The organism is Vicinamibacteria bacterium (genome assembly GCA_035570235.1).
Classification (GTDB): Bacteria; Acidobacteriota; Vicinamibacteria; order Fen-336; family Fen-336; genus DATMML01.
Genome location: DATMML010000111.1, coordinates 1 through 56,068 on the forward strand (window position 1 = coordinate 1; position 56,068 = coordinate 56,068).

Here is a 56,068-nt window from a genome sequence, read left to right on the forward strand (position 1 = left end):
GGGTCTTCTACATCAACATCCCCGTGGGAGTGGCCTCTCTGGTCATGGCCCAGCTCTTCATCTTCGACCCCCCCTACATCGGGCGGCGCGCGACGCGGATCGACTACCAGGGCATGGGGCTTCTGGCCGTGGGCATCGGAGCGCTTCAGATCCTGCTCGACAAGGGCCAGGAGGAGGACTGGTTCGCCTCCAGCGCGATGACGGTTTTGGTGGTGGTCGCGGTGGGGGCTCTGATCGCGTTTCTCGTCCACGAGCTCCGAGCGCAACAGCCCGTGGTCAACCTACGCGTCTTCCGCGTGTCCACCTACAGCGCGGGGGTCTTTCTCATGACCGTGCTGGGGTTCGTCCTCTACGGCAGCCTGGTCCTGCTGCCGATCTTCCTGCAGACACTGCTCGGCTATCCGTCGCTGCAGGCGGGTCTCGCCATGGCGCCGCGCGGGATGGGCGCGTTCCTAGCCATGCCCGCGGTGGGTATGCTCCTGGGGCGGGTGCCCGCGCGCCGCATGCTGGCGGCGGGGCTCGTCACCGGCTCCCTCACTCTCTTCTGGCTCGGCTCCCTGAATCTCAGCGCGGGCTACTGGGACATTTTCTGGCCGCAGTTCCTGCAGGGGATCTCTCTGGGGATGCTCTTCGTCCCCCTGACCACCATCACCATGGATCCCATCCCTAAGGAGTCCATGGGCAACGCCACCAGCATGTTCAACCTGATGCGCAACATCGGAGGGAGCATGGGCATCGCCGCCGCTACCACCCTGCTCTTCCGGCGGCAGCAGGCCCACTTGAGCGTTCTGGGGGCGCACGTCGACCCCTTCAGCCCCCAGGCCCGGGCCCTGCTCGAGCAGCTGCGGGCCGGTTTCCTGGCCCGGGGATCCGATTTCGCCACCGCCACCGACCAGGCCCGGGTCGCCGCCTTCGGGTTCGTTCAGCGGCAGGCGGCCATGCTGTCCTTCACCGACGTCTTCCGCCTGCTCGCGCTGCTCTTCTTGGCCCTCCTGCCCTTTCTGCTCGTGATGAAGAGCCCCCGCGCGGGCCGCAGCGCGGCCCCCGCCGGGCACTAGAAGGGCGGGACCGACGCTCTAGCGGGCGGCCCGCCGAGCCGTGGTTCGGGGCAAGAGCTCGGCCAGGAAGCGGCCGGTGTAGGACTCCCGGACCGCGGCCACCTCCTCCGGGGTGCCCTTGGCCACCACCAGCCCCCCGGCGTCCCCGCCCTCCGGTCCCAGATCGATGACATGGTCGGCGGTCTTGATCACGTCCAGGTTGTGCTCGATCACGACCACGGTGTTGCCGCCTTCCACCAGGCGGTCCAGCACCCGCAGCAGCTTCCGGATGTCGTCGAAGTGCAACCCGGTGGTGGGCTCGTCCAGAATGTACAGGGTGCGGCCTGTGGAGCGCTTCGAGAGCTCGCGGGAGAGCTTGACCCGCTGGGCCTCGCCCCCGGAGAGGGTCGGGGAGGACTGGCCGAGGGCAATGTATCCGAGGCCGACGTCGGCAAGGGTCTCCAGGGCGCGACGGATCTGGGGATGGTTCTTGAACAGCTGCAGGGCCTCGTCCACGGTGGTGGCGAGCAAATCGGCGATGGAGAGGTTGTTGTATTTGACCTGGAGGGTGGCTTCGTTGAAGCGCTTGCCCTGACAGACCTCGCAGGGGACGTAGACGTCGGGCAGGAAGTGCATCTCCACCCGCTTCACGCCGTCCCCCTCGCAGGCCTCGCAGCGGCCGCCTTTGACGTTGAATGAGAAGCGGCCCGGCGTGTAGCCGTGCATCCGCGCCTCGGGCAAGAGGGCGAAGAAGTCTCGGATCAGGTCGAAGACCTTGGTGTAGGTGGCGGGGTTGCTGCGGGGCGTGCGTCCGATGGGGCTCTGGTCGATGTCGATGATCTTGTCGATCTCCGGAAGGCCGTCCACCCGGGTGTGCGCGCCCACCACCACGTCGCTCCCATGGAGGGCGCGGGCCGCGGCCGGATACAGGATCTGGTTCACGAGGGTGCTCTTGCCCGCCCCGCTCACCCCCGTGACGCACACGAACAGCCCGAGCGGGAAGTCCACCGTGATGTCCTTCAGGTTGTTCTCCCGCGCGCCGGCGACGGTCAGCTTCCGGGCATCGGCCTCCCGCCGCCGGGGCGGAATCTCGATCTGGAGGTCGCCCCCCAGGTAGCGCGCGGTCAGCCCCTCCCCCTTGGCCGTGACCTCCGCCGGGGGGCCCGCCGCCACCACCTGGCCCCCGTGCCGTCCCGCTCCGGGGCCGAAGTCGATCAGCCAGTCCGCCTCTTCCATGGCTTCGCGGTCGTGCTCCACCACCACCACCGTGTTTCCGATGTCGCGCAGGTGCTGGAGGGCGGCTAGGAGCTTCTTGTTGTCGCGCTGGTGGAGGCCGATCGAGGGCTCGTCGAGCACGTAGATGACGCCGGTCAGCTCGCTCCCGATCTGGCTGGCCAAGCGGATGCGCTGCCCTTCCCCCCCGGAGAGGGAGGGGGCGGGGCGGTCCAGGGTGAGGTAGCTCAGGCCCACGTCCAGCAGGAAGCGCAGGCGGGCGCGGATCTCCTTCAAGAGCTCGGTCGCGATCTTGGCCTCGCTCCCCTTCAAGTCCAGGGAGTCGAAAAATGCGTGGGCCCCGGCCACGGAGAGGGCGGTGACCTCGGCGATGTTCCGGCCTGCCAGCTTGACCCCCAGGGCCTCGGTCCGGATGCGGCGGCCCCCGCAGGCCGAGCAGGGCCGGTTGCTCAAGAACTTCTGATAGTACTGCCGCATCTCCTCGGAGCGGGTCTCCCGCATGCGGCGCATCATGGAGTTGATGGCTCCCTCGTAGCGCATCTTGAAGGCGCCGCTGCCCCAAGACCCCTTGATCTGGATCTTTACCCGGTCGTCGCCCGTTCCATGGAGGATCACCCGGCGGTGGGCGGCGGAGAGCGACTTCCAGGGCTTGTTGAGGTCTATGCCCCGCTCGCGTGCCACGGCCCGCACGATGTCGGTGCCCCAGCTCGTGCCCTCACCCACGGCCCCCAGCGGCTTCACCGCTCCCTCGTTGATGGTGAGGTTGGGATTGGGAACCACCAGCTCGGGGTCCATCTCCATGCGGGTTCCCAGCCCCGAACACTCCGGGCACATGCCCTGGGGGGAGTTGAAGGAGAAAAGCTGGGGCGAGGGCTCGGGGAAGGAGATGCCGCAATGGTGGCAGGCCCGATGCTCGGAGAGAACCTTCTCCGGTCGGCCTTCGGGGGCCACGATCAGGCTCCCCTGGCCATGGCGGAGGGCGGTCTCCACCGAGTCGTGCAGCCGTTCTTTCATCCCCGGCTTGGCGATGAGCCGGTCCACCACCGCGTCGATCGAGTGCTTCTTCTTCTTGTCGAGCCGGATGTCGTCCTCCAGCGACAGCACGATCCCGTCCGCCCGGATGCGGGTGAAGCCGGCCTTGCGCACTTGCTCGAGCACCTCTCGATGCTCGCCCTTGCGCTCCTTCACGAGGGGGGCAAGGAGCAGGTACTTGGTACCAGGGGGCAGCTCCTGGACCTCGTGGACGATCTGCTGCGAGGACTGCTGGGAGACGGGACGGCCGCACTTATGGCAGGTGAGGTGGCCCACCCGCGCCCACAGCACGCGAAGGTAGTCGTGGATCTCGGTGATGGTTCCTACCGTGGACCGGGGGTTGCCGCTGGCCGCCTTCTGCTCGATGGATATGGTGGGGGCGAGGCCGCGGATGGAGTCGTAGAGCGGCTTATCCATCTGCCCCAGGAACTGTCGGGCGTAGGCATTCAGGCTCTCGATGTACCGGCGCTGGCCTTCCGCGTAAAGGGTGTCGAAGGCCAGGCTGGACTTGCCCGAACCCGACACGCCGGTGAGGACCACGAGCTTCTTCTTGGGGATCTCCACGGTGACGTTCTTAAGGTTGTGCTGGCGGGCCCCGGTGATGATGATGCGGTCCAGTTCCATCGCGTGTCCCTCGCGGCTCCCGAGCGGGCCGAACCCTTGATGTTAGCCGGGAACGGGGAGCCGGTCGAGCCCCTGGGGAGCGTCTGGAGAGAATAGCGGCCGGGAGGCGGGTGCCTCCCACTCCTTAGAGGGGGGCGTGGCCGCGGAGCAGCCGAGCGCGGTGCTATCATGCCCGCCAATGGCGACGAACCTTTTTGGGCGGGAGCGGGACGCGATTCTGCGCGAGATCACGGCTCTCGGCGAACCGGCCTACCGCGCCCGTCAGGTCTACGTCTGGATCTACAAGAAGCGCGTCCGGTCTTTCGAGGCCATGACCAACCTGGGCAAGACCCTGCGCGAGGAGCTGGCCCGTCGCTTTGTGCTGCGCTGGCCGGAGGTCGCGGAACGGAACCTGTCTTACGACGGCACCGTCAAGTACCTGCTGCGCCTCGAGGACGGCGCCGCCATCGAGAGCGTCTACATCCCGGAAGACCGCCGCCGCACCATCTGCATCTCTACCCAGGCGGGCTGCCCACTGCGCTGCGCCTTTTGCCTGACCGGGATCGCCGGTTACCGGCGGAATCTGAAGCCGGCGGAGATCCTGGGCCAGGTCGCCCTCCTCATGGAGGAGGCGCCCGCCCGCCGGCAGCCTTGGAACGTGGTGATGATGGGCATGGGCGAGCCGCTCCTCAACTACGAGGCCACGGTCTCCGCCCTCCGGGTCCTGATGGACCCCGAGGGCTTCGGGGTGGCTCCCAAGAAGCTGACCCTCTCCACGGTGGGTATCCTGCCCGCGCTGGAGAAGCTGATGCGGGAGCCTGTGCGTCCGAACCTGGCCATCAGCCTTCACGCCCCCGACTCCGCCCTCCGCCGCGCTCTCATGCCCGTGGAGGAGAAGTACGGGATCGAAGAGGTGATCGCGGCCGCCCAGCGTTATCCGATTCCGCGGGGCGGGCTCGTGACCTACGAGTACGTGCTGCTCCGCGGAGTGAACGACACCCCCGGACACGCCCGTGAGTTGGTTCGGCTCCTGAGCGGCGCGCGGGCCAAGGTGAATCTCATCCCCCTGAACCCCGCCCCCCAGATCCCTTTCGAAGCGCCGCGCGCGGAGGCGGTCGACGCCTTCTGCGCGGCGCTCGCGGAGGCCCGCCTGACGGTTTCCGTCCGCCGTCCGCGCGGCCAGGACATCCTGGCTGCGTGCGGCCAGCTCCACCTGAAGCAAGGCGTTCCCGCTCCGGTTCCGGCGCCGCCCTCCTGAACGCAGTCACCCCCATCACCCGCGGAGGGATCTCATGCGCCAATCCATTGCCGCCCGCCTCCTGCTTTTGGGCGTCCTGCCCTCGCTGACGGGGGTCAGCCGCGTCCTTGCCGACGAGCCGGAGGCGCCACGCAAGCTCGTGTTCGACGTGGATTTCGAGGTGGCCAACGTCAACGACCGCAGCCTCCTCCAATCCCTGGGGCGCGAGCACCAGACCAAGATCCCCTACGCCATCCTGGGAGTATCGGGGACCCTGAGCCCCCATCTCTCCTATCGGGTCGAGCTGAACGGCGTCAACGACTCCGTGAAGCCCGAGCCGTTCCTGCCCTCCGACCAAACGCCCTTCTTCTTCCCCAACCTGGCCGACCCAAGGTACGGCGTATCCTCCAAGCCGGAAGGACAATTCAAGGTCGACGACTACAAGAACACCGGCTGGGACCCCTATATCCAGGAGCAGTATCTCCGCCGCGCCTTCATCGACGTGCACAAGGCAAGCGGGCGCCTGGGCGTGCTTGTGGGACGGTTCTTCGTCCCTCTGGGATTCCTGCTCGAGGAGGGACGCTGGTTCACGGTCAAGGACCTCACCCACATCCAGGCCATCAACAACGAGACCGACGTGGGGGCCGAGGTCTACGGGTCGTTCGGGGGGGAGGATGAGTTCCATGGCCGGTTCTTCACGGGCGTGATCACGGGGAACGGCAACCCCTATCACGACTACGTCTACTACGACTTCACCCGTTCCGCGGCCGAGGACACGAACTCCGCCATGGGGGGCGTGGCTTCCCTGCGCGTCTTCCCGCTCAAAGGCCTGGAGCTGCGGGTGAGCGGCGAGTACAACTTCGTAGGCTCGCGCGTGGCGCAGGACACCACCGTCCAGCGCTCCAAACACTACGACCACCGGCTGGTAGGGGGGGCGAGATACCGCCCCCCGCAGTTCCGCCACCTGGAAGTCTTCGGCGAATACGCCCACTATCAGTGGGGCCTGAGCGCGACCTCCGCCGTCCAGCTTCCCGGCCCTCCCACCCGCAGCCCGGTGTTCAAAGACGGCTACTACCTCGGGGCAGACCTGAGCCTGCCTCTGCCGCGAACGTGGGGGAAGGTGGGGGCGGTCGTCACCCGCGAGGAGCTGGACCGGGACGACTCAATGATCGCCTACCTGGCGGCTCGCGACATGCTGGCCGTGGTCCTGGGAAAGAAGGAGCGCAGCACCATCGTGAAGGTTTACGCCGAGCTGGGGAAGGTGACGGTGTTCTTCTTTCACAACGATCTGCAGAATCCCTTCCCCCAGGTCTCGGCGATCGTGCCGATCAGCGGGCCGCTCGCGCTTTCTCCGGGCAGCAACTCGAAGGTGGGCTTCGGGTTGCGGTTCAGGGCTTCTTTTTGAGCGGGGTCCGCACCGCAGTCTAGTCTTCGTCGTCCCCGAAGAAGAACTGGTCAGCGCAGCGCTTGGTGCAGAAGATCCGGCCCATTCCGCGGTGCCCGCAGTTTTCGCAGATCCACTTGAAGCAGATCGGGCACTTGTTGAGGATGGTTTCCTGTTCGTCCTTCTGGCACTCCGGGCAGTTCATGGCCCCCGCACTCCGGAGTATAGCACGCGCCCCCGCGGCCCCCGCGATTCCGTAGTAAACTGTGAGTGGGTAAGGTTCTGACGTAGAAGGACCTGCCGGTCAGGAGCGGCCGGAAAGGCCGAGCGCTCCCTCCGGCAGCCGCGGGCGTTGGTCCGTGGCGGTGTAGCTCAGTTGGTTAGAGCACGCGGCTCATATCCGCGGCGTCCGGGGTTCGAATCCCTGCACCGCCACCAATTCCCCCGGGGAGGGGTGAGAGCTGGTGAAGCACAGTCGTCTCGTCACCGTGGTCGACGCGGCCCTGGCCGATCTGGGGGTCCCGTGTGCGGGCCAGGCGATCCTGGTCGGCCTATCCGGGGGGGCCGATTCGGTGGGGCTCCTCGACGCCCTGGCCACGGTCAGCCGCCGGCGAGGCTTCCGCGTGGTCGCGGCCCACCTCGACCACGGCCTGCGTCCCGACTCGGCCGCGGATGCCCTCTTCTGCGCCGACCTCTGTGCGCAATTGGGGGTCTCCTTTCGCGCCGGCCGGGCTGACGTAACCGGGCGCGCTCGCCGCGAGCGGGGCGGGATCGAGCAGGCGGCGCGGCTCGAGCGCTACGCGTTCCTTCGCGCAGCCAAGGGGGACGAGGGGGCGGTGGCGGTGGCGGTGGCCCACACCCGCGACGACCAGGCGGAGACCGTGCTCCTGCGCCTCCTCCGGGGCGCCGGCCGGTCGGGCCTTTCCGCCATGCGGGTGCGCACGGGGGACATCCTGCGACCCCTCCTGGAGGTCTCGCGTGAGGAGGTTCGGTGCCACCTTCAGAATCGTGGTCTCACCTGGCGCGAGGACCCGAGCAACGCCGACCCCTCGTTTCGCCGGAACCGGGTGCGGCACGAACTCATGCCCTACCTGGAGTCTCGCTTTAACCCCCGCATCGGAGAGACCCTGGCCCGCTCGGCCGCGCTCCTGGCCGACGAGGCCGAGCTGCTAGGCTCGTTGGCCGGGAGCCTATACGACCGGGCGGCGCGGCGGGTGGGTGAGGGCGTGAGCCTCTCGCGGGGCGTCCTTGCCGCGGCCCCGCTCGCCCTGCGGCGCCTGGCTGTGCGGCGAGTGCTGGAAGAGACCGGGGGTCTGCGCGGGGTCAGCGCCGCCCTCGTGGAGCGACTCCTCGTCCTGGCTGGTTCGGCTGCGCCCTCTGGCCGTCGCTTGGCGCTCCCCGGGGGACGGGTCGCCTTGTTCCGGTTCGGCGACGTGTGGGTCGGGCCGCGCAGCGAGCCCCGGCCCGGTTTTGCCTACCCCCTGGGTGTTCCTGGCCGGGTGGAGTTGCCGGGAGGGGTGGCGGTGGTGGCGGGACCCGCGGACGGGCCCCCGGCCTCCCAGGGAGAGGCGGCAGTGGTGGCGGCGCCGGAGGGCGAGCCCCTCCTTGTCCGCACGCGCCGCCCCGGAGACCGAGTGTGGCGGCACGGCCGGAAGATGAGCCTGAAGCGGTTCTTGATGGAGCAGCGGGTCCCCGCCGACCGGCGCGGGGCCCTGCCCTTGGTGGCCGCGGGCTCGGAGGTGCTGTGGGTGCCGGGGGAACCCCAGGAACCTGGGCGGGGAGGCCGGCTCGTCAGCCTGCGCCTGGAGAGGTCCCTTTGAGGGAGCGGGCGGAGGTCCTTTTCGGCCCCGAGCAGATCGCCCGGCGCATCGCCGAGGTGGGGTCCGAGATCGGGCGGGCCTTCGAGGGGCGGGAGATCTGCGTGGTCGGGCTGATGAAGAGTTGCCTAGTGTTCATGGCCGACCTCATCCGGGCCATCCCCAGCGAACTCACCGTGCACATGGTGCGGGTCTCGTCGATGCGCGAAGAGGGGTCGGGGACCGCTCGCACCGAGATCATCTACTCCACCACGATCCCCTACGAGGGGCGGGACATCCTCCTCCTCGACGACATCGTGGACACCGGGATCACCCTGAACTTTCTGCTCGACCACATCAAAGAACACAATCCACGGAGCCTGAGGGTATGTACCCTCATCGACAAGCCGGGGGACCGCAAAATCGACGTCAACCCCGACTGGTCGGTCTTCACCCTTCCCAAGCCCAGGGACGACCGCTTCGTGGTGGGCTATGGCCTGGACTACGCGGAGAGCTACCGAGGTCTCCCGTACCTTGGCACCATCCCTCGGCCGTCGCCGTCGGCCCGTGGGGCCTAGGACCCCTTGAAGAAAGAGGGGCAGAACCCTGGAGCGTCTGGAGGCCTAAGATCGTGAACGCCACGTTCAAGACGGTGATGCTATGGATGTCGTTGCTGGTCGTTGTTTTCCTGGCCTGGCACTTCGCCCAGATCCAGAAGAAAGAGACCGCGGTTAAATTCAGCGAATTCATGGCCCAGGTGGAGTCCGGCCAGGTGGCGGAGGTGACCATCACCGGCAACGAGATCAAGGGCCGCTACAACAGCCAGCAGTCCTTCAAGACCTTCGCTCCCATCGGCTACGACAAGCTCGTGGACACCTTGCTCGCCAAGAAGGTCATGGTCAACTATCAGCCCGACCAGACCCCGACCTGGGCCAACATGCTCATCTCTTGGGCCCCCTTCATCCTCCTCATCGGCTTCTGGATCTTCTTCATGCGGCAGATGCAGAGCGGGGGGAACAAGGCGCTCTCCTTCGGGAAGTCCAAGGCTAAGCTCCTGGCCAGCCAGCAGAAGAAGGTGACCTTCAAGGACGTAGCGGGCGTGGACGAGGCCAAGGAGGAGCTCCAGGAGATCATCGAGTTCCTGCGCGAGCCCCAGAAGTTCCAGAAGCTGGGCGGCCGCATCCCCAAGGGCGTGCTTCTCATGGGGCCCCCGGGGACGGGCAAGACGCTTCTCGCGCGGGCCATCGCGGGCGAAGCCAACGTACCGTTCTTCTCCATTTCCGGCTCCGATTTCGTGGAGATGTTCGTGGGGGTGGGAGCGAGCCGCGTGCGCGACCTCTTCGAGCAGGGAAAGAAGAACGCTCCCTGCATCATTTTCATCGACGAGATCGACGCCGTGGGCCGGCACCGCGGCGCGGGCCTGGGCGGCGGCCACGACGAGCGCGAGCAGACCCTGAACCAGCTGCTGGTGGAGATGGACGGCTTCGAGTCCAACGACGGGGTCATCCTGATCGCGGCCACGAACCGGCCCGACGTGCTGGACCCCGCCCTCCTGCGGCCGGGCCGCTTCGACCGGCGGGTAGTGGTCTCCCGGCCCGACGTGAGGGGCCGCGAGGGGATCCTCCTGGTCCACACCCGCAAGATCCCCCTCTCCGAGGACGTGGACATCTCTGTCCTAGCCCGGGCCACGCCCGGGTTTTCGGGGGCGGACCTCGCCAACCTCGTGAACGAGGCCGCCCTTCTGGCCGCCCGCCACAGCCAGAAGTTCGTGAACATGCAGGACTTCGAGAGCTCGAAGGACAAGGTGCTCATGGGGGCCGAGCGGAAGAGCATGATCATCACCGAGGAGGAGAAGAAGATCACCGCCTTTCACGAGGGGGGCCACGCCCTCTTGGCCGCCCTCCTGCCCCACACCGACCCTCTGCACAAGGTGACCATCATCCCCCGCGGCATGGCCTTGGGCCTGACCCAGCAACTGCCCACGGAGGAGAAGCACAACTACAGCCGCGAGCAGTTGGAGAGCCGGATCGCGGTTTGCATGGGCGGTCGCATCGCGGAGGAGATTACCTTCGGCCAGATCACGACCGGAGCCCAAAACGACATCGAGCAGGCCACGGAGATGGCGCGCAAGATGGTCTGCGAGTGGGGGATGAGCGACGCCCTGGGGCCGCTCACCTATGGAAAGAAGGAGGAGGCCATCTTCCTGGGCAAGGAGTTCAACCGGCACCAGGACTACTCCGAGGCCACCGCCCTCAAGATCGACGCCGAGATCAAGCGGATCGTAACCGAGCAGTACGAGCGGGCCCAGCGGATCCTGACCGACAAGCGCCCGGTGCTGGTCAAAGTGGCGGAGGCGCTACTCGAGCACGAGGTGCTGGACGGCCAGCAGATCCAGCAGATCCTGGCCGGCGAGCCCCTGGCCGCGCGCGTACGGAAAGCGGCTCCCGCTCCGGCCCCGGTGGCCGCCCGCGAGGGTAAGGTCGACGACGGCGAACGGGCGGGCGGAATCCTGCCCCCTCCCATGGCGGCGCCGAAGCCGACGTCCTAGTTGGGCGAGGGGGGGGGTGTCTCCCTCCCTTCGAGCCGGCCGGTCCGGCTTGGTTCCCGGACGCCTCGCCCGGCCGCCGCCGGCGGGAGGGTCGCGGGGTGCGCCCTCCGCGGGGCGCGCGGTCCGCTTCGCGTCCGAGTGGCCAGGGGCTGAGGAGGCACGAATCGACGCGCAGGGGGCACGGCGGCGCTACCGGATCACCCTGCGCGGGGCGGAGGTGGTGCTTGGGGAACGCACCTGGGTCATGGGGGTGCTCAACGTGACCCCGGACTCCTTCTCCGATAGCGGCCTCTTTCCGACCCCGGAGGCGGCCGTGGCCCAAGGCCTCGCGCTCTTCGGGGCGGGGGCGGACCTGGTCGACGTGGGAGGAGAGTCCACGCGGCCGGGGGGTGCGGACCGGATCAGTGCTGACGAGGAGTGCCGACGGGTGGTACCGGTGGTGCACGGCCTGCGGCAAAGGGGAGCGGGGCCGATCTCCGTGGACACCACCAAGGCCGCGGTGGCCCGGGCCGCCTTGGACGCGGGGGCCGATCTCGTGAACGACGTGAGCGGGTTCCGCTTCGACCCCGCGCTGGCTGACCTGGTGGCCGCGCGGGGGGTGCCGGCGGTGGTGATGCACATGCGCGGGGATTTTGCAGGCATGCATCTCGAACCGAGCTATGAGGACGTGATGGGCGAGGTGGTGGCGGAGCTTGGGGATGCCCTGGCCCGGGGCGAGAAGGCGGGGGTCGCCCGGAAACAGCTCCTTGTCGACCCCGGGATCGGCTTTGCCAAAGACTCCCACCACAGCCTGGAGGTGCTGCGGCGACTCCCCGAGCTTAGGGCCCTGGATCGGCCCCTGCTGGTCGGACCCTCACGGAAGAGCTTCATTGGGAAGGTGCTCGACCTGCCAGTGGGAGAGCGGCTCATGGGCACGGCGGCGGCGGTAGCGGCCGCGGTCCTGGCCGGGGCCCACGTCGTGCGCGTCCACGACGTCAAGGAGATGGTGCAGGTGGTGCGGGTCTGCGACGCGATCGTGGGCGACCCGCCCCCGGGGGGAGGTGTGTAGATGCTCCCCGAGCGCCTGGCCGCCTTCTTCTCCGCCTCGGAGTTCACCTGGCTGGACGCGCTCGACATCCTGATCGTGGCCTTCATCGTCTACCAGCTCCTCCAGTTCATCCGGGGCACCCACGCCGTGCAAATGGCGATCGGAGGGCTGGTCCTGGTCATCCTGTATTGGGCCTCCCTCCTCTTAAACCTCGAGACCGTCAACTGGCTCCTCCGCACCTTTCTTCCCTTCGTGGTCTTCGGCATCATCGTGGTCTTCCAGTCCGAGATCCGAAAGGTACTCGCCCATCTCGGCAAGACCCCTTTCTTCGGGGCCTTCAGCGGCCGGCGCAAGGAGGAGGTGATCGACGAGGTGGTACTGGCCACCACCACCCTGGCCTCCTCGCGCACGGGGGCCATTCTGGTCGTGGAGCGGGAAATGGGCCTGCGCAGCTATATCGAGACCGGCATCGCGCTCGACGCCTTTGTCACCTACGACCTTCTCATCAGCATCTTCAACCCGCGCACGCCGCTCCATGACGGGGCGGTGGTCATCCAAGCGAGCCGGGTGGCGGCCGCCGCCTGCTTCCTCCCCTTGACCGTCAACCCCGAGCTGTCGCGCACGCTGGGCAGCCGCCACCGCGCTGCCATCGGCGTGACCGAGGACACGGACGCGGTGGCGGTTGTGGTGTCCGAGGAGACGGGGATCATCTCCCTCGTAACCGAGGGCCGGATCCGTCGGGAGCTTGACGGTCGCTCCCTCAAACAGGCCCTCCTCGAGGCGCTCGAGGTGTCGGCTCTCCCCGCCGAGAACAACGCCCTGGGGGAGACCGTCACCGTGCGGGACAAATAGGTCAATGGGCTTCCTCCTCGAAAACCTGCCCTTGAAAGCGGCCAGCCTGGCCCTAGCCGTGCTCCTCTGGTTCGTCATCGCGGGCGAGAAGACGTCCGAACGGGGGATCTCAGTCCCCCTCGAGCTCCAGAACTTCCCCAAGGACCTGGAACTGACCGGCGACCCCGTCAACAGCGTCGAGGTGCGCCTGCGCGCCTCGCCCGGCATCATCCACGCCCTCCGCCTGGGGGAGATATCCGCCCAGATCAACCTCGCGGGGGCGGTGGAGGGCGAGCGCATCATCCCCCTCACCCCGGAGGCGATCCGCCTCCCCTTCGGGGTCAGGGTGGTGAAGATCACTCCCGCCAGCATCACCTTGAACCTCGAGCGGACCATCGACAAGGCCGTGCCCATCCGGCCCCGGCTCCTGGGGCGTCCCGCCCCCGGTTACGAGGTGGGGGAGGTCAGCAGCGAGCCCCCCGAGATCCACATTGCCGGGCCCAAGAGCCGGGTCCAGGAGGTGGAGAGCGCGTTCACGGAGCCCGTCTCCGTGGAGGGGGCGCAGGCTCCGGTGACGGAAGCGGTCAACATCGGCCTGGAGGACCCCCTCCTGCGCGTGCAAGGCGCCTCCCGGGTACGGGTGACCGCCCGCGTGGAGGAGGTCCGCGAGAACCGCACCTTCGAGGGGCTGGCGGTGGCCACGCGGGGGGGGCCGGGCCAGGTCCGGCCATCGGTGGTGCGGGTCGTGGTCACGGGGCGGGCGGCCGACCTGCGGGAGCTCGGCGCGAGCGACATCCGCCCTTACGTGGACCTGGGGGCAGGAGAGGGCCCCCAGCGTCTCCCGGTGACGGTGGAGCTAGGCTCCGGGCACCCGGGGGTGACGGTGCTGAAAACGGAGCCCCCCCAGGTCACCGTTCGTGCCCTCGGGAAGAAGGGCTGAGATGGCGGCTCGATCTCCTTCCCGCCATCTCTTTGGCACCGACGGCATCCGGGGCGTAGCCAACGAGCACCCTATGACCCCGGAGCTGGCGCTCGCCCTGGGGCGGGCCGTGACCCACGTGGCCGGCCGGGGCAAGCGGCACGCGCCCCGGGTCATCATCGGCAAGGACACTCGCCTCTCCGGGTACATGATCGAGACCGCGATTGCTTCGGGCATCTGCTCCATGGGAGGCCGGGTCCTGCTCTGCGGGCCCATCCCCACTCCCGCCGTGGCTCACCTCACGGTCAGCATGCGGGCCGACGCGGGCATCGTGATCAGCGCCAGCCACAACCCATACCCCGACAACGGCATCAAGATCTTCGGGGGCGACGGATTCAAGTTGCCCGACGAGACGGAAGCGGAGATCGAGGCCCTCATGTCCGACGGGGCCGCCCTGGGAGCCCGCAAGATCGGGCCCGGGATCGGCCGCGCCGAGAAGCTGGAGGACGCGCGGGGTCGCTACGTGGCTTTCACCAAGGCCACCTTTCCCCGCGATCTCTCCCTGGATGGGGTTCGGGTGGTGATCGACGCCGCCCACGGTGCGGCCTACCGCGTGGCCCCCCTGGTGTTCACGGAACTTGGGGCCAAGGTGGCCGCCCTGGGGGTGAAGCCGAACGGGGTCAACATCAATCGGGAATCGGGGGCCCTCCATCCCGCCAACGCCTGCGCAGAGGTGGTCAAAAGGGGCGCCCATATCGGGGTGGCCCTCGACGGGGACGCCGACCGGGTGATCGTGATCGACGAGAAGGGCAAGGTCGTGGACGGAGATGCGGTCATGGCCATGTGCGCCATGCGCATGATGCGCGAGGGAGAGCTAAAGAAGCAGACGGTGGTGGCCACGGTGATGAGCAACCTGGGCCTGGAGCGCGCGCTGCGCGCGAGCGGCCTGCGCCTCCTGCGCACCCCCGTCGGAGACCGTTACGTCGTGGAGGCCATGCGGGAGGGGGGCTACAACCTGGGGGGCGAACAGTCCGGCCACTTGGTCTTCCTGGACCACGCCTCCACCGGGGACGGGATCATCGGCGCCCTGCAGGTCCTGTCCCTGATGATGCGCACGGGCCAGCCCCTCTCGGAGCTCGCGGGGACGTCGATGGAGCGCGTGCCCCAAGTGCTTGAGAACGTGAGCCTTCCCGCGCGGCGGCCCCTGGAAGAGATGGCGCAGCTCGCGCGGGCCGCGGAGGGGGTGAGGGCGTCCTTGGGAGAGGAGGGCCGGGTGCTGGTGCGCTGGAGCGGGACGGAGCCCAAACTCCGGATCATGCTCGAGGGGCCGGATGAGGACCGGATCCGGGCCTGGGCCAAGGACCTGGCGGAGGCAGCGCGGCGGGATCTGACGTGAGCGCGGACTTAGGGACGCGCGCGGGTGCGCCTCGCCTGGGCGTGAACATCGACCACGTGGCCACCGTTCGCCAGGCCCGGCGGGTGGCGGAGCCGGACCCGGTTCAGGCCGCCGTGCTGGCCGAGCTGGGGGGGGCGGACGGCATCACCGTCCATCTGCGTGCGGACCGCCGTCACATTCAGGACCGCGACGTGGAGATCCTCCGCCAGGTGGTGAGGACCCGGCTGAACGTGGAGCTGGCCGCCTCCCAGGAGATGGTGAGGCTCGCCCTCACCGTGAAGCCGGACCAGGTGACCCTGGTCCCCGAGCGCCGCGAGGAGATAAGCACCGAGGGGGGGTTGGACGTGGTCTTGAACAGCGTCCAGCTCAAACCGGTGGTGAAGATGCTCCGGGAGGGGGGTGTCGCGGTCAGCCTCTTCGTGGACCCCGACCTCGAGCAGGTCAAGGAGGCTCACAAACTGGACGCCCACGCGACCGAGATCAACACCGCCGCCTACGCGGAGGCCCGCGACGACCGCTCTCGCGCCGCCATCCTGCGCCGGGTCGCGGACGCCGCGCGCCTAGGCCGAAAGCTGGGCCTGGCCGTGCATGCCGGGCACGGCCTCACCTACCAGAACGTGGGCGCCCTCGCCTCCCTCTCCGAGATAACGGAGCTGAATATCGGCCACAGCATCGTGGCCCGGGCCGTGCTCGTAGGGATGGAGCGCGCGGTGCGGGAGATGGTGGAGGCGATCCGGAGACGGTGAGCGGTGTCGGGGGGAGCGCCGCCGCCGGCGGCGGCCCCCGACACGGCCGCGGCCCCGATTGACGGTCGGATACAAAGCCCTTATCCTAAGTTTCCGGAGAGGTACCCCAAAGCCCAGACGGTTCCGCCGCCAGGAGCGTCGCCTGGCTCGCGAAGAGAGGCGTTGATGCTGGAGGCGTACGGCCAGACCGATGTCGGACGTCGCCGGAAGCTGAACGAGGACAACTTCCTCGTGGATCCGGAGCCCAATCTCTACGCGGTATGCGACGGCATGGGTGGCCACAACGCCGGGGAGGTGGCCTCCAAGATGGCCATCGAGACCCTGGCCGCCTTCATCGAGAAGAGCCACAAGGAGAAGGAGATCACCTGGCCCTATGGGCTGGACGTGAATCTCTCCTACGACGGGAATCGCCTCAAGACGGCGATCAAGCTCGCTAACAAGAAGGTCTTTCGGGCCGCCGACAACCGGGAGGACTACACCGGGATGGGCACCACCGCGGTGGCCGTCCTCGTCTCCGGCAACGTCATGACCATCGGCTCCGCCGGGGACAGCCGCTGCTATCTCCTCAGGATCGGCAAGCTGACCCAACTCACTCGCGACGATTCCTGGGTCTCGGCCGCCCTGGGCGAGGGGATCCTCAACACCGACGAGGTCGAGCGCCACCCCCTGCGCAACGTCATCACCAAGGCAGTGGGAGCCAAGGACTCGATCGAGCTCGAGGTAGTGGAGCACAAGCTCCTGAACGGGGACGTGGCCCTGCTTTGCTCCGACGGCCTTCACGCCATGATCAGCGACGAGCAGATCCACCAGGCCCTCACCCCCTTCCCCCCCACCCTGCAGGACGCCGCGCGCAAGCTCATCGACGCCGCCAACGAGGCGGGCGGAAAGGACAACGTCACCGTCGTCCTCTTGCGCTTCACCGAGTGATGGCCGGGGCGACCCCGGTCTGACCGGGCGGGGAGGGGAGGAATGCCCAGCCTAGGCCGCTACGAAGTACTCGGCAAGCTGGGGGAAGGGGCTATGGGGGTCGTCTACCGGGCCAGGGACAAATCCCTGGGCCGGGTAGTGGCCCTCAAGATGCTCTCCGCCGATCTCGGCGCCGACGACGAACTCCACCAGCGTTTTGAGCGGGAGGCGGTGGCCATCGGCCGCCTCAACCATCCCAACATCGTGACCGTGTACGACCTCGGGGAGTCCGAGGGTCACCTCTTCATGGCCATGGAGCTCCTGGAAGGAGATGACCTCCGGGCCCTGATCGAGCGCCAGGTGGACATCCCCCTCGCGGACCGGGTGCGCGTGATGGGCCAGATCTGCGAGGGGCTCGGCTACGCCCACGGCAAGGGCGTCGTGCACCGCGACGTGAAGCCGGCAAACATCTTCGTCACCTCGGGGGGACAGGTCAAGATCCTCGACTTCGGCTTGGCCCGGGTGGCCACGACCGACACCATCACCCGGGCGGGCGTCATCATGGGCACCCCGGACTACATGTCCCCCGAGCAGGCCACGGGTCGGCCCCTCGATCAGCGCACCGACATCTTCTCGGCGGGCGCCGTCTTCTACGAGTTTCTGACCCTCCAGAAGCCGTTCAAGGGGAAGACCCTCCACAGCGTCCTCTACCAGATCCTCTCCGAGGAGCCGGAAGCGGTCCTGACCCTGAATCCCGAGCTTCCCGCGCGCGTGGCCCTCCTTGTCCACCGCATGCTCCGCAAGGACCCCGACCGCCGGTACCCGAGCATGGAAGACGCGGGCCGGGAGGTACAACGGATCCACGCCGCCCTCCGGCGCTCCGGATCCCGGTCCGCCCTGCCCGTGGCCGCACCTCCCCTGAGCGAGGAGAGGCGTGGCAGGGTACGGGACCACCTCACCCGCGGGCGGGGACATTTCGAGGCCGGCCACTGGAAGCAGGCGGCGGCGGAGATGAGCGAGGCCCTGGCTGTCGATCCTGACTGCGGGGAGGCGGCGGAGTTGCTGTGGGGTGCGGGCCGGAGGCTGGTGGGGGGGGGCCGGCCGGAGCCGCCCCCCGACCCCGAAGCGGAGGCGCGGATCGTAGCCCTCCTCGCCCGCGCTGCTCCCGGCCGCCCCCCGGACGAGGCCCGCCGCGCCCTGGCCGAGCTGGCCCTGGTGGCCCCCGACGACGTTCGTCTGGCTGACCTCGTCCGCGAGAGGTCGGGCCGTGACCGCGACCATTGACACCCCCGGCTTCGAGCCCTACGATCCCGGGGGGTCCTTGGAAGAGGCCCAGCCAATGAGCGCTCTGCAGGACCGAGAGAAACGGGTCGCCCTGAACCTGCAGGTGGAGGTGAAGGGGGAGGACACGGGCGGGCTCACCTTCGAAGAGGCCACCCGGAGCCTCAACATCAGCGGAGGCGGCATCTGCTTCGAGAGCGGGCAGAAACTGGTGGTGGGATCGCGCCTCCTGCTGCTGATCGAGCTCCCCCCTCCCCTGCGCAAGCACTTCGGTAACCGTCCCCTTTATCGCGCCCGGGCGGTGGTGTGCCGGGTCGAGCACTTCGAGGGGCAGGCCGTCTCCCGCATCGGGGCCCGCTTTCTTGGCGAGGTGGAGGCCTAGGTCAGGGGGCACAGGCGCGCCAACGGTGCTATAATCCGCGGGCTTTGGAGGTTGCCGTTGCCTCCCGCGAGTGAGCCTCCCCGGGGAAGGTTGCGCCCTAGCCGGCGCGGATAGCGCCGGGCGGCGGTTTTTGGGGCACGGGCGGGAGGCGGCCGGCGTGGCCTTCGACCTAAGGGCGACCCGGTCAGGGACACGCGGGGTACCGGCCCCCACGGGATCGGGTCAAATGCCGTGTCCCCTGGACCCGCCCGGGGGGGAGGCGGTTCTCATCCGGGCGTGGAGCGGGCCACGCGAGCGGCTGGACGGCGAGAGGGCTCGGTCTGACTCGGGCCGTCGCGAGGAAGGAGATAATCCGAGGTGAACATGACGTCGACGCGTGAGGAAGAGAAGCCGTGGAAGACCGACCTGGCCCGCAGATCCGCCCTCCGGCGCGAGCAGGTGCTCCGTGAGGTCGAGGAGGCGGTCCGGAAGGCCTCCTCCTTCGAGGACGGGCTGCGCCAGGCGGTGGAGATCATGAAGAGGCGGTTCGCGCGCTACTCCGCGATCACGGCCTACGTGGCCGACGGCGAGGATCTTGCCGTGCATACGTCTCTCGAGCGTCCGCAGGGGCCGGAGCGGGTCTGGTCGGGGGGCGGGCCCCTGGCAGAGGCCGCCCAAGGCCAAGCACCCACGGTGGTCGCGGACCTGAGCGCGGTCCCGGGCTGGGCGAGCGTGGGACTGGCCACGGGCAGCGCCATGGTGGCGCCGGTCCGGACCGAAGCCGGGCTCTGGGCCATCCTCGAGATCTGGAGCGACTTCCGGGACGCCTTCACCGTCCACGACGTGAAGCTCATGAGCCGGGTGGCGGTCGCGCTCGCCAAGAAGACCCCGGCCGCCTGAGCGTGCCCGCCCCCGCGGCCCCCGGTCCCTCCGCGGAACCTCGCCTGCGGGGCATCGTCCCTCCCCTGGTCACCCCCTTCCTTGCCAACGGCGACCTCGACCTCGCGTCTTTCGAGGCCAACCTGGAGTCCTACGCGCGCGAGGACCTTGGGGGTTACGTGGTCCTGGGCTCGAACGGCGAGGCGACCTTCTTGGAGGAGGACGAGAAGCTGGCCCTCATCCGCGCCGCACGCCGGCGGGCCGGAACCCGGCTCCTCCTGGTGGGGACGGGCCTGGAGAGCACGCGCGCCACCATCGCGTTCACGCGCAAGGCCGCGGACGCGGGAGCCGACGCCGCCCTCGTGGTCACCCCCCATTACTACAAGTCGAGGATGACGGCGGAGGCTCTGCAGCGGCACTTCGAGGCGGTGGCGGATGCATCGCCCGTTCCCATCTACCTCTACTCCATCCCATCCTTCACCGGTCTCGCTTGGCCCCCCGGCCTGGCGGGGGCCCTCGCGGCCCATCCCCGCATCGTGGGGATGAAGGAGTCCGCGGGAGACCTGGGCCTCCTTGGCAAGATCATTGCCTCCGTGCCGCCGTCGTTCGCAGTTGTCTGCGGCTCCGCGCCGGTCATGTATCCCGCTCTCTGCGTGGGCGCGGCGGCGGGGATCTTGGCCGTGGCCAACTGTGCTCCCGGTCCCGCGGCCGCCCTCTACGCCGCCTTCCGAGCGGGCGACCACGCGGAAGCGCGCCGCATACAGGAAGAGCTCACGCCGCTGAGTGTGGCCGTCACCAGCACCCACGGCATCGCGGGCTTGAAGCTGGCCTTAGATCTCGCGGGCCGACGGGGAGGCGCGGTGCGCGCTCCCTTGTTGCCCCTCCCCCCCCCTGCCCGCGAAGAGCTAAAAGGTCTTTTGGCGCGGGCGGAAGCGGCGTGCCCGCGCTGAGGTGACGGGCCGGGGATGAAGCGGCTGGCCGTGGTTGCGGGCAGCCTGGCCGGTTCTCTCCTCGCCTGTTACGCCGCCTTTCTCCTGGGGAGTTGGGGCTTCGACGCCCGCCGCTTCGCCCAGCACCAGGGTCGCCTGCAGCGCCTCCTGGCCCAGGCCCCCCGGCTCGATCAGGTGGTCCAGGGGCTGGAGACCGAGGGCAGCCCCCTGCTCGCCGCGCCCAAGGATGGGAGAGAGCTTAGCCAGGTAGCCTTGGAGCGGGGAGGTCCCAAGCGCCAGGAGATCCTGGAGAAGGGGCGGCAGTGGCCCCAGACGCGGGTCTTCGCCGCGGCCGACATGGTCTACTTCCTCTACTTCGATGGGGAGGGGGTGATGCGCGACTTCACCTGCGTCAGCCGGTGAACGGTCCCTTCGCGTCCTCCGCGGTGGCCCGCGGGACGAGCACGCGGAGCGCGCGTGGGAGCAGCCCTACTTCCAGACGAGCGGCCTCCGGCTCCGGCTCGCCGTCGCGGTGGTGCTCGATGGGCGCGGCCGCGGTCAGGAGCGCGGAGGCGCACGTCACCCGCCGGTAGCGCGAAAAGCCCTCGATGGTCCCCAGGAATAGCCGCGGGGTGTTGAGGACGAGCTCCAGGGGAGAGGCCTCCTCCACCAGCACCACCTCCAGGCGGCCATCGTCGAGCCGTGCGCGCGGCGCGATCACCGCGCCCGCTCCATATTGGGCTCCGTTCGCGAACGCCACGACCAGGATCCGCGCCTCGATCCTCTCCCCGCCCGCTTCCAGGGTCACGTGCGCGGCCGGGTAGGAGAAGGCACCGGCCAGACCCAGCCGCAGGTAGGTCATGATGCCCCGCCGACCCCCGTCCTTCCCGTTGTGGTGAAAGGCTTTCCCCACCGCGGCGTCGAAGCCGGCCCCCGCCACATTGAGGAAGGGCTCGCCGTTGACGAGGCCGACGTCCATCCTGCGGGGCACCCCCGTCTCCAAGGCGCTCAAGGCCGCTCCCGGTTGGAGGGGAATGCCCAGGGACCGGGCCAGGCCATTCCCCGAGCCCACGGGGACCACGCCCAGCATCGTCTCCGACCCGATCATTCCTTGGGCCGCCTCGTTCACGGTGCCGTCTCCCCCCGCCACCAGGAGGAGGTCGGTCCCCTCCGCCACCGCCTCGCGGGCCAACTCCCGGGCGTTCCGCGGGCCCTCGGTCAGGCGGACGGTGAGATCGGGCCAGGAGGGCCGGCCCCGCCGGAGCGTCTCCAGGGCGCGTCCGGCGTCCACGCCCGCCCGCGGGTTCAGGATGGCGCGCACCCTCACCCGGCCTCCTCGTAGACGCGCAACGTCGCCTCCACCATGCGGTCGGCGGTGAACCGCTCGAGGAACCGGAGCCGTCCCGCCGCCCCCAAGGCGCGCTGGCATTCGCGATCGGTCAGGACTTCGACCAGAGCGGCGGCGAGGGCATCCGGGTCACGCACCGGCACCACCCGTCCCGTCCGGCCATCCTCCACCGCCTCCGGGATCCCCCCCGCGGCGGTGGCTACCACGGGCAGGCCGAAGGCCATGGCGTCGAGGAGGCTGGTGCCGAGTCCTTCCAAGTGCGAGGAGAGGCAGAAGACGGTGAAGGCGGGCAGGAGGCGGTCCAGGTCGGTGCGGAAGCCGGTGAAGAGGCAGTGGTCGCCGAGACCCCGCTGGCGGGCCAGGGCCTCAAGGTGATCCCGTCGCTCCCCGTCTCCCACGATCACGAACCACACCTCGGGGATCCGGGCTCGGACGCGCGCCGCGGCCTCGATCAGGGAGACGTGGTCCTTGTGGTCGGTCAGGGCGGCCACGTTGCCCACGACGGGAGCGCCCTCTGGAATCCCGAGCGCCGCCCGACCGCCCGCCTGCGGCGGCCGGTCGGGGACCCCTTCATAGACAAGGCTCAGGCGGTCGGGGGAAAGACCATGCTTCTCCAGGACGGAGGCGATGGCGCGGCTGACCACGATGACGCGCCGGCAAGCGGCGTACTTCCGGCGGGAGAGATATCCAGGAAGGCAGAAGTCCACACGGCGGGTGGCGATGAGGCGGCTCCCCCCCGCCAGGGTGGCGGCCAGAAGGCCGCTCGACACCGCGTGGGGGTCGTGAAGCTGGGCCACCTCCGCCCCCGTTCGCCTCAGGATCCGAGCCAGGCCGACGATGGCGGGAGGCCAGAGGTCGCCCTTGAAGGGCAGGGCGCACACCTCGAGCCCGGCGGCCCGGGCCCTCGACTCCAAGAGCCCGCCCGCGCGGCAGGCCAGGATCACCGTGTGACCGCGGGCGGCCATCCCGGAGGCGGTGAGCAGGACTTGGTTCTGTCCCCCTCGCCAGCCGGATGCGGTGTCGACATGGAGGATTCTCATGCGGGAGGTCGTCCCCGCCCATCTCCCCGAGCCAGCTCCTGGAGCTTGGCCAGCTTCACGTAGGTGTAGTAAGCGTTCAAGGTGGACACGGTGATGCCTGCAGACCCCAGGATGAACCCGTGCTTCCAGACATAGTTACGGAGGAAGGCCCAAGCGCAGGAGCCGACCATCTCCAGGACCCCCGTCCGGCGCCCCGCCGCGAACGCCTGCGCCGCCCACAGCTCGGTGTAACGGTCGATCTTGCGCAGGTGGTGGCTTATGTCCTCGTAGGGATAGTGCGCCAGGTCGGAGCGGAGACGACCCACGGGGCCCCGGACGCTGACCGACTCGTGGACGAGGGTCCCCTCCCAACGACCGCGGGTTCGGTCGAAAAGGCGGATCTGGGGATCGGGGTACCAGTCGGTGGCGCGGATCCACCGGCCTAGGTAGAAAGCGGCGCGGGGGATGCGGTAGCCCGCGCGGTCGAAGCTGCGGGCGCGCAGGGCCTGGATCTCTTCCCGCAGGGAGGGGGTCACCCGCTCGTCGGCGTCCAAAGCCAGGACCCAGTCGTGGCGGGCCGCCTCCACGGCCACGTTGCGCTGGGCGACGAAGCCGGGCCAGGGCGAGTTCACGAGGACCCGAGCCCCCGCCGACTTCGCGATCTCGCGGGTGCGATCCGTGGACCCGGAGTCCACCACCACCACCTCGTCGCAGAAGCCGACGCTCTCCAGCGCGGCGGGCAGCCGGGCTTCCTCGTCCTGCGTGATAACGACCGCGGAAAGAGGCGTCCACTCGGTCACCTGGGCAGTATAGCCGCTTGATCGCGGCATCCGACGCGGCTAGAGTGCCTGGCCAGAAACGCCCGCCGCGAAGGCGCCCAAACTCGGGATCCGCCGGGCCGAGGACACCCATGAGTGCCGAGCTGCTCCGCATCTTCCAGGAGCGGGGAGCCCTCCAAGAGGGTCACTTCCTTCTCTCCTCCGGCCTCCATTCCTCCCGCTACCTGCAGTGCGCGCTCCTCCTCATGGACCCCCGGCTGGCCACGTGGCTCGGCCAGGAGCTCGCGGGCCGCCTGCGGCCACTCCTTGGGGGGGCCTCGCCCGGTGCGGTGGTGGCCCCTGCCCTGGGCGGGATCCTGGTGGCCCACGAGGTGGCGCGCGGGCTCGGCGTGCGCGGCCTCTTCATGGAGCGCGAAGGGGGGCGGATGACTCTGCGGCGCGGCTTCACGCTCGGGGAGGACGAAGCGGTGGTGGTGGTGGAAGACGTGATCACGACCGGCGGCTCCACGCGCGAGGTCATGGATGCGGTCCGCGAGCAGGGGGCGCGGGTAGTGGCGGCGGGAAGCCTGGTCGACCGCAGCGGCGGCGCCGCGGACCTGGGGGTGCCGCGGGCAAGCTTGCTGACCCTGGAGGCGCCGACTTATCCCCCCGAGACCTGTCCGCTCTGCGCCGCGGGAGGAAGACCGGAGAAGCCCGGCTCGCGGCGCTGAAGCCGCGTCCGACCGGTGGCCATGCCCCTCTACCGGATCACCCTCGCCTACGACGGCACCGATTTCGAGGGCTGGCAGCTGCAGGCTCGGGGGGGCACCGTCCGCACCGTGCAGGGGGTCCTCGAGCACGCCCTGGCCCAGTTGGCGGGGGGGGGCCGGGTAGCGGTGGTGGCCGCCGGTCGCACCGACACCGGCGTCCATGCCCTGGGCCAGGTCGCATCCTTCGAGCTTCCCCGCGGGATGGCCTCCCCCGACCTCCTGCGCGCGCTCAACGGTCTCCTCCCCCCCGACGTCCGGGTGCTCGAAGCGGCCCCCGCCCCCGAAGGTTTCCACGCCCGGAGGAGCGCCCGCTCCAAGCAGTATCGCTACGTGCTCGACACCGGCCCCGTGCAGCTCCCCACCCGCCGGCGCTTCGCCGGCCACGTCCCCTTCCACCTCGACCGGGCCCCCGTGGAGGCGGCGGCCGCGCTCTACCTCGGGGAGCGCGACTTCGCCTCCCTCGCCTCCGCCGGGGGATCGGTGCGGACGACCGTCCGCACCGTGACCCGCTCCGAGGCGGGCTGGGAGGAGGGCACCCTCACGTACGTGGTCGAGGCGGACGGCTTTCTGCGCCGCATGGTGCGCGGCCTGGTCGGGGGCCTAGTGGCGGTGGGTCGCGGGGCCGCCTCCGTGGACGACCTGGCGCGGGCTCTCCTCGCTTGCGACCGGCGGGCCTGGCCGGCCCCCGCTCCCGCCTGCGGCCTCACCCTGGTCCGGGTGGAATATCCGGAGCCCGGGGGCGGGGTGCTAAGATAGGGGCCCCAACGGGTCTACAGCCAAATGTCCCTGGTGGATCTCCTGGACGTGGTTCCTTCTGGCTCCGAGGAGCGGGCGCTCCTCCGGTCAATCGACTTCGCCCGCCTGCCCCGGCATGTGGCCATCATCATGGATGGCAATGGCCGCTGGGCGAAGCTCCGTCGGAAACGACGAGTGGAGGGGCACCGGGCGGGAATCGCCTCCGTGCGGGACGTGGTCGAGACCTCGGCCCGCCTCGGACTCCAGGTCCTCACCCTCTACGCGTTCTCGGTGGAGAACTGGAAGCGTCCCAAGACCGAGGTCTCCACCCTCATGGGGCTCCTCAAGCGCTACCTGAGGATGGAGCTGAACACCCTGCTGCGGAACAACATTCGTTTTCAAGTCATCGGGCGAATGGAGGACCTCCCTACGGACGTGCAGGAGGAGTTGAAACGGGGGATTGAGGAGACGCGGGAGCGGACCGGTCTCCTCTTCAACATCGCGCTCAACTACGGGGGCCGGGCCGAGATCACGGACGCGGTGCAGCGGCTGCTGGTGGACGTCCTCGCCAACGGGCGCGACCCCCGGCGCATCGACGAAGCCATGCTTTCTTCCTACCTTTACACCGCCGGCCAACCCGACCCCGACCTCCTGATTCGCACGAGCGGGGAGATGCGCATCTCGAATTTTCTCCTTTGGCAGATCGCCTACGCAGAGATATGGGTCACGGACGTGCTCTGGCCCGACTTCCGGCGGCGGCACCTCCTCCAAGCCGTCGCCGACTACCAGAAGCGCGAACGGCGGTACGGCGGGATCGTCCCCGCTTGATCCCCGCGCCCGGGGCCGCTGTGGCATGACGGTTTTCGCCGCGAACCTGGTCCGGCGCATCGGGACCGCCCTGCTTGTCCTGCCCCTCCTCTTGGCCGCCTTCCTCCTGGGGCCGCCCCTGCTGGGCGTTTCCATCGTGGCCGCGGCCGTGCTCTTGGGCGCCCTCGAGTTCTTCCGGTTCCTGGAGGGGCGCGGCCTCCCCCCCCTGCGCGGGCCCGGACTGCTCTTGACTGCGGTCTTGTTCCTAGAGGTGGCTCGGCCCGGCGGGGTGGGGGCTCCGCTCTGGCCCCTGGCCGCCCTGCTCCTGCTCGCCTTTGCCCTCCTCCCCGGCCGGGATCTCGCACAGACCGTCCCCGCCGCGGGGGGCACCCTCCTGGGGGCGGTCTATCTGGGCGGGCTTGGCGGCACGATCGCGGCCCTACGGGTCCTGGAGCCTTTGGGGGAGGGGGCCTGGCGGATCGTATTGCTGCTGGTCGTCATCATGGCCTCGGACACCCTGGCCTTCTTCGGGGGGCACGCCATGGGCCGGCACCGGCTGGCTCCCCTCCTCTCGCCCGCCAAGACCGTGGAGGGGGCGGCGGCGGGCCTCCTCGGCGGCGTCCTGGGGGCGCTCGCGGTGCGGGCGCTCGGCCTGCCCCGACTCCCGATCTTCCACGCGGTGGCCCTGGGCTTGGGGGTGTCGGCGATGGGGGTCCTGGGGGACCTGAACGAGAGCTTGCTGAAGCGGTGGGCGGGGGTGAAGGACTCGGGGACGCTCTTCCCCGGCCACGGGGGCATGCTGGATCGGCTGGACAGCTTGCTCTTCGGGGCGCCGGTCCTATACTATTACTTTCTGTACGTTCGCTGAACGGCCCCTACCTGGGGCCGTTTCCGCTTGAGGGCAACTCTCCCATGAAGGGCCTGAGCATTCTCGGAAGCACGGGGTCGGTGGGCACCAACGTGCTCCGGGTCGTGGATGCCTTTCCCGGCCGCTTCCGGGTGGTGGGCCTGGCCGCGGGGAGCAACGTGGAACGGTTGGCCGAGCAGGTAGCGCGCTACCGGCCGCGGGTCGTCTCCGTGGCCAGTGCCAGCGCGAGTGAGGCCCTGGGGCGGCTGGTGGCCCTGGACGGGACCCGGGTCGGGGTGGGGGAGGGGGGAATGGTCGAGGTGGCCACCCATCCCGAAGCCCAAACCGTGGTCGCGTCGGCGGTAGGCGCGGTGGGACTCCTGCCCACGTACCGCGCGCTGGAAGCGGGCAAGGACGTGGCCCTGGCCAACAAGGAGACCCTGGTGATCGCGGGGGAGCTGATGCTGGCCCTGTCCCGGGCCCGGGGGGGCCGGCTCCTGCCCATCGATAGCGAGCACTGCGCGCTCCACCAATGCCTGGAGGGGCGGCGGCCGGAGGAGGTGCGCCGTCTCATTCTGACCGCTTCCGGGGGCCCCTTCCGCGACCGCCCCCGCGAGACCTTCGACCGCATCACCCCCGCGGAGGCCCTGCAACACCCGACCTGGTCCATGGGCCGAAAGATCACCATCGACTCCGCCACCCTCATGAACAAGGGCCTCGAGGTCATCGAAGCTCACTGGCTCTTCGGGGTGCCGGCGGAGCGGGTGGAGGTTCTCATCCACCCCCAGTCCGTCGTGCACTCCCTGGCCGAGTTCGTGGACGGGACGATCCTGGCCCAGCTGGGTGTCACCGACATGCGGCTCCCCATTCAGTACGCTCTGTCCTACCCCGAGCGGTGGGAGGCGGCCATACCCGGCCTCGATTTCACAAAGGCCCGGCGCCTCGACTTCGACCGGCCCGATTGCGATCGCTTCCCTTGCCTGGGCCTCGCCTACAAGGCGCTGGCCGCGGGCGGCTCCGCTTGTGCGGTCCTGAACGCCGCTAACGAAGTGGCGGTGGCGGCCTTTCTCGACGGGCGGATCCCTTTCACCTCCATCCCCGACTCCATCCAGGAGGTTCTGGAAGCCCACCCCCCGGAGCCCGTGAACGACCTTTCCGACGTTCTGGAGGCGGACGCCTGGGCCCGGGATCGAGCGCGCGAGGCCCTGAGCCGGCGCGACGCCGCCCGGGTAATTTCCTAGTCCTCGAGCCCACGCCATGGAAATCCTCAACACCACCCTCGCCTTCGTGCTCGTGCTCGGCATCATCATCTTCGTGCACGAGTTCGGCCACCTCATCACGGCCAAGGCCTTCGGCATGCGGGTCTTCATCTTCTCCTTCGGCTTCGGTCGCCGCCTCCTTGGCTTCAAGTGGGGCGACACCGACTGCCGCCTCTCGCTCGTCCCCCTCGGGGGCTACGTGAAGCTCGAGGGCGAGCCCGAAGACCACCTCAGCGAGGACACTCGGGCGCTCGGCGATGGCCGCGACTTCACGAGTCGGCCCCGTTGGCAGCGCTTCCTCGTCTACTTGGCCGGGCCCACCATGAACGCGGTCCTGACCGTGGGCGTGCTCAGCACTTTCTACATGATCGGGTTCGCGGTGGAGGCCAGCCGCTTCGACCGCCCGATCCTGGGGGCGGTGGAGGCGGGTTCGCCGGCGGCCGCGGCCGGGCTCTTGCCCGGCGACGAGATCCTGGCCATCGACGGTCAACCCCAGGCCACCTGGGAGGAGGCCCAGTATCACATCCTGCTCCGCCCCGAGCGCGCGCTCGTGTTGCGGGTACGGCGGGGCTCCGAGGAGCGCGAGGTGACGGTGCGCTCGACCACGGAGGCGGAGACGAAGGTGGGCAGCATCGGGGCCCATCCCCTCGTACGCATCGGGCAGGTGCTCAAGGGCCAGCCCGCGGAGGGGGCGGGCCTCCGACCGGAGGACGCCATCCTGAAGATCGGAGACAAGCCCATCCGGTCGTTCTCCGAGATCCCGCCCCTGGTGGGCGCCTCCCCGGGCAAGCCCCTAGCCATCGAAATCTGGCGCGAGGGCCAGATCCTGCAGTTCACCATCACGCCCCGGGACGAGGGATCGGGCCCCCGCATCGGCATCGGCCCCAAGACCGTGGTCCGTAAGTTCGGCCCCCTGTCCGCGGTTCGGGAGGCGGTGCGGTGGAGCTGGGAAATGACCCGGCAGACGTTCGACGTCATGGGTCGGCTGGTGACCGCCCAGATCTCGCCCAAGACCATGATGGGTCCGCTGGGGATCGCCAAGGCTTCGGGCGATGCGGCGAGGGGAGGGCCGGGGTCCCTGCTCTTTCTGGTGGCGGTGATCAGCCTTCAGGTCGGAATTCTCAACCTGTTCCCGCTTGCCCCTCTGGACGGCGGCCATTTGGCCATTCTCGCCTCCGAGGGACTCCTGCGGCGGGACTTCAGCGTCACCGTGAAGACCTGGATCATGAACGCGGGCGCGCTCGTGATCTTCTTGCTCATCGGCCTCGTGCTCTACTCGGACCTCAGCAAGACGGCCCTGCTCGGGAGGTTCCTGCCCTAGACGGCGGGCAGCCGTGAGCAGCGCTCACGGCTCCGCCCCTCCCCGCACGCCGCCGCCGCTTCCTGGCCTCCGGCTACTTGCTGCCCCAGACCGGCCTGAAACCGGGCTCGATGGAGAAGGCTTTCGAGAACAGCTCCAGCGCCTTTTGTTTTTCGGGGGCGTTGCGACGGTGCTCGTGGCGCTTGTAAATCGCATAGCCCAGGTAGAAGGCGGCGGCCGCGCTCTGAGGGTCGGACTCCTCGGCTTTGCTGAACTCGGTCTCCGCCTGCGCGAAGTGTTGCTTCCGGAAGGCGGCGAGGCCAGCGTCGATGAAGCCCTGGGTGGGTCCGCTCGCGGGCGCGGGAAGGTCGGCGCTCTTGACCGCAGGCTTGGGTGCGGGCGGGGGTGCTTGCGCGGCGGGAGAGAGCACGGCGGCGAGAACGATCGCGGAAAGTGTCATGGCAGCGCTCCTAATGAGTTCACTCCGTGAGACCGAAACAGCCCCTGCCGTCTGCCCGACGGCCGGCCGCGGGAGCGATTCCGTTCGGGCGACCAACTACCAGTCAAGTACAGCCCGCGCCCCCCGGCGGTGATCCCGCTCACCCCGTGGCATCAGCGCGAGCCGGCCGCGTTTGCCGCCTCCAGGGCGCGCCACTCGTGCAGCCCCCCGCTGCGGGCGGCGGCCAGGAGGCGGTCCGGCGCGGCGGGGTCCACGGCCAAGGCCCACACGCGATCGGAGAGCAGCCCCTCCGTGCTGAAGGCCTGCCAGGTCTCGCCCCCGTCCTCGCTCCGATAGATCCCGCCCCGCGTGAAGTCGCTGGCGTAGGCAGTCCGGCCGTCCGGGTGGAGGGCGAGGCCGGTAATGTCCAGGAGAGGCAGCCCCCCGCCGCGCCGGAGCCAGGTTTGGCCCTGGTCCGGGGAGCGGAGCAGGCCGCGGGGGGTGGTGGCGAAGACCACGTGATCGTTGCCGGGCAGGAAGGCGAGGCCGTGGACATTGGCCTCGCCCACGCTCGCAGAGATCTGGGTCCACGAGGCTCCCCCATCCAGGCTCCGGAAGAACCCCAGAGGGGTGGCGGCCAGGACCACGGTCGGTCGGGGGACGGATGCGGCCACGGCCAGAACCGCCAGGCCCAGGCCGAGACGGTGGCGCTCCCAGTGCTCGCCTTCATCCGTGCTGCGCAGGAGGCCCTGCGACGAGGCGGCCAAAAACGTGCGGTCGGAGAGGGCAACCACCTCGGTCACCCGCGGATGCAGGTCGATCCCGTCCACCGCCACTCTGAGCGGGCGCCAGAGCCCGCAGTGAGACATGGAGAAGTAGAGGCCGTCGTCGGTTCCCGCCAGGACCTCGGTCCCGGCTAGGGCCAGGGCGAGGATCTGGCGTCCTTCCAGCCCACCCCCCAGCTTCGACCACGGTCCGGACGGTCTCGCGGCGGAAAGGACCCCCCCGGCCTGGCGGTCGTCCAAGACCCCGGCCAGGATGCGGCCCTGAGCGGGGTCGAAGATGACCCGCGACACGAACCGGGCGAAGAACCCCTCGTTGGAAGAGGCCCAGGTCGCTCCCCCATCCGGGCTGCGGAGTACGCCCGCTCCGTCCGCGCCCACCAGCAACCCGCCCCCCGGGAGCACCAGTACCGCGTTCACCACCAGCTCTCTTGGGGTCAGCAGACGCCAGGTGGCCATGCCGTCCTCGCTCGCCCACAGCCCTTCCGTGGTGCCCGCGTAGACCACGTCGGGGCGAGCGGGATCCTGGGCGAAGCTGCGCGTCCGCCGCGCGCTGGCCGGGATCCCAGGGACCTTTGCCCAGTGGCCCCCAGCGTCAGGGGAGCGGTAAATCCCGGTGCAAGCCGTGGCATAGACCGTGCTCGGCGAGCGATGGTCGAAGGTCAAGGTCATCACGTCGGAGTCGTTGATCATCCCCAGGTGGATCGGCCTCCAGACCTGGCCCCCGTCCCTGGTCTTCCAGGCCAAGTGCCAGGTCCCGGCATAGATCACCTGGGGGTCGGCCGGGTCCACGGCCAGGGAATTGATGTTCTTGATCTCGGGATCTCCGGCTGCGCTGATGCGTTGCCAGGACGAGCCGCCGTCGCCGGAGCGAAAGACGCCGGTGAGCGTTCCCGCGACCAGCACGCGGGGGTCGGAGGCGGCGACCGCTAAGGCTCGCACCGATTGCCCGCCGATCTCAGGGAGGATCGTGAACGTGCGACCGTCGTCACTGCTGCGGGCTATACCCCCCCCGGGGCCCGTCACCTCCCAGTATCCGACGAGGATGGTGCCAGCGGCGTCCACCACGATCTGGTCGAGGCTCATCCCGCGCAGGGGGAAGCCCGGCTGCGCGCGCCGCCAGCTCGCCCCCCCGTCGCCGGAGCGGTACAGGATCCCGTCCGCGGTGCCCAGGTAGACGACCCGGGGGTCACGCGGATCCACGGCCAGGGCCCGGACGTCTCCCCCGGGGAGCCCCACCGCCATCCAGCTCTGGGCGCGGGCGAAAGGAGGGGCGGCCAGGAGCGCGACGAGGAGGATGGCCAGCCGCGGCGCTTCTGGAGCGGACATGTCGCTCCGAGTTTAATCGAAAAGCCGCAGTACGGGGGCGTCGCCGCCGCGGGAAAACAAAAGGGGTGCGGCCCTAAGGCCGCACCCCGGTCGAGGCGGACGGTGGCTCCTCTAGTCGTCATCCTCCGGAGGAGTCGCCCCCTCGGGCACGAAGATCACGTCCACGCGCCGGTTCTTGGCCCGGGCGGCGGCGGAGGTTCCGGTGTCGAGGGGCTTGCTGGCCCCTGCGCTCTTGGCCGTGATGCGGGCCTCCTCGATGCCGCGCTCCTTGACGAGGTAACTCTTCACCGCCTCGGCACGCTTGCGGCCGATCACCTCCGGGTAACGCTCGTTGCTGTCCGCGTGGCCAACGATGATTACTCGGCTGCGCGGATCCTGCTTGAGCTTGGAGGCCACATCGTCCAGGCAGGCCTTGTCCACGTTGTTCAAACGGGCCAGGTTGCGGGGGAAGCCCCCGGACGTGCAGGTGACGGGCTCCGGCCGGGGCTTCTCGGGGGCCTGGACGCGGACGCTGCAGACCGACTGCGCGGTACCACCCCGGCCGTCGGAGACGCTGACCGTGACCGAGACCGTTGTGCCCGGGGGCACGCCGGCGCTGTCGAAGACCGCCTCCGTGCCCGTGCCCGTGACTCTTCCCGAACTGGCCGTCCAGGAGTAGGTGAGGGGGTCGCCGTCGGGATCCGAGGCCACGGCCCGGCAGCGCACCGTCTCTCCGGGCAGAATCTGCGATTTCTCGATCTCGCAGTTGACGGTGGGGTTTCGGTTGGTGGGCGGCGGCGGGGGCGGCGGCGGCACGTAAACCTGGCAGCAGCGGGTGCCAGGGTGGTAGCCGATCGACACCTCGTAGTCCGAGTAGCTCTTGAAGCCCTGGTTCGAGCCGCGGTCGTTGAAGTTGGCGTTCCAGGAGAGAGCGGGGCGGATGAAGAAGCCGGGCTTGATGAAGAACACGGGTCCGATCACGACGTCGACGGGGTTCGTTTGGGCGGAGTCGGCGCTGCTGTAGGACCTCCCCGTGACCTCGGCCTGGAGCTGGATCTTGGAGCAGGAGGGGAAGTTCAGGCCCACCCCCCACTTGAACGCGTTGCCGATCTTGACCGCGTCGGGGCTGCTGTTAAATTCGTACCCCAGCGAGCCGTGCAGGTCAGCGTGGTGGTCGAGGCTCTTGGAGAGGATCAGGTCGGCAGCGAACGAGGTCTTGCCTGTGCCCAACCCCAGGGTTTCGTCAGCGGTTCCGAATTTAACCGCCGCCTTCAGGGCGAGGCCCACGCCTTCCCCGCGGTAGTCGTCCAGGAACTTGAACTTCCCTCCGAGCTTCACGTCTCCGAAGCCGCTCTGCCAGGGAGTGGTGACCCCTGGGAGGTCGTTGTAGAACCCGGGCTGGAAGAGGGCGTCGGCGTCGACCCGGTTCTGAATGCCTACGTCCCCGAAGAGCTCCAGCCGATCGGTCGCTCCGTAGGCGAGGGAGAGCCCGAAGATCGCAAAGTTGATGTCCTTGGGGTCCCGATTCAGGACCTGACGGAACACGCTGACGGAGGCCTTTCCCTTGGGGAGGGTATAGGCCGAGGACAGATGGAAGAGCCCGGTGTCACCCTCGTAGCTGGGAGTGGCCGGACGCACCTCCCACTCCTGCCCGTCCACCGTCATTGTCCAGGTCTTGACCTCCTCCTTTTTGACCGTGCAGGCGGCCCCGTCCTTCTTATCGGCTGCGTCACCGGAAGTTCCATCAGCCCAAGAGGTTCCCGTCAGGACCAAAAAGCCACCCAGTGCCAAGGCCGTCCAGCGTCCGCTCATGAAGACCCTCCTTAGCGATGCCTGGCGAAAGCAGAAGGTAAGTCTAAACCTATCTCAACATGATCTGCAAAGCGTTTTCAACTGGACCACCTGCCCCTTGGCGGGCCAGAAGGCCCGCCAGGTCCTTCTCCGCCCCCGTTCGGACCTGGCCCCGGAGAACGAGCTTGCCCTTCTCTTCCGCCACCTTCAGACCATAGGGGGCCAGGTTGGGGTTGGCCCGGATCGCGCTCTCGGCACCCGCCCGGCCCCTCGGCGTGGCCTCCCCGCGGACCCTGATGTTGTCCGTCACCCCGGCCACGCCCGGCACGGCCCGGGCGGCCTCCAGGGCGACGTCGCGTTGGGCCAATCCGGCCACCTCCCCGCTGAGGGTGACCTGGCGCCGGAAGACGCTCACGTTGATATCGGTTCCCCCCAGCTCCCGCCGGAGGGAGAGCGCGAATCGGACCTCCACCTCGAGTGACCGGTCGTCCAGGCTCTCGCCGATGGTGCGCGCCTCGGGACCGGAGGCGGCGGCGGGTCCCGCGGCCACCTGGAGGTGGTTTACAACCTGAACCACATCCGGAACCGCTCCCACGACCCGGGCCGCCAGCTCGCCCAGGTCCTGAGCCGGAACCTGCCCCCGAAGCGTGACCACCCCGCTCTCCGTGGCGACGTCGATGGAGTAGGGCTTGAGGTTGCGGTTTAGGGCCAGGGCGGCCCGGACCGAAGCAGTGACCTTGGCGTCTTGGAGCCGATGGCCCAGCACGCCCAGGCGGCCCTTGTCACCGGAGGGCAGACCCCAATAGTAGTGAAGGGCGGCCCCCACGAGGGCCAAGAGCACGATCAGTGCGAAAAGGCGCTTGAGCAAAGCCCCCTCCGGGGTAGATTCTAGCGCCATGTCTCCAGACACATTCGACCTCGTCGTGCTCGGCTCGGGCCCAGCCGGGGAAAAGGGCGCCGCCCAAGCCGCCTATTTCGGCAAGAGAGTCGCCCTCGTGGAGAAGGATCCTCACCTGGGCGGAGCGGGAGTGAACACCGGAACCGTTCCCAGCAAGACCCTGCGCGAAACCGCCCTCTACTTCTCCGGGCTCAGCCAGCGGGGTCTCTATGGCGTCGATTACTCGATAAAAGAGGACATCGGAGTCCGTGATTTCATGCACCGGGAGGAGGAGGTGGTTCGGACCCTGCGCGCCTTGATCGGGGCCAACATCGAGCGACACCGCATCGAGGTCGTGCGCGGGGCCGCATCCTTCGACGATCCCCACACGGTGAGGGCGCGGGTCCAAGGCCAGCCGGACCGCCTGCTGAGCGCTCCCGTCATCCTGATCGCGACCGGCTCCACGCCCAACTGGCCGGACGGGATCCCCCGGGACCCCCTCCGCCTCTACGACAGCGACTCCATCCTGCACATGGACCGGATCCCGACCTCGCTGGCCGTCATCGGCGCGGGCGTGATCGGGTGCGAATACGCCACGATGTTCCGGGCCATGGGCATTTCGGTCACCCTCGTAGGGGGGACGGAGCGTCTGCTGCCGTTCCTGGACGCCGAGATCGGGGACCGGCTACGCCTGCAGATGGAGTTGCTGGGCCTCCGCGTGGTCCTGGGCCAGAGCCTGGAGGAGGTCCGGCTCGATCGGCCCCAGGTTCTTCTCCGCCTGAAGAACGGCGAGGAGCTGGAGGTGGAGCGGGTGCTGTTCGCGACCGGGCGCATGGGGGCGACCACCGAGCTCGGTCTGGAACGGGTGGGCCTGACCGCCGGACCCCGGGGGCACCTGAAGGTCAACGAGCATTACCAGACCAGCGTCCCCCATGTCTACGCCGCGGGGGATGTGATCGGGTTTCCTGCCCTGGCCTCTACCTCCATGGAGCAGGCCCGGGTGGCCATGTGTCATGCCTTCGATTTGAAGTACAAGTCGCGGGTCTCCAGCCTCTTGCCCATGGCCGTCTACACCATCCCCGAGATAGCTGCCGTCGGGGAGACCGAGGAGTCGTGCCGGGAAAAAGGGATCGCCTACGGCGTGGGCCGGGCCCACTATCCGAACAACAGCCGGGGGCAGATCATCGGCGACATGTCGGGCCTGGTGAAGCTGATCTTTTCCCCCGTCGACCTCAAGCTCCTCGGGGTCCACATTCTGGGGGAGATGGCCTCGGAGCTCGTCCACGTCGGCCAGAGCTGCCTCTACTTCCACGGGACCCTGGACGACTTCATCCAGATCGTCTACAACTATCCGACTTTGGGCGAGGCCTTCAAGTATGCGGCTTACGACGGGCTGGGAAACCTGGCGCGACAGCGGGAAGGGGGAGAGACGGTGGGAGGCTAAGCTGTCCCACCGCCGGCCGCCGAGAAATGGCGACCGGACGCCGTTTTTCGGACGGCCGGCACTCAGCCTCCGGGCACCCCCAGCTCGAGCCTTGGGGGACAACACTTTACGGGTGATCCCTCCGGCGCTGCTCCGGCACGGGTCTTGCGACTCTCGGGGGCAGGGCGGCGACCACGGTGGTCGTCTCGACACGGAGGAAGTTCACATGGCACGCAAGCGAGTCTACCTTTCGATCGGCCAAGGAGCTGCCGTGGCTTGCCGGCCCGAGGGAACCCAAGAGGCGTGGGAAGCACTGCCCGGTCGGTCGGACCGCTCGGCGTCGAGTCCGCTCTCCTTGCTCCCCCGCTTCCGGATCGACGACGTGATTGCCGACCTCGGAGGCGGCCGCTACTGGCTGTTGCCCCGTGAGGCATCCAAGCCCCGGCCTTAAGCTCAGACCCCCTGGCATGAGGCCCGCCGGTCTCATAATCCTGCTCCTTCTGGGCCTCGCGTCGTCGGCGGCGGGCCAGGGTCTCGTCATCGATCACGACGGACTCGGCTGCGTGGTGGCCGGGAAGTACCCGAAGCTTTCCGCCTGCATCGCACCGCGCTCGCGCGTGGCGCGAGCCCGTGTCTACTTCCGCGGCGAGGGCACCCCGAACTGGTACTACGTCACCCTCACCTCGGACATGCCCTGTTATCGCGGCCTCCTTCCCAAGCCCAAGCGCGATCTCCGGCGATTCAGCTACTACATCGCGGCCGTGGACATGGCCTTTGCGGAAACGCAAACGGGCGAATACGTGGCGGAGGTGGTGCCGGACGAGGCCAGCTGCCGCAAAGGCCCGCTCGCCCCCTTTTTGCAAGATGCGTCGGTGGTGGCAACTCCAGCCGCGGGCGGGGCCGCGATCCCGCCCGGCTTCTCGGCGGTCGGTGCCGTGGGCGGCCTCCCAACCGGGGTCCTACTCGGGGTCGTGGGCGGGGGGGCGGCGGTCGTGGGGGGCATCTCGGCGATCGGGGGCGGGAGCGGGGGAGGGGGGGCGCCGACCTCTCAACCCCCGCCGACCACGTCCACGGCCGGGTCGCCGCCGAGCAGCCTGGCCGGGCCCTCGACCACGACTCCGGGAACCTCGACGTCCACCATCCCCGGCGCACCCACGACCACGGTGCCCGGGACTCCCACCACGACCCTGCCGGGTCCCACCACCACGACCCTGCCGGGCCCGACCACCACGACCCTGCCGGGCCCGACCACCACGACGTTGCCCGGTACGACGACCACGACGGTGCCGGGCACCACCACCACCACACTGCCCAGCACGACCACCACCACCCTCAACCCCTGTGCGGGCGACACGACGCCGCCTCAGGTCACGATCACGTCCCCCACGGGCGGCCTCTTTCTGCCCCTCCCCGTCACTGTGAGCGCCAGCGCCTCCGACGCGTTCGGCATCGCCAAGGTCGACTTCTACTACCAGGAGTCGGGCCACTCCGCCGTCTTCTTCGGGAGGAGCACCTCCGCGCCGTACCGCGCCACCCTGTTCTCCCTCTGCCAGGCGGCCCTCTTGGACTCCTTCTCCCTCACCGCCGTGGCGACCGACAACTGCGGCCTCGTGGCCACTTCCTCCCCGGTGACCATAACCCTCCTCGGCCTCCCCCTGTGCTTCTCCTCGACCCCGCCGCCCCCAGGGGCGGGCTGGATCAGCGACCTGGCCGTCCCGGGCGGACACGGTCAGGTGGTACTGAACGGGACGGACGCCTTCTTCCCCAGCGCGGGCCCTTCGAGGATCACGGCCCCCGGGCGCCCGGGTTCCAACCGCGTGGAGGCGGTGCTCGTGAACGCCCCCGGGCGGGGGGGGACGTGGCGCTTCGACTTGAGCGGCCTGGGGCTCAAGGCGGGCAGCCTGCGGGTAGTGGCGGGCGAGGTGGTGCTCGCGACCCCGGACACGGTGGTGTTCCGCCTGAGTGGCCGCCCCGGAGAGCGAGTCGTCTTCTCCTTCCGGACGGAAGACGACCGCTAGAGCCTCCCCGGTTCCGCTTCGGGTATACTCGGCAGCTGAAGCTCGGAATCGATGCTGAGGAGTCAGGAGCGGTGAGTCTCCCCCGGTTTTTCGTCCACCCCTTCCGGCGCCCGCGGGGTCTTTCCCCCCTCGGCCATCTCGAGGGGCGCGTCATGGACGAGCTGTGGCGACGGCCGGAGGGGGCCTGCGTGCGCGACGTGCAGGCCGCCTTCTCGGGCACCCTGGCTTACACCACGCTCATGACCACTTTGGACCGGCTCCACCGCAAGGGCGTCCTCGATCGCCGCAAGGCGGGCCGCGCCTATGTCTACACCCCCCGCTGGAGCCGGGAGGAGCTGGAGCGCGGCCTGGCGAGCGACCTGATCGGGAGTCTTCTGGACGGGGACGCTGAGGCCGCCCAGCCCGTGCTCTCTTGCATCGTCGACGCTGTGGGTGAGCGGGACCGCCTCTTGCTCGACGAGCTGGACCGCCTGGTGAAGGAAAAACGGCGGCGGCTGGGGCAGAAGAGGGGGCTGTGATGTACGGCTTGGTTGGCCTCAGCCTCGGGTTCGCCGCCTTCCTGGTCATAGGGGGCCTAGGCTCCCTAGCCGTGGCCGCCGCCCGGCCGCGCCGGGGCTACTCCCTGTCCCCGGCGGAGGCGGGGGGGCAGGCCCGTTCGCTCTTTGCCCTGCGTCTTCTCCCCGCCGCGGCCGGGCTCGTCTTCGCCGCCGGCTTTTACGCCCCCGCCTACCTCCTTCTCGAGCCGCGCGACACCGGGGAGACGGTGAGCCCGGGTCTGGCCCTGCTCGTGGTGGCCGCGGCCGCCCTCGTCTTCACCGGTCTCCGGCGGGGCCTCAAAACGTGGGTGGCCGGGCGGCGGCTCGTCGCCGGCTGGATGCGGGGCGCACGTCCCCTCCACCTTCCCGGGCTCGCCCTCCCCGCCTACGGGATCTCCCACCCCTTCCCGGTGGTGGCGGTGGTGGGTATGTGGCGGCCCCGCCTGTTCGTGGCGGAGAGGGTCCTGGCCGGGCTCACGGGCGAGGAGTTGGCGGCCGTTCTCGCCCACGAGGAGGGCCACCTCGTGGCCCGCGACAATCTCCGGGGATTGCTCCTCCGCTGCTGCCCCGACCCGCTGGCGCTGCTACCCATAGGCGACCGTCTCTTCCGGGCGTGGACGGAGGCGGCGGAGGCGGCCGCCGATGAGCACTCGGCGCGGGCCGGCTCGCCGCGGGCGCTGGCCCTGGCGGGGGCGCTGGTCAAGGTCGCGCGCATGGCTCCCGTCGGCCAACGGGCGTCGCTTCCCGCGAGTGCTTTCCACGACGGGGCGGCCATCGTCCGGCGGGTCAAGCGGCTCCTGGATCGAACCGAAAGCAAAGAGGCTGCCACGTCGCTCCTCCGCACGCCCCGCGCCCTGGGCACGTGGGCCTTCCTCTCCGTCCTCGCCCTCTTCGGCACGAGCCCGCTGGTCCTTCGGGCCGTGCACGCGCTGACGGAGGCCGCTCTCCGCCTTCTTCGCTGAGCGCCCCGGCTCGCCACCCGTCCCGGGCGGGGAGCGGCCTCGACGACGCTAGAATGCGGACGTGGGACGGGTCCCGGCGATGAGATCCCTCGGCCTCCCGGGCTCGCTCGGCGCTCTCGCTCTCGCCGCCGCCTCGTTCTCCGCTCCCCGCGTCTCTCCCTCGGCCTCCCGGCCCCTGGCCGAGGCCGGGTATGCCCGGGACACTCTCTACTCCGTCGAGGATGGAGCGCTCGACGCCCTCCAGGACCAGTTCCGCCCCACCCTCGAGGCCAACCGCAAGGAACTCTTGGGTCAGACGGGCCAGGTGAAGGGTTTCGGGGCGGGCACCATCTACCCGCAGATCTGGCTTCGGGACAGCGCGACCCTCATTCCGGCCACTCGCTACTACTATCGCCTGGAGTACCTCACGAGCTGGATCGAGGAGCATCTCTCCCACCAGAGAACGAACGGCGAGCTCTATGACTGGATCGCGGCCGGCGACCCCGCGCCGTTTCTGGCCAACGCGCCCCGGGCCGGGCGGGTCTATCGCGCGGGGAGCATCCAGCTCTCCGCGGACAAGAACACCACCGCCGCCGACCAGGAGGCGAGCGCGGTGCTTGCGGCGGCCCAGGTTTTCGCCCTCACCGGGGACCGCTCCTGGCTCTCCAAGAAGATCGTGGGCCGGGCCCTGGTCGATCGGCTGGACGCCGCTCTGGAGTACGTGCTCACCCAACGCTTCAGCTCCACCTACGGCCTCGTCACCAGCGCCTTTACCGCCGACTGGGGGGATGTGAGCCCGATCTACCCCGACCAGCGCGTCATCTACCTGGACGAGCGGACCCCGGTCGTGGTCGGTCTCTACACGAATGCCCTCTTTGCGCGGGCGGCGGAGGAGCTGGGCGCGATGCTGGGCCGCCTAGGCGACGCCACGCGGGGGGGCCATTGGTCGGGGCAGGCCTCGCGGATCCGGACCAACATCCGACGCTTCTTGTGGGCTGAGACCGCCGGCTTCTACCGCATGCATCGGCTCTTGCCCGGGCCCGGGAAGGAAGTGACCTACGACGACGCCGACACCTTCGCGCTGGGGGGCAACGCGCTGGCCGCCCTCTACGGCCCCGCCGATCCGCCCCAGGCGGAGCGCATCTTCGCCGCGGCGGAGGATCGGCGTCGTCGCTTCGGCGTGTCCACGGTAGCGGGCGTGCTCCTGCCTCCCTACCCGCGCGGGTTCTTCAAGCACCCCATCCAGAGCGATGAGTTTACGTACCAGAACGGCGGCCAGTGGGACTGGTGGGCGGGCCGGTTCCTGCTCGCGGGCTTCGTCCGGGGGAACGCGGGCCCGGCCTCGCGCCAGCTCCGCGAGATCGCAGGCCGAGTGCAGGAAGCGGGCGGGCTCTACGAGTGGTACACCCGGGAGGGGAAGGGCCGGGGGAGCGCCCGCTACGCGGGGAGCGCGGGGGCGCTCGCGGGGGCGGTCTTTGCAGGGCTCTTTGGCCTTGACTCGAGGGCGGAGGGGCTCGCGATCACGGTGCGTCTGGGGGCGGAGCCGGGGGCGGTTCGTGCTTACGAGCCGGCCCTCGATCGCTACGTCGTGTACCGATACTCTCTCGACGACCGGAAGCGGGTGGCCCGCCTGCGCTACGAGAGCAACGCCCCCGGCCTCGGCCGGCTCGCCCTCCTCCTGCCGCTGGGAGCGGTGGCCGAACAGGTGCTCCTCGATGGGCGAGCCGTCCCCTTCACGGGGGAGGCGGTGGGGAGGGACCGTTACGCCGTCCTCCGCACGGACTGGCGGCGCCACCAACTCGAGCTGAGACTGCGCTGACGTGGCGGGGGCCAGGGGTTGGGCGGCGTTAGCGGCGGTCCTCGCCGGCCCCGTCCCCCCGGCTCCGCTTCCCTTTGGCCCCGGCGAGGACGTCTCCTTCCGGATCACGTACGCCCACCTCCTGGCCGGGCGGGCCACTCTCAGGGTGGAGCCGGGCCCGGAGGCGGGACGAGGGATGCTGCGGTTCGTGGCGGAGGCGAAGAGCGAGGGCTTTTTCTCCTGGCTCTTGGGGTTTCGGGTCGACGACCGGACGGTGGCGACCTGGGACCCTGCCGCCGGCTGCTCGCTCGGGATCGAGAAGCATCTGCGGGAAGGCCGCGCGGTTCGCGATCAGGTTGTTGTTTTTGGGCCGGGGTCGGACACGGCGGTGGTGACGGATCCCAAGATCAAGGAGACCCGCTTCGATGTTGGTCCCTGCGTTCTCGACGTGCTCTCCGCCTTCTTCGTGGCCCGGGCCCGCGGGTTGCCGGAGGGGGAGGGCCTGACCCTGCCCCTGTTCGACAACGGCCGGCGCTATGTGCTGAGCGTGCGCTTACGGGGGCGAGAGCGGCTCGACCTGCCCCCCCCGCTGGGAAAAGCCGTTCCCACCATGATCGTGGAGCCGCTCCTCCTGGAGGGAACGGGCCTCTTCGTTAAGGCGGGGCGCCTCATGATCTGGCTGACCGACGACGCCCGCCGCATCCCCGTCCGGCTCCGCTCCAAAGTGGCGATCGGGTCCGTGTCCGCCGACTTGGAAAGCTACCACGCACCCGCGGATGGCCGCCCGTAACCCATCCGCGCCCTACAGCATCACCTTGCGGTGGCGGGCCACTTCCTCCTCGTAGTACTTCCGGTAGAGGACCTCCCACTCGTCGGACCCCTCTACGATCGGGCGCTTCTGGCTCTCGATCTTGCGGCGCACGAGGGCATCGATGGCCTCGTCCGCCTTCATCTCGTCGGAGATCAGCTTCACCATCTCCTGGCGGATCTCCTGGGGGTCGGCGAAGTACTCCACCTCTTCGTCCGCGTCGAGCTGGCTAAGGATGAGGTGGGACAGGCGGAGGATCTTCTCCCGGGAGAGCTTCATCGTTCCCCCCCTCCGCTCACAGAATAATCCCCTTCTCCCGCGCCATCTTCTTCTTGAGCATCTTGAACATCTCCGTGTAGGTGACGTTCGAGCGCTCCATCTCCGAGGCGTGCTGGATCAGCACCTCCCGCACCTCTTCGTTCAAGCGGTCCTCGATCTGCAGCTCCTCGGTGATCACCCGGGCAATGCCGTCCACGATGCGGGGCTCGGAGTCGATCTGCAGCTTGCCTTCTCCCACGAGCGTCTTCACGATCTTTCGGGAGACGTATTGAATCTCTTCCGCGGTGAGGCGCATGGCTCCGGGAGTATAGCATCCGGGGGCCGTGGTATCCTCGGGCGCCCATGTCCTTCGACCTCGTTCGCCATCCCCTGGTGGAGGATTGCTTGGCCCGGCTGCGGGATAGGGCCACACCACCGGACGAGTTTCGACGGCTCGCCCGGCGGGTGAGCTTGGTCCTCACCATCGAGGCCACCCGCGACCTCGCCCTGAAGGAGGGCATGGTAGAGACGCCCCTGGAGACCGCACCCGCGCGCCGGCTGGCCCCGCGCGTGGTGGCGGTGCCCGTGCTGCGGGCGGGCCTGGGGATGATGGACGCTTTCCTGGAGCTCGTGCCCCAGGCGGAGGTTGGCTATTTCGGCCTGGAGCGCAACGAGGAGACGGCGGTAGCCCGCCGCTACTACGAGAAGGTTCCCAAGAACCTGGGGGACGCCCTCGTCTTTCTGCTCGACCCCATGCTGGCCACGGGGGGATCGGCGGCGATGGCGGTGGACGGTCTGCGGGGGCTGGGCGCGAAGGAGGTCCGCCTGCTCTGCATCGTGGCCGCTCCCGAGGGCGTGGCCCACTTGGCCGCCGTCGCGCCCGCGGCGAGGATCTACTGTGCGGCGCTCGACCGTACCCTCAACGACCGCAAATACATCCTTCCTGGACTGGGGGACTTCGGGGACCGCCTCTTCCGGACCTGAGCCCGTCCCCGGGGCCTTGCTGGGCGCGCGACCGACGGCTCGGAACGCGATGTTTCCATTGACGATGGATCGGGCCCTGGCATAGGCTTTAGGCCCCCCATGCCGCAGATTTTCCACCACAGCACCAACACCCTGTCCCGGGTGAGCATCTTTGGAGCCGTGTTCATGGGAGCGGCGGGCTTGTGGCTGATCCTGGAGATCAACCGCTCGCCCTACGTGACCCGGGCCTTCGAGGCTCGCGAGCAACCTGTGCCCTTCTCCCATGCCCACCACGTCGGCGGCATAGGCATAGAGTGCCGGTACTGTCACACTGCCGTCGACCGGTCCGCGGTGGCGGGCATCCCGCCCACCAAGACGTGCATGAACTGCCACTCCCAGATTTGGTCCCAGAGCCCGACCCTTGAGCCGGTGCGGGCCAGCTTCCGCACCGACACCTCCCTGGAGTGGACGAGGGTGCACGACCTTCCCGACTTCGTCTATTTCAACCACAGCGCCCACGTGAACAAGGGGATCGGCTGCTCGACCTGCCACGGGCGCGTGGATAGGATGCCCCTCACCTGGCAGGTGCATTCGCTGCAGATGGAGTGGTGCCTGGAATGCCACCGGCAGCCCGAGAAATACGTGCGCCCGAAGGCGGAGGTGTACAACATCGCCTACGAGGCCCCCGCCGACCAACTCGAGCGGGGGCGGAGGCTGGTCCGCGAGTACGGCATTCACACCCGCGTCTCTTGCTCGACCTGCCACCGATGAGCATCGATCCCAAGTCCATCCCCTCCGCGCCCATTGAGCTTCTCGGCACGCGCCGAGGTCTGGACGGCCCCGGGGGGCCCCGCTTCTGGAAGAGCCTGGACGAGCTCGCGGAGACCCAGGAATTCCGAGAGTTCGTGCACCGCGAGTTCCCCGAGCAGGCCTCCCAGTTCGAGGACCCCGAAGGCCGGCGCGAGTTCCTCAAGATCATGGGGGCCTCCCTGGCCCTGGCCGGTCTCGGTGCCTGTACCCGCCAACCCCAGGAGACCATCCTCCCCTATGTGAAGCAGCCGGAGCAGGTCGTCCCTGGCCGCTCCCTCTTCTTCGCTAGCGCGGTGACGCTGGGCGGCTACGCCAAGGGCGTGCTGGTAGAGAGCCACGAGGGGCGGCCCACCAAGGTTGAGGGCAACCCCGACCACCCCCAGAGCCTGGGCGCCACCGATGTCTTTGGCCAAGCCCACGTCCTCGGCCTCTACGACCCGGACCGGGCCCAGACCGTGAAGTTCTACGGTGAGGTGCGCACCTGGGCCGTTTTCAACGAGGCCCTGCGCGCCGCCCTCGAGAAACAGCGGGGCAGCCGGGGCGCGGGCCTGCGGTTCCTGAGCGGCACCGTCACCTCCCCGACCCTGCGCACACAGCTGGAGGGGATCCTGGCCGAGTTCCCGGCCGCCCGCTGGCACCAGTACGAGCCGGCCGGCCGGGACAACGTGCGCGCGGGCGCGATCCTGGCCTTCGGCGAACCCGTGGAGGCCCAATACCGGCTGGAGCGGGCGGACGTGATCCTCTCCCTGGACCAGGATTTCGTGGGCAGCGGTCCCGCGAACCTGAGGCTCGTGCGCGAGTTCGCCTCCCGGCGCCGGGTGCAGGGCGAGCGCGCGGAGATGAACCGGCTCTACGTGGTGGAGTCAACGGTCTCCGCGGCGGGTGCGGTCGCCGACCACCGGCTGCCCCTGCGGGCCTCCGAGGTTGAGGGCTTCGCGCGGGCGGTGGCGGCGGCCCTGGGTCTGCCCGTGGAGGGGGGAACCTCCGCCCACGCGGCCTTCATCGCCGCCCTCGCAAAGGATCTCCGCACGCGGGCGGGGGCCTCGCTGGTGATGGCGGGCGAGGGCCAGCCCCCGGCCGTCCACGCCCTGGCCCATGCCATGAACCAGGCGCTCGGCAGCGTCGGCAAGACCGTGGTCTACACGGACCCCCCGGAAGCCAAGAGCGAGGACCAGCTCGCCTCCCTCAAGGAATTGGGGGCAGACATGGAGGCGGGCCGGGTGGAGCTGCTGATCATCCTGGGCAGCAACCCCGTCTACAACGCCCCCGCCGACCTCGAGTTCGCGAGGAGGATGGATAAGGTGGGGCTGCGCATCCACCTCGGGCTCTACGAGGACGAGACGGGGGAACGCTGCCACTGGACCCTGCCCGAGGCCCACCCCCTCGAGGCCTGGAGCGACGCCCGGGCCGTGGACGGCACCGTTTCCATCCTCCAGCCCCTGATCGCACCCCTCTACGGCGGGAGGTCGGCCCACGAGGTCCTGGCCGCCTTTGGGGACCCACCGGACCAGGCGGGCTACGACATCGTGCGCGAGCATTGGCGAGCCCGGGGCCTGGCCGCCGACTTCGAGAAGCGCTGGGCGCGGGCCCTTCACGACGGTGTCGTCGCGGGGTCGGCCCTCCCCGAGAAGCGCGTCACCCTGAAGATCGGCCCGTGGTCGAGGCCGGCCGACGCCGCCCCCGCGGGCGGCCTGGAGATAGTGTTCCGACCCGATCCCAGCGTGTGGGACGGGAGCTTCGCCAACAATGGCTGGCTGCAGGAGTTGCCCAAGCCGCTCACCAAGCTTACCTGGGAGAACGCCGCCCTTCTGAGCCCGGCGACGGCGGCGAGGCTCGGCCTGCCCTCCCCCCAGGAGACGAGCAGGGGCGCGGTGAGCCCGATCATAGAGCTCCAGTACAAAGAGCGCCGGCTGCGGGCCCCGGCCTGGATCGTTCCCGGCCACCCCGACGATTCGGTGACCGTCCACCTTGGCTATGGCCGGACACGGGTGGGACGGGTCGGCAACGGCGCCGGCTTCAGCGCCTACGCCCTCCGCACGAGCGGGGCCCCCTGGTTCGACTCCGGCCTCGAGGTCCGGGGCACCGGCGAGACCACCCGGCTGGCCTGCACCCAGAACCACTGGAGCATGGAGGGCCGGCACCCGGTGCGGGTGGCGGCCACAACCGCCGACTATGACCGGAAACCCCACTTCGCCCGGGAGATGGGCGAGGACCCCCGACCCGGCTCCTCCCTCTTCCCGCCCCACAAGTACGAGGGACACGCCTGGGGCATGGCCATCGACCTGAACGCGTGCGTGGGCTGCAACGCGTGTGTCACCGCCTGCCAGTCCGAGAACAACATCCCGGTGGTGGGCAAGGATCAGGTGGCCCGGGGCCGGGAGATGCACTGGATCCGGGTGGACCGCTACTACGAGGGTGATCCCGGCCGCTCGGAGACCATCGAGGCCTATCACCAGCCCCTCCCCTGCATGCATTGCGAGAACGCCCCCTGCGAGGTGGTGTGCCCGGTGGCGGCGACCGTGCACAGCGACGAGGGGCTCAACGAGATGGTCTACAACCGCTGCGTGGGAACGCGGTACTGCTCCAACAACTGTCCCTACAAGGTGCGCCGCTTCAACTTCTTTCTCTACCAGGATTGGGACACGCCCAGCCTGAAGATGATGCGGAACCCGGACGTGACCGTGCGCAGCCGGGGCGTGATGGAGAAGTGCACGTACTGCGTGCAGCGCATCAACCGGGCCCGCATCGAGGCCAAGAACGAAGGGCGCGGGATCCGGGAGGGGGAGATCAAGACCGCGTGCCAGTCGGTCTGCCCGGCCGAGGCCATCGTGTTCGGGGACGTGAACGACCCCAAGAGCCGGGTCTCCCGGCTCAAGGCCGAGCCCCGGAACTACGGCCTCCTGAGCGAGCTGCAGACCCAGCCCCGCACCACCTACCTGGCGGCCGTGCGCAACCCCAACCCGGAGATCTCCCGTGGGTAGCGCGGAGCAACCGATCATCGGTCCTGGCCACACCTACGGCAGCGTCACCGACAAGATCAGCAGTCTTGTCCTCAAGCGCCGGACCCCGCTCGGCTGGTTCATCGGGGTGAGCATCGCCTCCACCCTGTTCCTGGGCCTCCTCTTCAGCCTGGCCGCCCTCCTCTTAAAAGGGGTCGGCCTCTTTGGTATCACCATCCCCATCGGCTGGGGCTTCGACATCGTCAACTTTGTTTGGTGGATCGGGATCGGCCATGCGGGGACCCTGATCTCCGCCATCCTCCTCCTCCTCCGGCAGGAGTGGCGGACCTCCATCAACCGCTTTGCCGAGGCCATGACCTTGTTCGCGGTGGCCTGCGCAGGCGTCTATCCGATCTTCCACATGGGCCGGCCGTGGGTGGGGGCTTATTGGCTCATGCCCTACCCCAACACCATGGGGCTCTGGCCCAACTTTCGGAGCCCGCTCATCTGGGACGTGTTCGCGGTCTCCACCTACGCCACCGTCTCCGCCCTCTTCTGGTTCGTGGGCCTCATCCCCGACCTGGCCACCCTGCGCGACCGGGCCCGGAGCCGGGCCTGGCAGATCGTCTACGGGATCCTGGCCATGGGTTGGCGCGGGTCGGCCAAGCACTGGCACAACTACGAGACCGCCTACCTCCTGCTGGCCGGGCTGGCCACGCCCCTGGTCGTCTCCGTCCACACCGTAGTGAGCTTCGACTTCGCGGTCGGGGTTGTGCCCGGCTGGCACGCCACAGTCTTCCCGCCCTACTTCGTGGCGGGGGCCGTCTACGGGGGGTTCGCCATGGTTCTCACCCTAGCCATCCCCCTCCGCAAGGCCTATGGGCTCGAGGACTTCATCACCCTCCGCCACCTCGAGAACATGGCCAAGGTGATGATGGCGACCGGCCTGATCGTGGCCTATGGCTACATGATCGAGGCCTTCATGGCCTGGTACAGCGGCAACCCCTACGAGACCTACATGATCTGGAACCGCATGACCGGGCCCTACCGACATATGTACTGGGCCCTGATATTCTGCAACGTCTTCACTCCCAACCTCCTTTGGGTGAAGAACCTCCGCACCAGCGTCCCCTTCCTTTTCGTGGTGTCGTTGGTCGTGAGCGTGGGCATGTGGCTGGAGCGGTTCGTCATCATCGTGACCAGCCTGCACCGCGACTTCTTGCCCTCCTCCTGGGGGATGTACTCGGGGACTTATGTGGATTGGTCCACCTTCGTGGGTACGATCGGGCTCTTCCTGACCCTTCTGTTCCTCTTCGTGCGCTTCCTGCCCGTGATCTCGATCTTCGAGATGCGGACCATCCTCCCCGGGGCCGCGGTGGGGGGGGAGAAGCCGTGAGCGTCCGCCCGCCGATTTACGGTCTGCTGGCCGAGTTCCGCACCGGGGCCGAGGTGGTGGCGGCGGCCCGGGGCGTGCGCGAGGCGGGGTACCGGAGGGTGGACGGCTATTCGCCCTTCCCGATCGAGGAGCTCTCGGAGGCGTTGCACTTCCATAAGTCCCACCTGCCCAAGATCGTCCTCGGGGGCGGCATCCTCGGGGCCTTCGCGGGCTGGGCCCTGCAGTACTGGTCTTCGGTGATCGCCTATCCCCTGAACATCGGGGGGCGGCCCTTCAATGCCTGGCCGGCCTTCATCGTGCCCGCCTTCGAGACCACCATCCTCTTCGCGGCGGGTTCGGCGGTGCTGGGGATGCTGGCCCTAAACGGCCTGCCCCAGCCCTACCACCCGGTCTTTAACGCGCCCCGCTTCGCCCTCGCCACCCGCGACCGCTTCTTCATCTGCGTGGAGGCCACCGATCCCCGGTTCGACCGCGCCGAGACGCGCACGCTCCTGGAGCGCTTGGGTGCGAGCGAGGTCTCGGAGGTGGAGCACTGATGCGCGCGCGCGCGGCTCCCCTCGCGATCGTGGCCGCCCTCATCGGGTGCCGGCAGGACATGCACGACCAACCCCGATACAAGCCGCTCGCGCGCAGCGAGTTTTTCAGCGACCACCGCTCCGCCCGGCCCCTCGTGCCCGGCACCGTGGCCCGCGGCCAGCTCCGGGAGGATCAGGTCCTCTTCACGGGCAAGGAGGGAACGGAGTTCACGAAGACCCTGCCCCTGCCCGTCAGCGCCGACCTCCTGGCCCGGGGCCGGACGCAATTCCAGACCTTCTGCGCGCCCTGCCACGGGGGGGTGGGAAGGGGGGACGGGATGGTCGTGCAGCGCGGCTTCCGGAAGCCCCCCTCCTACCACATTGACCGCCTGCGGGAAACGCCGGTCGGCTACTACTTCGACGTGATCACCAACGGCTTTGGGGCCATGTCCGACTACGCGGCCCAGGTCCCGGTCAAGGACCGCTGGGCGATCGTGGCCTACATCCGGGCCCTCCAGCTCAGCCAGCACGCCACCCTGGGGGACGTGCCCGCCGCGGAGCGCGGCCAGCTTCAGGCGAGCGGGCAATGAGCTCCCCTCCCTTCCCCCTCCCGACCCGCATCGACCGCCTGCAGCAGATCGCCCTCGGGGTGGGCCTCCTGGGCGGCCTCGCCTGCCTCGTTGGCCTCGCGCTCGATCCCCACCAGTTCTTCCGCTCCTACCTCTTCGCCTATCTCTTCTGGGCGGGGGTGGCCGTGGGCTGCATGTCGATCGTGATGATCCACCACCTTTCCGGCGGCTTGTGGGGGCTGGTGATCCGCCGGTTGCTGGAGGCGGGGACACGGACCTTGCTAGTGGTGGCCCTCCTCTTTATCCCCGTGGCCCTGGGCATGGGCCGGCTCTACCCCTGGGTCCACCCCGGGGAAGACAAGCTGCTCCAGTACAAGGCCGTCTACTTGAACGTGCCCTTCTTCCTGGGCCGGGCCGCCTTCTACTTCGCGGCCTGGCTCACGCTCGCCCACTTCCTCAACAAGTGGTCGCGGCAGCTGGACGAGGGGGAGGACCCCAAGGTCTCCCGCCGGCTGCAGGGTCTTTCCGGGGGAGGGCTGATCGTTCTCGGCCTGACCATCACGTTTTCCTCCGTGGACTGGGCCATGTCCCTCGCCCCCCACTGGTTCTCCACCATCTACGGGATGCTATTCATGGTGGGCCAGGTGCTCTCCGCCATGGCTCTCGTGATCGTGCTCCTCGCCTATCTGGGGGGCGAGAAGCCCCTCTCGGAGGCGGTACGCCCGGGCCATGTGCACGACCTGGGCAAGCTGCTCCTGGCCTTTGTAATGCTCTGGGCGTACGTGAACCTCTCCCAGTTCCTGATCACCTGGTCCGGCAACCTAGCGGAGGAAGCCTCCTTCTACATCCACCGGCTGCAGGGCGGCTGGCAGTGGGTGGCCCTGGCCTTGGTGGTCTTCCATTTTGCCCTGCCCTTCCTGCTCCTGCTCTCGCGGGACCTGAAGCGGGACGCCCGCCTCCTGGGACTCCTGGCCGCAGGGGTGTTTCTGGTGCGGTTGCTGGATCTCTATTGGCTGGTCGCCCCCGACCTCACCGGGCACGGTCACGAGGCGGTGGGGCTGGGCGTGGCCGTGCACTGGCTGGATGTGGCCGCGCCCCTGGGGGTGGGAGGGATCTGGCTTTTCTTCTTCGCCCAGGCGCTCCGGGACCGGCCCCTGCTCCCCGTGGGGGATCCGGAGATCCGGGCGCTCCTGGAGGCCCCGGCGGGGGGGACGTCGCGATGACGGAGCAGCCGGCGCCCGGCCATACCGAAGTCGACTTCGAGCGGACCGATGTCGACGCCACCGCCCTCCTCAAGTTCGCCTTCGGGATAGTGGCGGCTACGGGGGCGGTGGTGCTCCTGCTCTGGCGGCTCTATTTCGTCTTCGTGGCTCAGGAGGCGGCCCGGCAACCGGCGCCCCCCGTGATGCGGGCGGACCCCGCGGCGATGGCGCCGGCGGGGCCGAGCCTGCAGCCCCTTCCCTCCCGGGACCTGGCCCGGTTCCGCGCCGAGGAGGACGTCGTCCTCGGCACCTACGGCTGGGTGGACAAGGAGAAGGGCATCGTGCGCATCCCCATCGAACGGGCCATGCGGCTTCTCTCGGAGCGCGGTCTCCCCGCCCCCGCTGCCGCCCCGCCCGTCGCGGCCCCACCCGAGGGCGACCGAGGTCGGGAGTGACAGCGTCGTCCCTGGCCCTGATCCTCTTCCTGGCGGGTATCGCCCCCGCCGGAGGCACCGAGCCGCCCGCCATCCTCAGCGAGATCGGCTTCGACCAGAAGCTCGGCCAGGCCGTGCCCCCCGATCTGGCTTTCCGGGACGAGGGGGGTCGACCCGTCCGCCTCGGCGACTACTTTGGCAGGAAGCCCGTGGTCCTCAACCTCGTCTATTTCGACTGCCCTATGCTCTGCACGGTGAGCTTGAGCGGCCTGGCCAGCGCCCTCGACGTCCTCTCCTTCACCGCCGGCCGGGAGTTCGAGCTCGTGACGATCAGCTTCGATCCGCGCGAGAAACCGGCCCGGGCCGCGGCCGCTAAGAAGGTCCACCTCGAGCGCTATTCCCGCCCGGGGGCGGAGGGGGGCTGGCATTTCCTCACCGGCGACAAGGAGGCCATCGACCGTCTCACCCGCGCGGTGGGCTTCCGCTACGTCTGGGACGAGGAAACCAAGCAGTTCGCCCACCCCGCCGGGCTGCTCGTGCTCACCCCCGAGGGCCGCATCGCCCGCTACCTCTTCGGCATCGAGTACGCGCCCAAGGATCTGCGCCTGGCCCTGGTGGAAGCGGGGGCGGGCCGGGTCGGCACCCCCTTCGACCAGGTCCTGCTCTACTGCTTCAAGTACGACCCCCACCGGGGCCGCTACAGCGCCCAGATCCTGAACCTCGTCCGGCTGGGCGCCGGCCTCACCGTTCTCGCTCTGGGTGCTCTCATCCTCACCCTCCGGCGCCGGGAGAATGACCAGGCTCTCGCCCAGCCCGCGGTCCAGGGTTCATGACGGGATTTCCGCTCTTTCCCGAGCGCGCCTCCACGCTCGCGGGCGAGGTCGACGCCCTCTATCTCTACCTGGTCCTGGTTTCCGTCTTCTTCTCGGTGGGGATCGCCCTCACCCTGATCGTCTTTGCCGTCCGCTTCCGCCGCCGCTCGGAAACGGAATGGCCGGGCGAGATTGAAGGCTCCACCAACCTGGAGCTGACCTGGACCATCATCCCCTTCCTCCTCACGGTGGTGATGTTCGTCTGGGGCGCCCGGGTCTTCTTTCACATGAACCGGCCCCCCGACGACGCCATGGCCGTGAACGTGGTGGGCAAGCGCTGGATGTGGAAGCTCCAGCACCCCACCGGCCAGCGCGAGATCAACGAGCTGCACGTCCCCGTGGGCCGGCCGGTCAAGCTCACCCTGACCTCGGAGGATGTGATCCACAGCTTCTTCGTCCCCGCTTTCCGCATCAAGAAGGACGCGGTGCCCGGACGCTACAGCGTCGCCTGGTTCGAGGCCACCAAGCCGGGAACCTACCATCTCTTCTGCGCGGAGTACTGCGGGACCGAGCACTCCAAGATGATCGGCCGCATCGTGGTCTTGGAGCCGGCCGAATACCAGACCTGGCTAGCGGGCGGACCCGCGCCCGTGTCCCCGGCCGCGGCGGGGGAGAAGCTCTTCACGGAACTGAACTGCATCACCTGCCACCGGGCGGACTCGGGAGGCCGGGGGCCCCTCCTGCAGGGTCTCTTCGGCAAGACCGTGCGGCTGCAGGGCGGGGAGACGGTGGTAGCCGACGAAGCCTACATCCGGGAATCGATCTTGAATCCGGCCGCCAAGATCACGGCCGGCTACCAGCCGATCATGCCCACCTACCTGGGCCAGGTCAGCGAGGAGTCGCTCCTGCAGCTCATTGCCTACCTAAAGTCCCTTTCGCCGCCGTCGGGGGAGGGCGCGCCCCTGCCCGCGGCGGCCGGGGGACCGCCTCCCTCCAAGGCCCGGGCGCGCGAAGACCGGAACCCATGACGACACCGGCCACCGCCCTTCCCAAGGTGCACTACCTCAACGCCGACTATGGGTGGAGGTCGTGGCTCTTCACCACCGACCACAAGCGCATCGCCATCCTGTACCTCGTCTCCATCACCCTCATGTTCTTCCTGGGCGGAGCCTATGCGGTCGTGATCCGCCTGAACCTGCTCGAGCCCACGGGCAGCCTGGTCTCCGCCGAGACCTACAACAAGCTCTTCACCGCCCACGGCGTGATCATGGTCTTCTTCTTCCTGATCCCATCGATCCCGGCGACCCTCGGGAACTTCCTCATCCCCCTCATGATCGGGGCCAAGGATCTGGCCTTCCCCCGTTTGAACCTTCTCTCCTGGTACGTGTACATCGTGGGGGCCGTCTTCACCCTCTACGCTCTGGTGGCGGGGGGGCTCGACACCGGCTGGACCTTCTATACGCCCTACAGCACGGCCTTCGCCAATACCAACGTGATCGCGGCCGGGATCGGCATCTTCATCACCGGTTTCTCCTCCATCCTCACCGGCCTCAACTTCATCGTGACCATCCACAAGATGCGGGCCCCGGGCCTGACCTGGTTCCGTCTCCCCTTATTCGTGTGGGCCCACTACGCGACCTCCCTGGTCCAGATCCTGGGCACCCCCGTCATCGCCATCACCCTCCTGCTCGTGGTCCTGGAGAGGGCCTTCCATTTCGGCTTCTTCGACCCTAACCGGGGGGGCGACCCCGTGCTCTTCCAGCACCTCTTCTGGTTCTACTCCCACCCCGCCGTCTACATCATGATCTTGCCCTCCATGGGGGTGATCAGCGAGCTCGTGACCTGCTTCTCCCGCAAGCGGGTCTTCGGCTACAACTTCATCGCCATGTCCAGCCTGGCCATCGCCGGCCTCGGCTTCCTGGTCTGGGCCCACCACATGTTCGTGGCCGGAATCTCGGTCTATTCGGCCATGATCTTCTCCGCCCTCAGCTTCCTGGTGGCCATCCCCTCCGCGATCAAGGTCTTCAACTGGACGGCCACCCTATTCCGGGGCTCGGTCTCCTGGCAGACCCCGATGCTGTACGCATTCGGGTTCATCGGTCTCTTCACGATCGGGGGGCTCACCGGGCTCTTCCTGGCCAGCCTCGGCATCGACGTCCACGTGACCGACACCTACTTCGTGATCGCCCACTTCCACTACATCATGGTGGGGGGAGCCATCATGGGCTACCTCGGAGGCCTGCACTACTGGTGGCCGAAGATGACGGGCCGCCTCTACCCGGAGTGGTGGGCGCGGGTCTCGGCGGTGGTGGTCTTCCTGGGATTCAACCTCACCTTCCTTCCCCAGTTCATCCTCGGCTACCTGGGCATGCCCCGCCGCTACCACGCCTATCCGCCTGAGTTCCAGGTCCTGAACGTCATGTCCTCGGCGGGGGCCTCGATCCTGGGCGTGGGCTACCTGATCCCGATGGTCTACCTGGCCTGGTCCATGCGCTACGGCAAGGTCGCGCCCGCCAATCCCTGGCCCGCCACCGGCCTCGAGTGGCAGACCACCTCTCCGCCCCCCACGGAGAACTTCTCCCGGACACCGGTGGTGCACGAAGAGGTTTACGACTACTCGGGTCCCCCCAAGGAGGCCGCCCTTGTCTGAGGCGCAGGCGGGCACCCTCGCCCATCACTTCGCGGACCTCGAGCAGCAGAGGGAGGCTTCCGCCCTCGGCATGTGGGTCTTCCTGGTGACGGAGCTCCTTTTCTTCGGCGGCCTGTTCTCGATCTATTCCGTTTACCGGCACTCGTACTACGAAGCGTTCTCCGCGGGCAGCCACCACCTCTCCTGGAGGCTCGGGTTCATCAACACCCTCGTCCTCATTGGCAGCAGCTTCACGATGGCTATGGCCGTCTACTCGGCGGCCACGGGGAGGCGCGCCCGCATCGTGCTTTTCCTGATCCTCACCATCCTCCTGGGTTCCGTCTTCCTGGGCGTGAAAGTCGTGGAGTACGCGGAGAAGATCGGCCCCTGCCTGGGGGACGGGCCCCACGCGGGGTGCCTCCTACCCGGGCCCCGCTTCGACGGCGAGGTCCTCCACCTGGAGGGGGAGCGGGCACGGGAGGCCCAGATCTACTTCTCGCTCTACTTTGGGATGACCGGCCTGCACGCGACCCACATGATCATCGGCATCCCCATCCTCGGCATCATCGCCCGTATGGCCTACCGCGGGCGCTTCCGCCCCGAGTGGCACACCCCCGTGGAGCTGGTCGGGCTCTACTGGCACTTCGTGGACATCGTGTGGATCTTCCTCTTCCCCCTCCTTTATCTCATCGGGCACCACTGACATGTCGCGCCCCCACGTCGTTTCCTGGCCGAGCTACTTGGGCGTCTTCCTCGTCCTTGCCGCCCTCACCGCGGCCACGGTCTGGGCGGCGGGGCAGGACTTTGGCTCCTTCAACACCATGGTGGCCCTCACCATCGCGGTCGTGAAGGCCACCCTGGTCGTTCTCTACTTCATGCATCTCCGCTACAGCCCCCGGCTGACCATCCTCGTGGTCTTCATGGGCTTCGTGTGGTTGGCCATCCTGATTCTGCTCACCATGAGCGACTACCTGAGCCGGGGCTGGTCGATCGTCACCCGCTAGACGTCGATCACTCCCGCTCCCCGCTTCCGCCGGGCGCGCGGCAAGCGGGCCGGGCGGCCGCCGTCACATAATCGTCACGGAGCTCCCCTACTGTGGAAGGTCTCCCCGGCCCCCAGAGGTACCGAAGATGCGTTTGCTACCGCGAGTCGTGCTCCTCACCGTAGCCACCGGCGTCGCGCTCTTCGGCCGGCCGGCCGCGAGCGAGCCGATCCGGGGCGTGGGGGCGGCCCTGCCCAAGGCCGTCTACGCGGAGTGGGCGCGGAGCTTCGAGGCCAAGACGCATGTCGCGGTCTCGTATTCGGCGGTGTCGCCTACGGCGGCCCTCGGCGAGCTCGCCACCGGCCACGCGAATTTTGGCGCCTCCGAAGTGCCCCTCCTGGTGGAGCAGCTCGCGGCCAAGGGCCTCGTACAGTTCCCGACCGTCATCGGCGGCGTCGTTCCCGTGGCCAACGTTCCCGGTGTCGCCCCGGGGACGCTCAAGCTCACCGGCCTCCTGCTCGCCGACATCTTCCTGGGAAAGGTCAAGACCTGGGACGACCCCGCGATCAAGGCATTGAACGGGGAGTTGGACCTGCCCAGTCGGTCCATTAGAGTGGTTCATCCCACGGAGGCCTCGGGGTCGACCTATATCTTCACCACCTACTTGTCGAGCGTGAGCCCGGAGTGGAAGCGTCGCGTCGGCCGGGGCTTCACCGTGGTCTGGCCAGTGGGAGAGGAGCGGGCAGCAACCGTGGAGCTCGGGTCCTTCGTCCGGAAGACGTTCGGAGCCGCTGGTTTCGTCGACTTCGCCACTGCTGCGGACGAGGGTCTGCCCCGGACGAAAATGCG

At 69.0% G+C, this 56,068-nt stretch carries 55 protein-coding genes and 1 tRNA gene (1 of these 56 cut by a window edge); 45 read left to right on the forward strand and 11 right to left on the reverse strand.

Features of this window, described 5'->3' with window-relative positions:
• Positions 1–1,058 (forward strand): DHA2 family efflux MFS transporter permease subunit (locus VN461_20465; protein ID HXB57150.1); only part of this gene is annotated, 1,058 nt, incomplete at its 5' end.
• Between the two features lie 18 nt (positions 1,059–1,076).
• Here VN461_20465 and uvrA read toward each other — a convergent pair.
• Entirely contained in the window at positions 1,077–3,926 is a 2,850-nt protein-coding gene (gene uvrA, locus VN461_20470; protein ID HXB57151.1) for an excinuclease ABC subunit UvrA, read from the reverse strand.
• Positions 3,927–4,104: 178 nt separating this feature from the next.
• On the opposite strand from uvrA, the gene rlmN reads away from it, so the two are divergent.
• A complete protein-coding gene (gene rlmN / locus VN461_20475; protein ID HXB57152.1) occupies positions 4,105–5,163 on the forward strand; it encodes a 23S rRNA (adenine(2503)-C(2))-methyltransferase RlmN in 1,059 nt (352 codons plus the stop codon).
• 34 nt (positions 5,164–5,197) lie between these two features.
• The gene (locus tag VN461_20480; GenBank protein HXB57153.1) at positions 5,198–6,547 is read left to right on the forward strand and encodes a hypothetical protein; all 1,350 of its coding nucleotides are present in this window, start codon (positions 5,198–5,200) and stop codon (positions 6,545–6,547) included.
• A gap of 19 nt (positions 6,548–6,566) precedes the next feature.
• Here the strand turns inward: VN461_20480 and VN461_20485 are convergent, their stop codons facing one another.
• Positions 6,567–6,731, reverse strand: coding sequence for a hypothetical protein (locus VN461_20485; protein HXB57154.1), 165 nt, complete (start codon positions 6,729–6,731; stop codon positions 6,567–6,569).
• Between the two features lie 156 nt (positions 6,732–6,887).
• Here VN461_20485 and VN461_20490 point away from each other — a divergent pair.
• From VN461_20490 to VN461_20560, 15 genes are all read left to right on the forward strand, one after another.
• A tRNA-Met gene (locus VN461_20490) sits at positions 6,888–6,964 on the forward strand.
• Positions 6,965–6,990: 26 nt separating this feature from the next.
• Positions 6,991–8,346: a tRNA lysidine(34) synthetase TilS gene (gene tilS, locus VN461_20495; GenBank protein HXB57155.1), complete on the forward strand. Its 1,356-nt coding sequence runs from the start codon at positions 6,991–6,993 to the stop codon at positions 8,344–8,346.
• Entirely contained in the window at positions 8,343–8,900 is a 558-nt protein-coding gene (hpt, locus tag VN461_20500; protein ID HXB57156.1) for a hypoxanthine phosphoribosyltransferase, read from the forward strand. Before tilS ends, hpt begins: the two co-directional genes overlap by 4 nt.
• 53 nt (positions 8,901–8,953) lie before the next feature.
• A complete protein-coding gene (gene ftsH, locus VN461_20505) occupies positions 8,954–10,870 on the forward strand; it encodes an ATP-dependent zinc metalloprotease FtsH (protein HXB57157.1) in 1,917 nt (638 codons plus the stop codon).
• Between the two features lie 244 nt (positions 10,871–11,114).
• Entirely contained in the window at positions 11,115–11,918 is an 804-nt protein-coding gene (gene folP, locus VN461_20510; GenBank protein HXB57158.1) for a dihydropteroate synthase, read from the forward strand.
• Positions 11,919–12,749, forward strand: coding sequence for a diadenylate cyclase CdaA (gene cdaA / locus VN461_20515; GenBank protein HXB57159.1), 831 nt, complete (start codon positions 11,919–11,921; stop codon positions 12,747–12,749). It abuts the gene before it with no gap.
• Between the two features lie 4 nt (positions 12,750–12,753).
• Positions 12,754–13,668: a CdaR family protein gene (locus VN461_20520; GenBank protein HXB57160.1), complete on the forward strand. Its 915-nt coding sequence runs from the start codon at positions 12,754–12,756 to the stop codon at positions 13,666–13,668.
• A gap of 1 nt (position 13,669) precedes the next feature.
• Positions 13,670–15,043, forward strand: a complete 1,374-nt coding sequence (gene glmM / locus VN461_20525) for a phosphoglucosamine mutase (GenBank protein HXB57161.1) — start codon at positions 13,670–13,672, stop codon at positions 15,041–15,043.
• Positions 15,040–15,789: a pyridoxine 5'-phosphate synthase gene (locus VN461_20530; GenBank protein ID HXB57162.1), complete on the forward strand. Its 750-nt coding sequence runs from the start codon at positions 15,040–15,042 to the stop codon at positions 15,787–15,789. The genes glmM and VN461_20530 overlap by 4 nt, the downstream gene beginning before the upstream one ends.
• A gap of 165 nt (positions 15,790–15,954) precedes the next feature.
• Positions 15,955–16,716 carry a Stp1/IreP family PP2C-type Ser/Thr phosphatase gene (locus tag VN461_20535; GenBank protein ID HXB57163.1) on the forward strand — a complete coding sequence of 254 codons (762 nt, stop codon included), beginning with the start codon at positions 15,955–15,957 and terminating at the stop codon, positions 16,714–16,716.
• Positions 16,717–16,758: 42 nt separating this feature from the next.
• Entirely contained in the window at positions 16,759–17,979 is a 1,221-nt protein-coding gene (locus VN461_20540) for a serine/threonine-protein kinase (GenBank protein HXB57164.1), read from the forward strand.
• The gene (locus tag VN461_20545) at positions 17,963–18,358 is read left to right on the forward strand and encodes a PilZ domain-containing protein (GenBank protein HXB57165.1); all 396 of its coding nucleotides are present in this window, start codon (positions 17,963–17,965) and stop codon (positions 18,356–18,358) included. Before VN461_20540 ends, VN461_20545 begins: the two co-directional genes overlap by 17 nt.
• Before the next feature lie 363 nt (positions 18,359–18,721).
• Positions 18,722–19,237: a GAF domain-containing protein gene (locus tag VN461_20550; protein ID HXB57166.1), complete on the forward strand. Its 516-nt coding sequence runs from the start codon at positions 18,722–18,724 to the stop codon at positions 19,235–19,237.
• A gap of 2 nt (positions 19,238–19,239) precedes the next feature.
• Positions 19,240–20,166, forward strand: coding sequence for a dihydrodipicolinate synthase family protein (locus VN461_20555; GenBank protein ID HXB57167.1), 927 nt, complete (start codon positions 19,240–19,242; stop codon positions 20,164–20,166).
• A gap of 15 nt (positions 20,167–20,181) precedes the next feature.
• Complete coding sequence (locus tag VN461_20560; GenBank protein HXB57168.1) at positions 20,182–20,568, forward strand: hypothetical protein; 387 nt, start codon at positions 20,182–20,184, stop codon at positions 20,566–20,568.
• Here the strand turns inward: VN461_20560 and VN461_20565 are convergent.
• From VN461_20565 to VN461_20575, 3 genes are read right to left on the reverse strand one after another with little or no spacing between them, the layout of a single operon-like run.
• Positions 20,558–21,472: a diacylglycerol kinase family protein gene (locus tag VN461_20565; protein HXB57169.1), complete on the reverse strand. Its 915-nt coding sequence runs from the start codon at positions 21,470–21,472 to the stop codon at positions 20,558–20,560. The two genes, VN461_20560 and VN461_20565, sit on opposite strands and share 11 nt — an antisense overlap.
• Entirely contained in the window at positions 21,469–22,533 is a 1,065-nt protein-coding gene (locus VN461_20570; protein HXB57170.1) for a glycosyltransferase, read from the reverse strand. The genes VN461_20565 and VN461_20570 overlap by 4 nt, the downstream gene beginning before the upstream one ends.
• Entirely contained in the window at positions 22,530–23,342 is an 813-nt protein-coding gene (locus tag VN461_20575) for a glycosyltransferase family 2 protein (protein HXB57171.1), read from the reverse strand. Before VN461_20575 ends, VN461_20570 begins: the two co-directional genes overlap by 4 nt.
• Before the next feature lie 80 nt (positions 23,343–23,422).
• On the opposite strand from VN461_20575, the gene pyrE reads away from it, so the two are divergent.
• Genes pyrE through rseP form a run of 6 tightly spaced genes read left to right on the forward strand, consistent with a single transcriptional unit; the run spans position 23,423 to position 29,009 of the window.
• Complete coding sequence (gene pyrE, locus VN461_20580) at positions 23,423–24,001, forward strand: orotate phosphoribosyltransferase (protein HXB57172.1); 579 nt, start codon at positions 23,423–23,425, stop codon at positions 23,999–24,001.
• Between the two features lie 21 nt (positions 24,002–24,022).
• Positions 24,023–24,796, forward strand: coding sequence for a tRNA pseudouridine(38-40) synthase TruA (gene truA / locus VN461_20585; protein ID HXB57173.1), 774 nt, complete (start codon positions 24,023–24,025; stop codon positions 24,794–24,796).
• Positions 24,797–24,820: 24 nt separating this feature from the next.
• Positions 24,821–25,603, forward strand: a complete 783-nt coding sequence (locus VN461_20590) for an isoprenyl transferase (GenBank protein HXB57174.1) — start codon at positions 24,821–24,823, stop codon at positions 25,601–25,603.
• A gap of 25 nt (positions 25,604–25,628) precedes the next feature.
• On the forward strand, positions 25,629–26,450 hold the full coding sequence (locus VN461_20595) for a phosphatidate cytidylyltransferase (GenBank protein ID HXB57175.1): 822 nt from the start codon (positions 25,629–25,631) through the stop codon (positions 26,448–26,450).
• Between the two features lie 44 nt (positions 26,451–26,494).
• A complete protein-coding gene (locus VN461_20600) occupies positions 26,495–27,670 on the forward strand; it encodes a 1-deoxy-D-xylulose-5-phosphate reductoisomerase (GenBank protein HXB57176.1) in 1,176 nt (391 codons plus the stop codon).
• 16 nt (positions 27,671–27,686) lie between these two features.
• Positions 27,687–29,009: an RIP metalloprotease RseP gene (gene rseP, locus VN461_20605; protein ID HXB57177.1), complete on the forward strand. Its 1,323-nt coding sequence runs from the start codon at positions 27,687–27,689 to the stop codon at positions 29,007–29,009.
• Between the two features lie 73 nt (positions 29,010–29,082).
• Here the strand turns inward: rseP and VN461_20610 are convergent, their stop codons facing one another.
• From VN461_20610 to VN461_20625, 4 genes are all read right to left on the reverse strand, one after another.
• A complete protein-coding gene (locus tag VN461_20610) occupies positions 29,083–29,448 on the reverse strand; it encodes a hypothetical protein (protein ID HXB57178.1) in 366 nt (121 codons plus the stop codon).
• A 152-nt stretch (positions 29,449–29,600) separates the two neighbouring features.
• Positions 29,601–31,538 carry a hypothetical protein gene (locus tag VN461_20615; GenBank protein ID HXB57179.1) on the reverse strand — a complete coding sequence of 646 codons (1,938 nt, stop codon included), beginning with the start codon at positions 31,536–31,538 and terminating at the stop codon, positions 29,601–29,603.
• 111 nt (positions 31,539–31,649) lie between these two features.
• On the reverse strand, positions 31,650–33,329 hold the full coding sequence (locus VN461_20620) for an OmpA family protein (protein ID HXB57180.1): 1,680 nt from the start codon (positions 33,327–33,329) through the stop codon (positions 31,650–31,652).
• Positions 33,330–33,378: 49 nt separating this feature from the next.
• On the reverse strand, positions 33,379–34,206 hold the full coding sequence (locus VN461_20625) for a BON domain-containing protein (protein ID HXB57181.1): 828 nt from the start codon (positions 34,204–34,206) through the stop codon (positions 33,379–33,381).
• Between VN461_20625 and sthA the strand changes: the two genes are divergently transcribed.
• From sthA to VN461_20660, 7 genes are all read left to right on the forward strand, one after another.
• The gene (gene sthA, locus VN461_20630; GenBank protein HXB57182.1) at positions 34,205–35,629 is read left to right on the forward strand and encodes a Si-specific NAD(P)(+) transhydrogenase; all 1,425 of its coding nucleotides are present in this window, start codon (positions 34,205–34,207) and stop codon (positions 35,627–35,629) included. The genes VN461_20625 and sthA overlap by 2 nt on opposite strands.
• Before the next feature lie 205 nt (positions 35,630–35,834).
• A complete protein-coding gene (locus tag VN461_20635; GenBank protein ID HXB57183.1) occupies positions 35,835–36,059 on the forward strand; it encodes a hypothetical protein in 225 nt (74 codons plus the stop codon).
• Between the two features lie 16 nt (positions 36,060–36,075).
• Complete coding sequence (locus tag VN461_20640) at positions 36,076–37,626, forward strand: Ig-like domain-containing protein (protein ID HXB57184.1); 1,551 nt, start codon at positions 36,076–36,078, stop codon at positions 37,624–37,626.
• 71 nt (positions 37,627–37,697) lie between these two features.
• Positions 37,698–38,144, forward strand: a complete 447-nt coding sequence (locus tag VN461_20645) for a BlaI/MecI/CopY family transcriptional regulator (GenBank protein ID HXB57185.1) — start codon at positions 37,698–37,700, stop codon at positions 38,142–38,144.
• Positions 38,144–39,124, forward strand: a complete 981-nt coding sequence (locus tag VN461_20650) for a M48 family metalloprotease (protein ID HXB57186.1) — start codon at positions 38,144–38,146, stop codon at positions 39,122–39,124. Before VN461_20645 ends, VN461_20650 begins: the two co-directional genes overlap by 1 nt.
• Positions 39,125–39,203: 79 nt before the next feature.
• Complete coding sequence (locus VN461_20655) at positions 39,204–40,922, forward strand: hypothetical protein (protein ID HXB57187.1); 1,719 nt, start codon at positions 39,204–39,206, stop codon at positions 40,920–40,922.
• A gap of 1 nt (position 40,923) precedes the next feature.
• On the forward strand, positions 40,924–41,691 hold the full coding sequence (locus tag VN461_20660; protein HXB57188.1) for a DUF3108 domain-containing protein: 768 nt from the start codon (positions 40,924–40,926) through the stop codon (positions 41,689–41,691).
• Between the two features lie 12 nt (positions 41,692–41,703).
• Here VN461_20660 and VN461_20665 read toward each other — a convergent pair whose 3' ends face one another.
• Both VN461_20665 and VN461_20670 read right to left on the reverse strand, forming a co-directional pair.
• Positions 41,704–41,988, reverse strand: a complete 285-nt coding sequence (locus VN461_20665; protein HXB57189.1) for a DUF507 family protein — start codon at positions 41,986–41,988, stop codon at positions 41,704–41,706.
• 16 nt (positions 41,989–42,004) lie between these two features.
• The gene (locus tag VN461_20670; protein ID HXB57190.1) at positions 42,005–42,283 is read right to left on the reverse strand and encodes a DUF507 family protein; all 279 of its coding nucleotides are present in this window, start codon (positions 42,281–42,283) and stop codon (positions 42,005–42,007) included.
• Positions 42,284–42,330: 47 nt separating this feature from the next.
• On the opposite strand from VN461_20670, the gene upp reads away from it, so the two are divergent.
• From upp to pstS, 14 genes are all read left to right on the forward strand, one after another.
• Entirely contained in the window at positions 42,331–42,951 is a 621-nt protein-coding gene (upp, locus tag VN461_20675) for a uracil phosphoribosyltransferase (protein HXB57191.1), read from the forward strand.
• 99 nt (positions 42,952–43,050) lie between these two features.
• On the forward strand, positions 43,051–43,701 hold the full coding sequence (locus tag VN461_20680; protein ID HXB57192.1) for a cytochrome c3 family protein: 651 nt from the start codon (positions 43,051–43,053) through the stop codon (positions 43,699–43,701).
• Entirely contained in the window at positions 43,698–46,721 is a 3,024-nt protein-coding gene (locus VN461_20685; protein ID HXB57193.1) for a TAT-variant-translocated molybdopterin oxidoreductase, read from the forward strand. Before VN461_20680 ends, VN461_20685 begins: the two co-directional genes overlap by 4 nt.
• Positions 46,714–48,075, forward strand: a complete 1,362-nt coding sequence (gene nrfD / locus VN461_20690; GenBank protein HXB57194.1) for an NrfD/PsrC family molybdoenzyme membrane anchor subunit — start codon at positions 46,714–46,716, stop codon at positions 48,073–48,075. The genes VN461_20685 and nrfD overlap by 8 nt, the downstream gene beginning before the upstream one ends.
• Positions 48,072–48,611 (forward strand): DUF3341 domain-containing protein, encoded by a 540-nt coding sequence (locus VN461_20695; protein ID HXB57195.1) that lies wholly within the window; start codon positions 48,072–48,074, stop codon positions 48,609–48,611. Before nrfD ends, VN461_20695 begins: the two co-directional genes overlap by 4 nt.
• Complete coding sequence (locus tag VN461_20700) at positions 48,611–49,180, forward strand: cytochrome c (GenBank protein HXB57196.1); 570 nt, start codon at positions 48,611–48,613, stop codon at positions 49,178–49,180. The genes VN461_20695 and VN461_20700 overlap by 1 nt, the downstream gene beginning before the upstream one ends.
• Positions 49,177–50,382 (forward strand): hypothetical protein, encoded by a 1,206-nt coding sequence (locus VN461_20705; protein HXB57197.1) that lies wholly within the window; start codon positions 49,177–49,179, stop codon positions 50,380–50,382. Before VN461_20700 ends, VN461_20705 begins: the two co-directional genes overlap by 4 nt.
• Complete coding sequence (locus tag VN461_20710) at positions 50,379–50,816, forward strand: hypothetical protein (protein HXB57198.1); 438 nt, start codon at positions 50,379–50,381, stop codon at positions 50,814–50,816. Before VN461_20705 ends, VN461_20710 begins: the two co-directional genes overlap by 4 nt.
• Positions 50,813–51,628, forward strand: coding sequence for an SCO family protein (locus tag VN461_20715; protein ID HXB57199.1), 816 nt, complete (start codon positions 50,813–50,815; stop codon positions 51,626–51,628). The genes VN461_20710 and VN461_20715 overlap by 4 nt, the downstream gene beginning before the upstream one ends.
• The gene (coxB, locus tag VN461_20720) at positions 51,625–52,635 is read left to right on the forward strand and encodes a cytochrome c oxidase subunit II (protein HXB57200.1); all 1,011 of its coding nucleotides are present in this window, start codon (positions 51,625–51,627) and stop codon (positions 52,633–52,635) included. The genes VN461_20715 and coxB overlap by 4 nt, the downstream gene beginning before the upstream one ends.
• Positions 52,632–54,257, forward strand: coding sequence for a cytochrome c oxidase subunit I (gene ctaD / locus VN461_20725; GenBank protein ID HXB57201.1), 1,626 nt, complete (start codon positions 52,632–52,634; stop codon positions 54,255–54,257). The genes coxB and ctaD overlap by 4 nt, the downstream gene beginning before the upstream one ends.
• Entirely contained in the window at positions 54,250–54,939 is a 690-nt protein-coding gene (locus tag VN461_20730) for a cytochrome c oxidase subunit 3 family protein (protein HXB57202.1), read from the forward strand. Before ctaD ends, VN461_20730 begins: the two co-directional genes overlap by 8 nt.
• 1 nt (position 54,940) lies before the next feature.
• A complete protein-coding gene (locus tag VN461_20735; protein ID HXB57203.1) occupies positions 54,941–55,240 on the forward strand; it encodes a cytochrome C oxidase subunit IV family protein in 300 nt (99 codons plus the stop codon).
• 127 nt (positions 55,241–55,367) lie between these two features.
• Positions 55,368–56,068, forward strand: the 5' portion of a protein-coding gene (pstS, locus tag VN461_20740; protein ID HXB57204.1) for a phosphate ABC transporter substrate-binding protein PstS. It continues 367 nt past the right edge of the window; the window shows 701 of its 1,068 coding nt (coding positions 1–701); its start codon is at positions 55,368–55,370; the stop codon falls past the right edge of the window.

What these genes read in the sequence shown, in the direction of transcription:
- VN461_20590 (HXB57174.1), top strand. Translation starts at nt 24,821, where the DNA reads ATGTCCCTGGTGGATCTCCTGGACGTGGTTCCTTCTGGCTCCGAGGAG.
- truA (HXB57173.1), top strand. Translation starts at nt 24,023, where the DNA reads ATGCCCCTCTACCGGATCACCCTCGCCTACGACGGCACCGATTTCGAG.
- uvrA (HXB57151.1), bottom strand. Translation starts at nt 3,926, where the DNA reads ATGGAACTGGACCGCATCATCATCACCGGGGCCCGCCAGCACAACCTT.
- VN461_20640 (HXB57184.1), top strand. Translation starts at nt 36,076, where the DNA reads ATGAGGCCCGCCGGTCTCATAATCCTGCTCCTTCTGGGCCTCGCGTCG.
- glmM (HXB57161.1), top strand. Translation starts at nt 13,670, where the DNA reads ATGGCGGCTCGATCTCCTTCCCGCCATCTCTTTGGCACCGACGGCATC.
- VN461_20655 (HXB57187.1), top strand. Translation starts at nt 39,204, where the DNA reads ATGAGATCCCTCGGCCTCCCGGGCTCGCTCGGCGCTCTCGCTCTCGCC.
- VN461_20595 (HXB57175.1), top strand. Translation starts at nt 25,629, where the DNA reads ATGACGGTTTTCGCCGCGAACCTGGTCCGGCGCATCGGGACCGCCCTG.
- VN461_20610 (HXB57178.1), bottom strand. Translation starts at nt 29,448, where the DNA reads ATGACACTTTCCGCGATCGTTCTCGCCGCCGTGCTCTCTCCCGCCGCG.
- VN461_20540 (HXB57164.1), top strand. Translation starts at nt 16,759, where the DNA reads ATGCCCAGCCTAGGCCGCTACGAAGTACTCGGCAAGCTGGGGGAAGGG.
- pyrE (HXB57172.1), top strand. Translation starts at nt 23,423, where the DNA reads ATGAGTGCCGAGCTGCTCCGCATCTTCCAGGAGCGGGGAGCCCTCCAA.
- folP (HXB57158.1), top strand. Translation starts at nt 11,115, where the DNA reads ATGGGGGTGCTCAACGTGACCCCGGACTCCTTCTCCGATAGCGGCCTC.
- VN461_20535 (HXB57163.1), top strand. Translation starts at nt 15,955, where the DNA reads ATGCTGGAGGCGTACGGCCAGACCGATGTCGGACGTCGCCGGAAGCTG.
- VN461_20615 (HXB57179.1), bottom strand. Translation starts at nt 31,538, where the DNA reads ATGTCCGCTCCAGAAGCGCCGCGGCTGGCCATCCTCCTCGTCGCGCTC.
- VN461_20625 (HXB57181.1), bottom strand. Translation starts at nt 34,206, where the DNA reads ATGGCGCTAGAATCTACCCCGGAGGGGGCTTTGCTCAAGCGCCTTTTC.
- upp (HXB57191.1), top strand. Translation starts at nt 42,331, where the DNA reads ATGTCCTTCGACCTCGTTCGCCATCCCCTGGTGGAGGATTGCTTGGCC.
- VN461_20600 (HXB57176.1), top strand. Translation starts at nt 26,495, where the DNA reads ATGAAGGGCCTGAGCATTCTCGGAAGCACGGGGTCGGTGGGCACCAAC.
- VN461_20650 (HXB57186.1), top strand. Translation starts at nt 38,144, where the DNA reads ATGTACGGCTTGGTTGGCCTCAGCCTCGGGTTCGCCGCCTTCCTGGTC.
- VN461_20620 (HXB57180.1), bottom strand. Translation starts at nt 33,329, where the DNA reads ATGAGCGGACGCTGGACGGCCTTGGCACTGGGTGGCTTTTTGGTCCTG.
- VN461_20575 (HXB57171.1), bottom strand. Translation starts at nt 23,342, where the DNA reads ATGCCGCGATCAAGCGGCTATACTGCCCAGGTGACCGAGTGGACGCCT.
- VN461_20685 (HXB57193.1), top strand. Translation starts at nt 43,698, where the DNA reads ATGAGCATCGATCCCAAGTCCATCCCCTCCGCGCCCATTGAGCTTCTC.
- VN461_20485 (HXB57154.1), bottom strand. Translation starts at nt 6,731, where the DNA reads ATGAACTGCCCGGAGTGCCAGAAGGACGAACAGGAAACCATCCTCAAC.
- VN461_20550 (HXB57166.1), top strand. Translation starts at nt 18,722, where the DNA reads ATGACGTCGACGCGTGAGGAAGAGAAGCCGTGGAAGACCGACCTGGCC.
- sthA (HXB57182.1), top strand. Translation starts at nt 34,205, where the DNA reads ATGTCTCCAGACACATTCGACCTCGTCGTGCTCGGCTCGGGCCCAGCC.
- VN461_20520 (HXB57160.1), top strand. Translation starts at nt 12,754, where the DNA reads ATGGGCTTCCTCCTCGAAAACCTGCCCTTGAAAGCGGCCAGCCTGGCC.
- rlmN (HXB57152.1), top strand. Translation starts at nt 4,105, where the DNA reads ATGGCGACGAACCTTTTTGGGCGGGAGCGGGACGCGATTCTGCGCGAG.
- VN461_20700 (HXB57196.1), top strand. Translation starts at nt 48,611, where the DNA reads ATGCGCGCGCGCGCGGCTCCCCTCGCGATCGTGGCCGCCCTCATCGGG.
- VN461_20670 (HXB57190.1), bottom strand. Translation starts at nt 42,283, where the DNA reads ATGCGCCTCACCGCGGAAGAGATTCAATACGTCTCCCGAAAGATCGTG.
- ctaD (HXB57201.1), top strand. Translation starts at nt 52,632, where the DNA reads ATGACGACACCGGCCACCGCCCTTCCCAAGGTGCACTACCTCAACGCC.
- VN461_20635 (HXB57183.1), top strand. Translation starts at nt 35,835, where the DNA reads ATGGCACGCAAGCGAGTCTACCTTTCGATCGGCCAAGGAGCTGCCGTG.
- VN461_20735 (HXB57203.1), top strand. Translation starts at nt 54,941, where the DNA reads ATGTCGCGCCCCCACGTCGTTTCCTGGCCGAGCTACTTGGGCGTCTTC.
- VN461_20705 (HXB57197.1), top strand. Translation starts at nt 49,177, where the DNA reads ATGAGCTCCCCTCCCTTCCCCCTCCCGACCCGCATCGACCGCCTGCAG.
- rseP (HXB57177.1), top strand. Translation starts at nt 27,687, where the DNA reads ATGGAAATCCTCAACACCACCCTCGCCTTCGTGCTCGTGCTCGGCATC.
- VN461_20570 (HXB57170.1), bottom strand. Translation starts at nt 22,533, where the DNA reads ATGAGAATCCTCCATGTCGACACCGCATCCGGCTGGCGAGGGGGACAG.
- cdaA (HXB57159.1), top strand. Translation starts at nt 11,919, where the DNA reads ATGCTCCCCGAGCGCCTGGCCGCCTTCTTCTCCGCCTCGGAGTTCACC.
- VN461_20480 (HXB57153.1), top strand. Translation starts at nt 5,198, where the DNA reads ATGCGCCAATCCATTGCCGCCCGCCTCCTGCTTTTGGGCGTCCTGCCC.
- VN461_20560 (HXB57168.1), top strand. Translation starts at nt 20,182, where the DNA reads ATGAAGCGGCTGGCCGTGGTTGCGGGCAGCCTGGCCGGTTCTCTCCTC.
- coxB (HXB57200.1), top strand. Translation starts at nt 51,625, where the DNA reads ATGACGGGATTTCCGCTCTTTCCCGAGCGCGCCTCCACGCTCGCGGGC.
- VN461_20710 (HXB57198.1), top strand. Translation starts at nt 50,379, where the DNA reads ATGACGGAGCAGCCGGCGCCCGGCCATACCGAAGTCGACTTCGAGCGG.
- VN461_20680 (HXB57192.1), top strand. Translation starts at nt 43,051, where the DNA reads ATGCCGCAGATTTTCCACCACAGCACCAACACCCTGTCCCGGGTGAGC.
- VN461_20665 (HXB57189.1), bottom strand. Translation starts at nt 41,988, where the DNA reads ATGAAGCTCTCCCGGGAGAAGATCCTCCGCCTGTCCCACCTCATCCTT.